This is a genomic window from Bradyrhizobium sp. WBOS07 (assembly GCF_024585165.1).
Classification (GTDB): domain Bacteria; phylum Pseudomonadota; class Alphaproteobacteria; order Rhizobiales; family Xanthobacteraceae; genus Bradyrhizobium; species Bradyrhizobium japonicum_B.
The window spans coordinates 5,962,945-6,019,315 of the sequence record NZ_CP029008.1 but is presented as its reverse complement, the minus strand read 5'-3'; the positions used below and the strand labels follow the sequence as shown (position 1 = coordinate 6,019,315).

54 protein-coding genes and 1 pseudogene (2 of these 55 running past the window's edge) are annotated in these 56,371 nt (G+C 65.3%); 23 read left to right on the top strand and 32 right to left on the bottom strand.

The features are described 5' to 3' along the window. Both DCM79_RS28615 and DCM79_RS28610 read right to left on the bottom strand, forming a co-directional pair. Positions 1-1,230, bottom strand: partial view of an acyl-CoA synthetase gene (locus DCM79_RS28615; protein WP_257177419.1) — the 5' portion only. It extends 315 nt beyond the left edge of the window; 1,230 of the gene's 1,545 nt are visible here — the first part of the coding sequence; its start codon is at positions 1,228-1,230; its stop codon lies off the left edge, out of view. Positions 1,231-1,387: 157 nt separating this feature from the next. Then, complete coding sequence (locus DCM79_RS28610; protein WP_257177418.1) at positions 1,388-2,197, bottom strand: crotonase/enoyl-CoA hydratase family protein; 810 nt, start codon at positions 2,195-2,197, stop codon at positions 1,388-1,390. Between the two features lie 106 nt (positions 2,198-2,303). Here DCM79_RS28610 and DCM79_RS28605 point away from each other — a divergent pair, with 106 nt between their 5' ends. After that, positions 2,304-3,176, top strand: a complete 873-nt coding sequence (locus DCM79_RS28605; protein WP_257177417.1) for an SDR family oxidoreductase — start codon at positions 2,304-2,306, stop codon at positions 3,174-3,176. Positions 3,177-3,399: 223 nt separating this feature from the next. Further along, positions 3,400-4,977, top strand: a complete 1,578-nt coding sequence (locus tag DCM79_RS28600; RefSeq protein WP_257177416.1) for a fatty acid--CoA ligase — start codon at positions 3,400-3,402, stop codon at positions 4,975-4,977. 117 nt (positions 4,978-5,094) lie between these two features. Here the strand turns inward: DCM79_RS28600 and DCM79_RS28595 are convergent, their stop codons facing one another. Beyond that, entirely contained in the window at positions 5,095-6,369 is a 1,275-nt protein-coding gene (locus DCM79_RS28595) for an acyl-CoA dehydrogenase family protein (protein ID WP_257177415.1), read from the bottom strand. Positions 6,370-6,583: 214 nt separating this feature from the next. Here DCM79_RS28595 and DCM79_RS28590 point away from each other — a divergent pair, with 214 nt between their 5' ends. Then, complete coding sequence (locus tag DCM79_RS28590) at positions 6,584-7,363, top strand: enoyl-CoA hydratase-related protein (RefSeq protein ID WP_257177414.1); 780 nt, start codon at positions 6,584-6,586, stop codon at positions 7,361-7,363. A 164-nt stretch (positions 7,364-7,527) separates the two neighbouring features. Here DCM79_RS28590 and DCM79_RS28585 read toward each other — a convergent pair whose 3' ends face one another. From DCM79_RS28585 to DCM79_RS28575, 3 genes are read right to left on the bottom strand one after another with little or no spacing between them, the layout of a single operon-like run. Beyond that, positions 7,528-7,905: a DUF6285 domain-containing protein gene (locus DCM79_RS28585; RefSeq protein WP_257177413.1), complete on the bottom strand. Its 378-nt coding sequence runs from the start codon at positions 7,903-7,905 to the stop codon at positions 7,528-7,530. A 3-nt stretch (positions 7,906-7,908) separates the two neighbouring features. Then, entirely contained in the window at positions 7,909-8,895 is a 987-nt protein-coding gene (locus DCM79_RS28580; protein ID WP_257177412.1) for a phosphotransferase family protein, read from the bottom strand. Beyond that, positions 8,892-9,680, bottom strand: coding sequence for an enoyl-CoA hydratase/isomerase (locus DCM79_RS28575; protein WP_257177411.1), 789 nt, complete (start codon positions 9,678-9,680; stop codon positions 8,892-8,894). The genes DCM79_RS28580 and DCM79_RS28575 overlap by 4 nt, the downstream gene beginning before the upstream one ends. 179 nt (positions 9,681-9,859) lie before the next feature. Between DCM79_RS28575 and DCM79_RS28570 the strand changes: the two genes are divergently transcribed. From DCM79_RS28570 to DCM79_RS28545, 6 genes and pseudogenes are all read left to right on the top strand, one after another. Next, positions 9,860-10,639, top strand: a complete 780-nt coding sequence (locus DCM79_RS28570; protein WP_257177410.1) for an SDR family NAD(P)-dependent oxidoreductase — start codon at positions 9,860-9,862, stop codon at positions 10,637-10,639. A gap of 106 nt (positions 10,640-10,745) precedes the next feature. Beyond that, the gene (locus tag DCM79_RS28565) at positions 10,746-11,126 is read left to right on the top strand and encodes a VOC family protein (protein WP_257177409.1); all 381 of its coding nucleotides are present in this window, start codon (positions 10,746-10,748) and stop codon (positions 11,124-11,126) included. Positions 11,127-11,418: 292 nt separating this feature from the next. Further along, entirely contained in the window at positions 11,419-12,696 is a 1,278-nt protein-coding gene (locus tag DCM79_RS28560; protein WP_257177408.1) for an acyl-CoA dehydrogenase family protein, read from the top strand. 128 nt (positions 12,697-12,824) lie between these two features. After that, positions 12,825-13,463 (top strand): flavin reductase family protein, encoded by a 639-nt coding sequence (locus DCM79_RS28555; RefSeq protein WP_257177407.1) that lies wholly within the window; start codon positions 12,825-12,827, stop codon positions 13,461-13,463. Next, positions 13,460-13,717 (top strand): annotated as a pseudogene (locus DCM79_RS28550) (GNAT family N-acetyltransferase); the annotation flags it as partial. The gene DCM79_RS28555 and the pseudogene DCM79_RS28550, both read left to right, overlap by 4 nt. A 12-nt stretch (positions 13,718-13,729) precedes the next feature. Next, positions 13,730-14,188 carry a GFA family protein gene (locus DCM79_RS28545; protein ID WP_257180870.1) on the top strand — a complete coding sequence of 153 codons (459 nt, stop codon included), beginning with the start codon at positions 13,730-13,732 and terminating at the stop codon, positions 14,186-14,188. A gap of 108 nt (positions 14,189-14,296) precedes the next feature. On the opposite strand, the gene yghU is transcribed toward DCM79_RS28545, so the two are convergent. Beyond that, a complete protein-coding gene (gene yghU / locus DCM79_RS28540) occupies positions 14,297-15,172 on the bottom strand; it encodes a glutathione-dependent disulfide-bond oxidoreductase (RefSeq protein WP_257177406.1) in 876 nt (291 codons plus the stop codon). Positions 15,173-15,521: 349 nt separating this feature from the next. Between yghU and DCM79_RS28535 the strand changes: the two genes are divergently transcribed. Beyond that, on the top strand, positions 15,522-16,655 hold the full coding sequence (locus tag DCM79_RS28535) for a nitronate monooxygenase (protein ID WP_257177405.1): 1,134 nt from the start codon (positions 15,522-15,524) through the stop codon (positions 16,653-16,655). Between the two features lie 143 nt (positions 16,656-16,798). Beyond that, positions 16,799-18,307 carry an acetyl-CoA acetyltransferase gene (locus tag DCM79_RS28530; RefSeq protein ID WP_257177404.1) on the top strand — a complete coding sequence of 503 codons (1,509 nt, stop codon included), beginning with the start codon at positions 16,799-16,801 and terminating at the stop codon, positions 18,305-18,307. Between the two features lie 12 nt (positions 18,308-18,319). On the opposite strand, the gene DCM79_RS28525 is transcribed toward DCM79_RS28530, so the two are convergent. The 6 genes from DCM79_RS28525 to ltnD all read right to left on the bottom strand — a co-directional run bounded on the left by DCM79_RS28525 (position 18,320) and on the right by ltnD (position 27,556). Then, positions 18,320-20,416 (bottom strand): methyl-accepting chemotaxis protein, encoded by a 2,097-nt coding sequence (locus DCM79_RS28525; RefSeq protein WP_257177403.1) that lies wholly within the window; start codon positions 20,414-20,416, stop codon positions 18,320-18,322. 245 nt (positions 20,417-20,661) lie between these two features. After that, a complete protein-coding gene (locus tag DCM79_RS28520; protein ID WP_257177402.1) occupies positions 20,662-22,356 on the bottom strand; it encodes a methyl-accepting chemotaxis protein in 1,695 nt (564 codons plus the stop codon). 229 nt (positions 22,357-22,585) lie between these two features. After that, a complete protein-coding gene (locus tag DCM79_RS28515; RefSeq protein ID WP_257177401.1) occupies positions 22,586-24,274 on the bottom strand; it encodes a methyl-accepting chemotaxis protein in 1,689 nt (562 codons plus the stop codon). A gap of 278 nt (positions 24,275-24,552) precedes the next feature. After that, a complete protein-coding gene (gene otnK, locus DCM79_RS28510) occupies positions 24,553-25,842 on the bottom strand; it encodes a 3-oxo-tetronate kinase (RefSeq protein ID WP_257177400.1) in 1,290 nt (429 codons plus the stop codon). Further along, entirely contained in the window at positions 25,839-26,621 is a 783-nt protein-coding gene (gene otnI, locus DCM79_RS28505) for a 2-oxo-tetronate isomerase (RefSeq protein ID WP_257177399.1), read from the bottom strand. The genes otnK and otnI overlap by 4 nt, the downstream gene beginning before the upstream one ends. A gap of 17 nt (positions 26,622-26,638) precedes the next feature. Then, on the bottom strand, positions 26,639-27,556 hold the full coding sequence (gene ltnD, locus DCM79_RS28500) for an L-threonate dehydrogenase (protein ID WP_257177398.1): 918 nt from the start codon (positions 27,554-27,556) through the stop codon (positions 26,639-26,641). 105 nt (positions 27,557-27,661) lie between these two features. Between ltnD and DCM79_RS28495 the strand changes: the two genes are divergently transcribed. Beyond that, the gene (locus DCM79_RS28495; protein ID WP_257177397.1) at positions 27,662-28,348 is read left to right on the top strand and encodes an aldolase; all 687 of its coding nucleotides are present in this window, start codon (positions 27,662-27,664) and stop codon (positions 28,346-28,348) included. 142 nt (positions 28,349-28,490) lie between these two features. Here DCM79_RS28495 and DCM79_RS28490 read toward each other — a convergent pair whose 3' ends face one another. The 6 genes from DCM79_RS28490 to DCM79_RS28465 all read right to left on the bottom strand — a co-directional run bounded on the left by DCM79_RS28490 (position 28,491) and on the right by DCM79_RS28465 (position 34,067). Next, positions 28,491-29,195, bottom strand: coding sequence for an ABC transporter ATP-binding protein (locus DCM79_RS28490; protein WP_257177396.1), 705 nt, complete (start codon positions 29,193-29,195; stop codon positions 28,491-28,493). Further along, on the bottom strand, positions 29,179-29,910 hold the full coding sequence (locus DCM79_RS28485) for an ABC transporter ATP-binding protein (protein WP_257177395.1): 732 nt from the start codon (positions 29,908-29,910) through the stop codon (positions 29,179-29,181). Before DCM79_RS28485 ends, DCM79_RS28490 begins: the two co-directional genes overlap by 17 nt. Next, the gene (locus DCM79_RS28480) at positions 29,907-30,890 is read right to left on the bottom strand and encodes a branched-chain amino acid ABC transporter permease (RefSeq protein ID WP_257177394.1); all 984 of its coding nucleotides are present in this window, start codon (positions 30,888-30,890) and stop codon (positions 29,907-29,909) included. Before DCM79_RS28480 ends, DCM79_RS28485 begins: the two co-directional genes overlap by 4 nt. Then, complete coding sequence (locus DCM79_RS28475) at positions 30,890-31,768, bottom strand: branched-chain amino acid ABC transporter permease (RefSeq protein WP_257177393.1); 879 nt, start codon at positions 31,766-31,768, stop codon at positions 30,890-30,892. Before DCM79_RS28475 ends, DCM79_RS28480 begins: the two co-directional genes overlap by 1 nt. A 149-nt stretch (positions 31,769-31,917) precedes the next feature. Continuing rightward, positions 31,918-33,162, bottom strand: a complete 1,245-nt coding sequence (locus DCM79_RS28470; protein ID WP_257177392.1) for an ABC transporter substrate-binding protein — start codon at positions 33,160-33,162, stop codon at positions 31,918-31,920. Positions 33,163-33,251: 89 nt separating this feature from the next. Then, the gene (locus DCM79_RS28465) at positions 33,252-34,067 is read right to left on the bottom strand and encodes a putative hydro-lyase (RefSeq protein WP_257177391.1); all 816 of its coding nucleotides are present in this window, start codon (positions 34,065-34,067) and stop codon (positions 33,252-33,254) included. A gap of 119 nt (positions 34,068-34,186) precedes the next feature. Between DCM79_RS28465 and DCM79_RS28460 the strand changes: the two genes are divergently transcribed. The 4 genes from DCM79_RS28460 to DCM79_RS28445 all read left to right on the top strand — a co-directional run bounded on the left by DCM79_RS28460 (position 34,187) and on the right by DCM79_RS28445 (position 38,488). After that, complete coding sequence (locus DCM79_RS28460; protein WP_028135248.1) at positions 34,187-35,104, top strand: LysR family transcriptional regulator; 918 nt, start codon at positions 34,187-34,189, stop codon at positions 35,102-35,104. A gap of 124 nt (positions 35,105-35,228) precedes the next feature. Continuing rightward, positions 35,229-36,479 (top strand): Zn-dependent hydrolase, encoded by a 1,251-nt coding sequence (locus DCM79_RS28455; RefSeq protein ID WP_257177390.1) that lies wholly within the window; start codon positions 35,229-35,231, stop codon positions 36,477-36,479. A 12-nt stretch (positions 36,480-36,491) separates the two neighbouring features. After that, entirely contained in the window at positions 36,492-37,403 is a 912-nt protein-coding gene (locus DCM79_RS28450; protein ID WP_257177389.1) for an NAD(P)-dependent oxidoreductase, read from the top strand. 11 nt (positions 37,404-37,414) lie between these two features. Next, complete coding sequence (locus tag DCM79_RS28445) at positions 37,415-38,488, top strand: malate/lactate/ureidoglycolate dehydrogenase (protein WP_257177388.1); 1,074 nt, start codon at positions 37,415-37,417, stop codon at positions 38,486-38,488. A gap of 193 nt (positions 38,489-38,681) precedes the next feature. Here the strand turns inward: DCM79_RS28445 and DCM79_RS28440 are convergent, their stop codons facing one another. Beyond that, positions 38,682-39,755: a tartrate dehydrogenase gene (locus tag DCM79_RS28440; protein WP_257177387.1), complete on the bottom strand. Its 1,074-nt coding sequence runs from the start codon at positions 39,753-39,755 to the stop codon at positions 38,682-38,684. A gap of 156 nt (positions 39,756-39,911) precedes the next feature. Here DCM79_RS28440 and DCM79_RS28435 point away from each other — a divergent pair, with 156 nt between their 5' ends. The 3 genes from DCM79_RS28435 (at position 39,912) to DCM79_RS28425 (ending at position 42,957) form a co-directional block, all read left to right on the top strand. After that, positions 39,912-40,688 carry an SDR family oxidoreductase gene (locus DCM79_RS28435; RefSeq protein ID WP_257177386.1) on the top strand — a complete coding sequence of 259 codons (777 nt, stop codon included), beginning with the start codon at positions 39,912-39,914 and terminating at the stop codon, positions 40,686-40,688. 114 nt (positions 40,689-40,802) lie between these two features. After that, positions 40,803-42,221 (top strand): amidase, encoded by a 1,419-nt coding sequence (locus tag DCM79_RS28430; protein ID WP_257177385.1) that lies wholly within the window; start codon positions 40,803-40,805, stop codon positions 42,219-42,221. Between the two features lie 85 nt (positions 42,222-42,306). After that, positions 42,307-42,957, top strand: a complete 651-nt coding sequence (locus DCM79_RS28425; protein WP_257177384.1) for an aspartate/glutamate racemase family protein — start codon at positions 42,307-42,309, stop codon at positions 42,955-42,957. Here DCM79_RS28425 and DCM79_RS28420 read toward each other — a convergent pair. Beyond that, entirely contained in the window at positions 42,954-43,601 is a 648-nt protein-coding gene (locus tag DCM79_RS28420; protein ID WP_257177383.1) for a TetR/AcrR family transcriptional regulator, read from the bottom strand. The genes DCM79_RS28425 and DCM79_RS28420 overlap by 4 nt on opposite strands. Positions 43,602-43,758: 157 nt before the next feature. On the opposite strand from DCM79_RS28420, the gene DCM79_RS28415 reads away from it, so the two are divergent. Genes DCM79_RS28415 through DCM79_RS28400 form a run of 4 tightly spaced genes read left to right on the top strand, consistent with a single transcriptional unit; the run spans position 43,759 to position 47,194 of the window. Continuing rightward, entirely contained in the window at positions 43,759-43,968 is a 210-nt protein-coding gene (locus DCM79_RS28415) for a ferredoxin (RefSeq protein ID WP_028135239.1), read from the top strand. A 55-nt stretch (positions 43,969-44,023) separates the two neighbouring features. After that, entirely contained in the window at positions 44,024-45,244 is a 1,221-nt protein-coding gene (locus DCM79_RS28410; protein ID WP_257177382.1) for a cytochrome P450, read from the top strand. A gap of 36 nt (positions 45,245-45,280) precedes the next feature. Next, a complete protein-coding gene (locus DCM79_RS28405) occupies positions 45,281-45,943 on the top strand; it encodes a sulfite oxidase-like oxidoreductase (RefSeq protein ID WP_257177381.1) in 663 nt (220 codons plus the stop codon). A 27-nt stretch (positions 45,944-45,970) separates the two neighbouring features. Then, positions 45,971-47,194, top strand: a complete 1,224-nt coding sequence (locus DCM79_RS28400; RefSeq protein WP_257177380.1) for a bifunctional alpha/beta hydrolase/OsmC family protein — start codon at positions 45,971-45,973, stop codon at positions 47,192-47,194. 1 nt (position 47,195) lies between these two features. Here the strand turns inward: DCM79_RS28400 and DCM79_RS28395 are convergent, their stop codons facing one another. From DCM79_RS28395 to DCM79_RS28345, 11 genes are all read right to left on the bottom strand, one after another. After that, positions 47,196-48,272, bottom strand: coding sequence for a YeeE/YedE family protein (locus tag DCM79_RS28395; protein WP_257177379.1), 1,077 nt, complete (start codon positions 48,270-48,272; stop codon positions 47,196-47,198). Positions 48,273-48,274: 2 nt separating this feature from the next. Continuing rightward, complete coding sequence (locus DCM79_RS28390; RefSeq protein WP_257177378.1) at positions 48,275-49,279, bottom strand: zinc-binding alcohol dehydrogenase family protein; 1,005 nt, start codon at positions 49,277-49,279, stop codon at positions 48,275-48,277. Positions 49,280-49,343: 64 nt separating this feature from the next. Beyond that, entirely contained in the window at positions 49,344-50,675 is a 1,332-nt protein-coding gene (gene paaK, locus DCM79_RS28385; protein ID WP_257177377.1) for a phenylacetate--CoA ligase PaaK, read from the bottom strand. A gap of 47 nt (positions 50,676-50,722) precedes the next feature. Continuing rightward, positions 50,723-51,172, bottom strand: coding sequence for a hydroxyphenylacetyl-CoA thioesterase PaaI (gene paaI / locus DCM79_RS28380; RefSeq protein WP_028135232.1), 450 nt, complete (start codon positions 51,170-51,172; stop codon positions 50,723-50,725). A gap of 101 nt (positions 51,173-51,273) precedes the next feature. Beyond that, positions 51,274-52,356, bottom strand: a complete 1,083-nt coding sequence (paaE, locus tag DCM79_RS28375; RefSeq protein ID WP_257177376.1) for a 1,2-phenylacetyl-CoA epoxidase subunit PaaE — start codon at positions 52,354-52,356, stop codon at positions 51,274-51,276. A 2-nt stretch (positions 52,357-52,358) separates the two neighbouring features. Next, the gene (gene paaD, locus DCM79_RS28370; protein ID WP_257177375.1) at positions 52,359-52,862 is read right to left on the bottom strand and encodes a 1,2-phenylacetyl-CoA epoxidase subunit PaaD; all 504 of its coding nucleotides are present in this window, start codon (positions 52,860-52,862) and stop codon (positions 52,359-52,361) included. Then, entirely contained in the window at positions 52,856-53,632 is a 777-nt protein-coding gene (gene paaC, locus DCM79_RS28365) for a 1,2-phenylacetyl-CoA epoxidase subunit PaaC (RefSeq protein ID WP_257177374.1), read from the bottom strand. Before paaC ends, paaD begins: the two co-directional genes overlap by 7 nt. 137 nt (positions 53,633-53,769) lie before the next feature. After that, positions 53,770-54,057: a 1,2-phenylacetyl-CoA epoxidase subunit PaaB gene (gene paaB, locus DCM79_RS28360; RefSeq protein WP_015687593.1), complete on the bottom strand. Its 288-nt coding sequence runs from the start codon at positions 54,055-54,057 to the stop codon at positions 53,770-53,772. A 10-nt stretch (positions 54,058-54,067) separates the two neighbouring features. Continuing rightward, complete coding sequence (paaA, locus tag DCM79_RS28355; RefSeq protein WP_257177373.1) at positions 54,068-55,060, bottom strand: 1,2-phenylacetyl-CoA epoxidase subunit PaaA; 993 nt, start codon at positions 55,058-55,060, stop codon at positions 54,068-54,070. Positions 55,061-55,135: 75 nt separating this feature from the next. Beyond that, positions 55,136-56,002, bottom strand: a complete 867-nt coding sequence (gene paaX, locus DCM79_RS28350; protein ID WP_257177372.1) for a phenylacetic acid degradation operon negative regulatory protein PaaX — start codon at positions 56,000-56,002, stop codon at positions 55,136-55,138. A 96-nt stretch (positions 56,003-56,098) separates the two neighbouring features. Beyond that, positions 56,099-56,371 carry the final stretch of a triacylglycerol lipase gene (locus DCM79_RS28345; protein WP_257177371.1) on the bottom strand. The gene runs 498 nt beyond the window's last position, so the window shows 273 of its 771 coding nt (coding positions 499-771); its start codon lies beyond the right edge, outside the window; it ends in the stop codon at positions 56,099-56,101.

Below are 56,371 nucleotides of genomic sequence, written 5' to 3'. Positions count from 1 at the left end.
CACCATGTCGCGCTTGCGGTCGCAGATGAAGACGTAGCCGTCCTCGTCAATATAGCCGACATCGCCGGAGGTGATGAAGCCGTCGCGGTCGATCTCGGCCCGCTTCTCCGGCTTGTTGTGGTAGGTGAAATCGGCCAGTTCCGCCATGCGGGAGTAGATCTCGCCGATCTCGCCCGTGCCGAGCACGCGGCCGTCCTCACCGAGGAAGCGCAGCTCAGCGCCGGGCGAGATCCTGCCGACCGTGCCGGGCTTCTTCAGCGCATCCTCCGAGGTCGCAAAGGTGACGGCGCTGGATTCGGTCGAGCCGTAGAACTCGTAGATCACCGGCCCCCACCATTCGATCATGGCGCGCTTGACGTCGGCCGGGCACGGCGCGGCGGCGTGGATGACGTGGCGCAGCGAGGAGACGTCGTATTTGTTGCGGACCGCCTCCGGCAGCTTCATCAGGCGGATGAACATGGTCGGCACCATGAAGATGGTGTCGATTTGGTAGCGCTCGATCGCTTCGAGAAACTCCTCGGCTTCGAAACGCGGCATCAGCACCAACGCGCCGCCGAGCTTGCCGGCGCGGATGCCGAAGGAGTTCGGCGCGGAATGATAGAGCGGGCCCGGCAGCAGCGCACGCGCGCCGGGCTTGAGCCCGTAGATCATCGCGCGCATGCGCTCGCCGGCCGCCTGCTGCTCCGGCGTCGGCGCGTTGCGCCGGACGCCCTTGGGATGACCGGTCGTGCCTGACGTGTAGATCATGTTCATCGGCTGCGGCACGAGCGGGCCGTCATAGGGCGGGTGCTGCGCGAGCCAGGATTCGAAATCGATCGCGAAGTCCGGCGTCCTCAGATGATCGGGATCGATCTTGTAGCTGGACAGGATCTCCGGCGGGGTCGGCACGCTGAGCACGGTAACGCCTTTCGGAATCGCATCGCGCAGGGCGTGCAGCATGTCGGCATGTCCGATCAGCACGGATGTGCCGGTGTCGTTCAGGATGTAGTTGATCTCCTCCGGCTTGAAGTGCCAGTTGATCGGCACGCCATAGGCACCGAGGCGCATCGCGGCGTAGGCAGCCTCCAGGAACGCGATGTCGTTGCGCATCAGCATGCAGACGCAATCGCCCGGACGGACGCCGAGCTTGGCGAGGCCGGAGGCGATGCGGTCGGCGCGGACGGCGACGTCGGTGTGGGTGCGTCGGCGGTCGCCGGAGACGATGCCGAGGAAGTCAGACGTTTCGCTCATTGTTGTTTTTCCGATCTTTCGTCGGGTTGAACAGTCAGGGCACAAGCTCGCTCGTCATTCCGGGATGCGCCGTAGGCGCAGGCCCGGAATCCATACTCACGATCGTGGTTATGGATTCCGGGCTCGATGCTGCGCATCGCCCCGGAATGACAGTAAGCTAATCCGCAAACTTCGGCGCGCGCTTCTCGATGTTGGCGCGGACCGCTTCGGTCTGGTTCGGGCTGCCGATCAGCTTCTGCTGCTCGACGGACTCGGCGAGCAGCGCCGAACCAGGATCGACCGAGAGATTGTTCAGCATCCGCTTGGCGGCGCGGATCGCGTCGGGGCTTTTTCCCGCGATCTCGCGCGCGGCCTCGAGCGCCGCCGCACGCGGATCATCGCAGATGCGCGTGGCGAGGCCGTATGTCATTGCTTCCTGCGCGGAGAAGATGCGGCCGGTATAGGTGAGATCGCGCAGGATGTCGTCGCGCACGAGGCTCGCCAGGATCGGCGTGCCCGCCATGTCGGGCACGAGGCCCCATTTGATCTCCATGATCGACATCCGCGCATCCGCCGACAGAAAGCGCATGTCGGCGCCGAGCGAGAGCTGGAAGCCGCCGCCGAAGGCAACGCCGTGCACGGCCGCGATCACAGGCACGGGAAGCTGGCGCCAGCCCCACACCGCCTGTTGCGCAAAGTTCGCCTGGCCGTGCGTGCGCTTGGTGAGATCGCGATTTTCGCCACCCGGAATTCCGTTGCCGCCCTTCTCCTTCATGGCGGCAAAACGCCCCATGTCGAGCCCGGCGCAGAAGGCGCGGCCCTCGCCGGAGAGCACGACGGCGCGCAGGCTTTTCTCCTTCGAAAGCCGCTCGGTTGCGGCGACGAGCGCCTCGAACATGGCCTGATCCAGCGCGTTCATCTTGTCGGCGCGCACCAGGCGCACGTCGGCGACGCCTTCCGAGATCGAGATCGAGACGCGCTCTTCCATGGACGAATTCTCCCCTGTTCTTGACCGGTTGCCGCTTTACAGGACGCTGGCAGCCGGATTTAGTCAATCGACCAATTAACTGACAATCCCTACGGGGGAAACAGCCATGTTCAAGGAAAATCTTCTGGCCGGCCGGCGCATTCTCGTGACCGGCGGCGGCACCGGTCTCGGCAAGTCGATGGCGGCGCGCTTCCTCCAGCTCGGCGCCGAAGTGCACATCTGCGGCCGGCGCAAGATCGTGTGCGACGAGACCGCGACCGAGTTGATGGCCGAGTACGGCGGCCGCGTCACCAGCCACGGCGTCGACATCCGCAACGCGCTCGCGGTCGACGAGATGGTGGAGAACATCTTTCGCGACGGCGGTCTCACCGATCTCATCAACAACGCCGCCGGCAATTTCATCTCGCGCACCGAGGAGCTGTCGCCGCGCGGCTTCGACGCGGTCGCCAACATCGTCATGCACGGCACGTTCTACGTGACCCATGCGGTCGGCAAGCGCTGGATCGCGGACAAGCAGCCGGGCAACGTCGTCTCGATCACGGTGACCTGGGTGCGCAACGGCTCGCCTTACGTGGTGCCGTCGGCGATGAGCAAATCGGCGATCCACGCCATGACGATGTCGCTCGCCACCGAATGGGGCCGCTACGGCATCCGCCTCAACACCATCGCGCCGGGCGAGATCCCGACCGAGGGCATGAGCAAGCGCATCAAGCCCGGCGACGAGGCCGGCGCGCGCACCAAGGCGTTGAACCCGATGGGCCGCGTCGGCACCATGGAGGAATTGCAGAACCTTGCCGTGTTCCTGATCTCCGGCGGCTGCGACTGGATCAACGGTGAGACCATCGCGATGGACGGCGCCCAGGCGCTCGCCATGGGCGGCAATTTCTACCAGCTCCGCGACTGGAGCGACGACGACTGGAAGACCGCGCGCGAGAGCATCATGGCGCAGAACGAGAAGGACCGCGCCAAGCGGGGATGATGCTCTTGTGCCCCGGACGCAGCGCAGCGCGCCGCACTTGCGGCGTGGTGCGCTGCAGAGCCGGGACCCATCTCGCTGCATGCTGGGTCCCGGCTCAGCGGCGCATCACTTTCGTGCTGCGCCGCGTCCGGGACACGAAGCCACAACTGCGCTCCGCCCATCTTGTCTTCACCCGCGGATGACTTCACACTCCCCGCATAAGAAAAGACATCACGGGAGCAACATGTCCACTCAGCCATTGGCGAACCTCGCCGACATGGTGCGCGAGCGCGCCAGGAGCCGCGGCAACGCGATCGCCTACGAATTCGAAGGCCGCCTCACCAGCTTTGCCGAATTCGATATCAAGACCAACAAGGTCGCCAACGCCCTGATTGCGATGGGCGTCAGACGCGGCGATCGCATCGCCTATCTCGGCAAGAACAGCGACTTCTATTTCGAGCTGCTGATGGGCGCGATGAAAGCCGGCGTCGTGATGGCGCCGGTGAACTGGCGGCTCGCCGGGCCCGAGGTCGCCTTCATCGTCGAAGATTGCAAGGCGCCGGTGCTGTTCGTGGGACCGGAGTTCATCACGCTCGTCCGCCAGATCAGGGACCAGATTCCCGGCGTGCGCACCATCATCACCACCGAGGGCGGCGCGCCGGAATGGCAGGACTTCACTCCTTGGCGCGATGCGCAGAGCGGCGACGATCCGAAGCTGCTGATCGACCCAAAAGACATCGCAATCCAGCTCTACACGTCGGGCACGACAGGCAAGCCCAAGGGCGCGATGCTGAGCCACGCCAACTTCCTCAACCTGGTGCAATCCGGCAACGCCGAGGACAAGCCGGAGTGGAACCGGTGGTCGCACGATGACGTCTCGCTGGTGGCAATGCCGGTGTTCCACATCGGCGGCTCAGGCTGGGGCGTGATGGGCCTCTATCACGGCGCCCGCGGTGTGATCGCACGCGAGTTCGATCCGACCAAGGTTTTGGACTTCTTCGAGCACAGCGGCATCACGAAACTGTTCATGGTGCCGGCGGCGATGCAGTTCGTGGTGCGGCAGCCGCGCGCCAGGACGGTTGATTTCTCCAGGCTGAAATACATGCTGTACGGCGCCTCGCCGATTCCCGCGGCGCTGCTGAAGGAGTGCATCGAGGTCTTCAAATGCGGCTTCGTGCAGCTCTATGGCATGACGGAGACGACGGGAACCATCGTCGCGCTGCCGCCGGAGGACCACGTCGAGGGACTGGAGCGGATGCGCTCGGCCGGCAAGGCGCTGCCGGGCGTCGAGATCGCGATCCTGGACGTGGACGGCAAGCCCCTGCCGCCGCGTGAGGTCGGCGAGATCGCGACGCGCTCGGGCTCCAATATGGCCGGCTACTGGAACCTGCCGGAGGCAACTGCCGCGACGCTGCGCAGCGACGGCTGGCTGCGCACGGGGGATGCCGGCTACATGGACGAGGACGGCTACCTCTACATCCATGATCGCATCAAGGACATGATCATCTCCGGCGGCGAGAACATCTACCCGGCCGAGGTCGAGAGCGCGCTGTGCGATCACCCTGATGTCGCCGAGGCCGCCGTGATCGGCGTGCCCGACGACAAATGGGGCGAGGCGGTAAAGGCAGTGGTGGTGATGAAGCCCGGCAAGCAAGCGACCGCCACCGACATCATCAACTTCACCCGGACGCGCATCGCCGGCTACAAAACGCCGAAGAGCGTCGAGTTCCTGCCGGCGCTGCCGAGGAATCCCTCCGGCAAGATTCTGCGGCGGCAATTGCGCGAGCCGTACTGGGCGGGGAAGGATCGGCGGGTGAATTGATCCGCGGTGCCGTAGGGTGGGCAAAGGCGCGTTTGCGCCGTGCCCACGATCTGTTTCCGCGTCCAGGCGATCGTGGGCACGCTTCGCTTTGCCCACCCTACGAGAGCGGTGCAAGCCTCAATGCTTCCCCGGCCCCATATAGCCGAACAGGAATCCCGCCACTTTGCGCATCTGGATTTCCTCGCTGCCTTCGGTGATGCGGTAGCGGCGGTGGTGGCGGTAGATGTGCTCAAACGGCTTGTGGCGTGAATAGCCCATGCCGCCGTGGACCTGCATGGCGCGGTCCGCAGATTCGCAGCAGAGGCGGTTTGCCCAGTAGTTGCACATCGAGACGCGGTCGGAGAGCGTGCGCTCGATCTGCTCCTCGGTGAGCTGGTCCATCTCCCAGGCGGTCTTGCGGATCAGAAGCCGCAGCATCTCGGCCTGCGTGGCGAGCTCGACCAGCGGGAACTGGATCGCCTGGTTTTCCGCCAGCGCACGGCCGAATGGTTTCCGCTCGCGCGCGTACTTGACGCTCTCGTTGATGCAGTAGACGGCGGCGCCGAGCGAGCTCGCCGCCTGGCGGATGCGGTTCTGGTGCACGAAGCATTGCGCCAGTGAGAGGCCGCGGCCGACCTCGCCGAACAGCGCATCTTCGGGCACGAACACGTCGGTAAAGCTGACGCGCGGATGATCGGTCGGCATGTTGAAGGTCCACATGTACTCCTCGACCTTCACGCCCGGGCTCTTGGCCGGCACCAGGAAGCAGGTGATGCCGCGGGCATCGCCGTCATTGCCGGACGTGCGCGCGAACAGCGCGCAGTGCGTCGCGACATGCATGCCGGTGGTCCACATCTTCTCGCCGTTGATGATCCAGCCCTTGACGTTGTCGCGCGTGGCGGGCACTGCGCGCGTCTCCATGTGCGTCGCATCCGAGCCGTGATGCGGCTCGGTCAGGCCGAAGGTGATGCGGTACTTGCCCTTGATCGAGCCGTCGATCATCGCCTTCTGGTCGTCGCGGCCGTAGCGGTCGAGCATGGTGACGACGGGAAAGTTGCCGACGATGGAGTGCTCGTTCTGGAGGTCGTTGTGTAGGCCGAGGCCCTTGGCGGCGAAATGCTCGCGGATCACGGCCATCCAGAGGTTGGAGCCGTCCTTGCCGCCATATTGCCTCGGCACCGGAAAGCGCAGATGGCCGGCGGCGTCGGCGAGATCCTTGGCCTTGCGCAGCAGCGCTTCCCATTCGTGCCGCGGCAGGCCGCCATTCTCGAAATCGGTGCGCGCCCATTCGCGGCGATGATCGAAGAAGCGGATGTTGTCGTCGGCTTCCTCCAGCGGCTTGATCTCGCGCGCGATGAAGCGGTCGAGCTCTGCGAGATAGGCGACGAGATCGGCAGGCAATGAGAAATCCACAGGTTCTCTCCCGGATTGATTTTATCGTTTTGCGTTAAGGCGCTGGGCGCATTCTTGCTTCGCGCGATTAAGCGGAGAAGAGCGCGTGCAAGTCAAGCAAGGCGAGACGTGACGGCTACGCAAGGCGCACCAGCGCAATTCGATGGTGCCCGGGCACTGAGGCGCGGTAGGATGACGCCAATTTTCCTTCGGAAGAAAATGCAGGGAGCACGGGATGGAGCTGAAATTTTCCAAGGTGGAACGCAAGGGACCGATCACGATCGTGACGCTGTCGCGGCCCGAGGTCTACAACGCGCTGCACACCGATGCGCATTTCGAGCTGCAAAAGGTGTTCGACGATTTCTCTGGAGATCCCGAGCAGTGGATCGCGATCGTCACCGGCAGCGGCGACAAGGCGTTCTGCGCCGGCAACGATCTGAAATGGCAGGCGGCCGGCGGCAAGCGCGGCTGGGACAAGGGCGGCTTTGCCGGCCTCACGGCGCGATTCGACTGCGACAAGCCTGTTATCGCGGCGGTGAACGGCGTTGCCATGGGCGGCGGCTTCGAGATCGCGCTGGCCTGCGACCTCATCATCGCCTCGGAGAACGCCACCTTCGCCCTGCCCGAGCCGCGCGTCGGTCTTGCCGCGCTCGCTGGCGGCCTGCATCGGCTGCCGCGGCAGATCGGCCTCAAGCGCGCCATGGGCATGATCCTCACCGCGCGCCATGTCAGCGCCAGGGAAGGCTTCGAGCTCGGCTTCGTCAACGAGGTGGTGCCACAGGGCGAGGCGCTTTCGGCCGCGCTGCGCTGGGCGGAGATGATCGGCAAGAACTCGCCGATGTCGATCCGGGCGTCCAAGCAGGCGATTCAGAAAGGCCTCAGCGTCTCGCTGGAGCAGGCGATCGCCGAGCAGCGGGACTACCCGGCGGTGCAGGCGATGGTGGCCTCGCAGGACTACATCGAAGGCCCGAAGGCATTTTCGGAGAAGCGCCCGCCGAAATGGGTGGGGAAGTAAGGAGACGCTCCGTTCGTCGCGCGAGACGTCCAACATAACCGGTGTCATGCCCCGGCTTGACCGGGGCATCCAGTACGCCGCGGCATCTCCGTACGTTACTGCCGTGTCTGGAATACTGGATCGCCCGCCTTCGCGGGCGATGACAGCGGAGGAAGGGGTGACGGCTACCCGCCCCGTCCCAGCTCCCGCTTGTACGATGCATAGTTCGGCTGATCGACGGCGAGCTTGTCCATCGTGGTCGCCCACAGATGCTCGGCAAGGCCTGGGGTTGCCAGATCGATCTCGCCTTTCGCAATTCGCTCGGCCAGCGCGCGATTGAGCTCGGTGACCGAACCGTCCTCGCCGAGCAGCGCGCGCAGCCGTTCGACTTCCGCGGCATTGCTGCGCTCCTCACGCGTCAGCTGCCGCGTCACGAGATCGAGGATATTGATGGCGACGCGCAGCTTGAAGGCCTGGTGGCCGGAGATCAGCGGCGTGATGTCGTTGCGGAGGAAATCGGCGACCGACTTGGTCAGCTCGATCGGGGTCGGCTCGTCCTGCATGTGTCAGCTCCCGCGCGGCGCCAGGAGCCGCAACAGATCGATCTCGGTCTCGCTGGCGCGGCGGCCGATCATGGCGCGCTCCATCGAATGGTCGGGCCCCTCGCGGAACCGCTGCATCATGCCGCCGCACATGATGCCCCAGCGCAGCGTGCCCATCACCTCCCAGAACTTCACACGCGCCGGATCGACCTTGCGGCCCGCAGCCTCGTAGCCGGCGAACAGCTCCTCGCGCGAACCAAAACCGCCGACGGGCTTGTCGATCTCGCCGAAGCGCCAGGAGTTGACGCAGACCCAGCCGAGATCCTCCATGGGGTCGCCGAGATGGGCGAGCTCCCAGTCCAGCACGGCACGCACGCCGTCGGCGCCGATGATGAGATTGCCGTTGCGGAAGTCGCCGTGCACCAGCGTGGTCTCGCCGGACGGGCCGGGATCGTGGTCGCGCAGCCAGCGCAGCGCCAGCTCGAACACGGGCTTGGGCCAGTTCAGGCTGCGATAGTCGCGCTCGAACTCGGCGATCTCCTGCGTCGCGCCGCGGCTGCGCAGCTCCGGCAGCTTGTCCTTTGGCAGCCTGTGGAGGCCCGCAAGGATGCCGCCGATCTGCCGCGCCAGCAGCGGCCGTGCCGAGGCGAACTCGTCATCGCGCAGGATCTTGCGTGCAATGGTCTCGCCCTCGACCCTTTGCATGATGAAGCCGGTGCCAAGGTCGTCCTCCGCCACGAGCACGTGCAGCACGCGCGGCGACGGCACGCCGGCCTCGAAGGCGAGCTGCATCAGCTGCGCCTCCGCGGCAAGGCCCGCCGCGCGGGTCGGCGCCGCGCCATAGCCCTTCGGCGAACGGCGCAGGATCGCGCCGATCACGCCATCGGGATGGGTGATGTCGAAACGCCAGGTTTCCTGGCTGGCGCCGCCGGACAACTTTGCCGCGCCCGTGACGCCGGTCGCGCCCGGGCACCAGCGCTTGACGCTGCGCGAAAGTTCCGCCTCGATCATTTGCCTTTGAACTGCGCGGGCCGCTTCTCCAGGAACGCGCCGACGCCCTCGCGGAAATCCTGGGTGTCGCCGGCGCGCAGCTGGCACTGGAACTCGAGATTGAGCTGGTCCTCGAAGGAATTTTCGGGGCTGTCCCAATAGAGCTTGCGGATCAGCGACAGCGCCACGGTCGGTCCGCTGGCGAGTTCGCGCGCGAGCTTCATCGCTTCCTCCATCAGCACGCCGTCGTCGTAGACGCGGTTGACGAGGCCCCATTCCAGCGCCTTCTCGGCCGGCAGCCGCTCGCCCATCAGCGACAATTCGATCGAACGCGCCCGGCCGACCAGGCGCGGCAACAGCCAGGTCGAGCCGCAATCCGGCACGAGCCCGATGCGCCGGAACGCCTGGAGAAAGTAGGAGGAACGTGCGCACAGAATCATGTCGCCGAGCAGCGCAAAGCTCATGCCGGCGCCGGCCGCCGGGCCGTTGACCGCGGTGACGATCGGGCAGTGCAGATTGCGGATGCGACGCAGGAAGGGGTGAAAGCCGGTCTCCAGCGTCATGCCGGCCTTGGTCTTCTTCGACTGGTTGTTGCGCCCTTGCAGGTTGGCGCCGGTGCAGAACGCCCGACCCGCGCCGGTCAGCACCACGCAGCGCACCTCGTCCTTCTTCTCCTCGATCGCATCGAGCGCTTCGGCAAGGCCGCCCAGCATGTCCACGGAGACCGCGTTCATCACCTCCTGATGGTCGAGCTTGAGGATCGCGACCGAGCCATCGAAATCGAGCGTGACGTGTTTGAACTGCATGGTGTCCTCGCCAGTTGCGGCCTGCGCCAGTTTCGCAGACCGGAATTTGTTTTGCCGGGGCGCATATTTGATTTTTGGCGCGGTCTTGTCCATGGTGATCAGAGCATGGCAAGCAATCTTGCGCGCAGCGGCTGATCGTCCGCATGTTGAGCAGCCTTGTCAAAAAAAGGAAACGCGCCATGAACATTTTCGACCTCAGCGGCCGCGTCGCCGTGATCACCGGCGGCAATGGCGGGATCGGCCTCGGCATCGCGCAAGCGCTCGCCGGCCAGGGCTGCAACGTCTCGATCTGGGGCCGCAACCCCGACAAGAACAAGGCCGCTGCCGCCAGCATGGCCGAGCTCTCAGGCAAGGTCGACACCCGCGTCTGCGACGTCAGCGATCCGGCCTCGGTCAATGCCGCGATGAAGGCGACGCTCGACACGTTCGGCCGGGTCGACGGCTGCTTCGCCAATGCCGGCATCGGCGGTGGCGGCCGACGCTCCTTCATCGAACGCACCGAGGAGGAATGGCGCACGATGTTCGCGACCAATCTGGACGGCGTGTTCCACGCGTTTCAGGCCGCGGCAAAGCACATGACCGAGCGCGCCAATTCCGGCGATGCCTTCGGCCGGCTGGTTGCGACCTCGAGTCTGGCCTCGATCTTCGGCACCGCGCGCAACGAGCATTACGCCGCGACCAAGGCCGCGATCAACGCGCTGGTGCGCGCCCTCGGCGTCGAGCTCGCCCGCCACGGCGTCACCGCGAACGCGATCCTGCCCGGCTGGATCAAGAGCGACATGACATCAGGTCTCATGGCCAACGAGAAATTCGTCGCCAATGTGATGCCCCGCATTCCGATGCGGCGGTTCGGCGAAGCATCCGATTTCGGCGGCATCGCCGTCTATCTGATGAGCAAGGCGTCATCGTATCACACCGCCGACACGTTCGTGATCGACGGCGGCTATACGGCGTTTTGAGGTTTCGTAGCCCGGATGGAGCGAAGCACAATCCGGGACTGCCAAAATAACAAAGACCCGGATTTCGCTTCGCTCCATCCGGGCTACAAAGACAGGGAATGGGCAAATGTTCTCGCACATCATGATCGGCACCAACGATCTCGACAAGGCCAAGACGTTCTACGACAATCTGCTGAGCACGCTCGAGGTCCGGCCGGCCAGGGTCGACGGCCATCGCATCTTCTACATCACCAAGACCGGCGTGTTCTCGGTGTCGAAGCCGATCAACGGCGAGCCCGCGACATGCGCGAATGGCGGCACCATCGGCTTTGCCGCCAATTCGCCGGAGCAGGTCGACAAATGGCACGCGGCAGGCGTCGCAGCCGGCGGGACCTCGATCGAGGATCCGCCCGGCGTGCGCCAGGGCCCCGGCGGCAAGCTCTATCTGGCTTACCTGCGCGACCTCGACGGCAACAAGATCTGCGCGATGCATCGGATGCCGAGCTGATCGCTCAGGATGCTGTCATTCCCCGCGAAGGCGGGGATCCAGTATGCCGCAGCTTCTCGGTTCAACCCCTGCCGTCTCGGAGTACTGGATCGCCCGCCTGCGCGGGCGATGACGGCGCAGAGTGTGACGCTGGTGTGCCAACTCGCGTCGCCCCCATTCAAACAACATTTCAAACGCCCTCGCGATATTCCATCGCGTGGCAGGGCTTCGCGCGAAAAAATGCGCGCTCGCACTTTGACCGTGCTGGCACTATTCTGCCACCAGAACGATCTCAGCGTCCCCGGGAGGAACAATGACAAAACACACTTACATTCCCCGCACCACCAACTACACCCTCAATCCCGGCGACGAGCTCAACGACCTCAGGATGTCGGAGCAGGTCCGGCCGCTCTACGATCATGTCAAGAAATTCATCCGCGACACCGTCGAGCCGATGTCGATCGAGTTCGCCAAGGCCGGCGAGGGCAAGGAAGATCGCTGGAGCTTCACGCCGAAGCAGCTCGAGGTGCTGGAGAAGGCCAAGAACAAGGCCAAGCAGGAGGGCCTCTGGAACTTCTTCCTGCCCGACGACGAGACCGGCCAGGGCCTGAAGAATCTCGACTACGCCTATATCGCGGCCGAGCTCGGCAAGAGCCCGCTGGCCTCCGAGACCATGAACTGCTCGGCGCCCGACACCGGTAACATGGAGGTGCTGGAGCGCGTCGGCACCAAGGAGCAAAAGGAGAAGTGGCTGAAGCCGCTGCTCAACGGTGAGATCCGCTCGGCCTATGTCATGACCGAGCCGAACGTCGCCTCCTCCGACGCCAAGAATATCTCGACCACCGCCAAGCTCGTCGGCGACGAATGGGTCATCAACGGCGAGAAATACTACATCTCGGGTGTCGGCGATCCCCGCTGCAAGATCCTCATCGTGATGGTGAAGACCAACCCGGATGCGGCGCCGAGCAAGCAGCAGTCGCAAATCCTGGTGCCGCGCGACACGCCCGGCGTCGAGGTGCTCGGCCCGATGTACGTGTTCGGCCAGGACCACGCCCCGCGCGGCCACATGCACATGCGCTTCAACAATGTGCGCGTGCCGAAGAAGAACATGCTGCTCGGCGAGGGCCGCGGCTTCGAGATCTCGCAGCTCCGCCTCGGACCGGGGCGTATCCATCACTGCATGCGCACCATCGGCAAGGCCGAGAAGGCGCTCGATCTGATGGTGCAGCGGGGACTCACGCGCGAGGCCTTCGGCAAGAAGATCGCCCATCTCGGCGGCAACATGCAGATCATCGCCCAGGCGCGCTGCGAGATCGAGGCGATGCGGCTGATGGTGCTGAAGGCCGCCAAGGCGATGGACGTGCTCGGCAACAAGGAGGCCCGCGTCTGGGTCTCCATGGTCAAGGCCATGGTGCCGGAGCGCGCCTGCAGGATCATCGACCAGGCGATCCAGATGCACGGCGCCACCGGCATCTCGCACTGGACGCCGCTCGCCGAGATGTACCAGGACGTGCGCCATTTGCGCTTTGCCGACGGTCCGGACGAGGTGCATTGGATGGTGGTGGGACGCCACGAGCTGAGCATGGCGTGATCGACGAGATGCCGTAGTCGTAGGGTGGGCAAAGGCGCGCACTTCGCGCGCCGTGCCCACCATCAGAAGGTGGTGGGCACGCTGTCGCTTTGCCCACCCCACGAGAGTCTTTTCCAGCAGGAGCCACCATGGACTACGCCGCCAGCGAGCTGACGCCACGCGAGCGCTACAAGGTGCTGACCTCCTTCATCCTGCCGCGGCCGATCGCCTGGGTGACGACGATCGGACCGACCGGAATCGTCAACGCGGCCCCATTCAGCTTCTTCAATGCCTTCTGCGAGGATCCGCCGCTCTGCATGTTCGCGGCCAACCGCAAGCCTGATGGAGAGGACAAGGACACCTTCCTCAACATCCAGCGCACCGGCGAATTCGTGGTCAATATCGCCGACGAGCCGCTGGCGCGTGCAATGCACGAGAGCAGCGGCGACTTTCCTCCTGACATCGGCGAGCCCGACTACCTCGGCCTCAAGCTCGCGCCATCCACCAGCATCGCCGTGCCGCGGCTCGCCGACACGCCCTGGGCGATGGAGTGCAAGCTCTGGAAGCTGATCGACGTCAACGACGATCGCAAACTGATCATGGGCGAAGGCCTCCACTTCCACATCCGCGACGAGCTGTGGGACGACGAGGCGATGCGGGTGCACATGGACCGCTATCATCCGATCGGCCGCATGTTCGCCGACCGCTACTGCCGCACCGACGACCGCGTGGTGTTTCCGGCGGCGGAAGGCGCAAAAAACAAATCGTCGAACCCGGGAGCAAGATGATGCCGGAATCCTTTCGCGACAACGAGGGACGCGAGCGGTTCGAGCTCGACGTCGACGGGGCGATCGCCTTCGTCACCTACCGCAAGACCGACGGCGCGATCACACTGGTGCACACCGAGGTGCCGCCGGAGCTCGGCGGCCGCGGCATCGGCTCGAAGCTCGGCCGCGCCACGCTGGACGCAGTGCGGTCGCAGGGGCGCAAGCTCTCGGTCGAGTGCGATTTCATCCGCAATTTCATGCGCAAGGACCCCGGCTACAACGACCTCCTGGCGGATGGCGGAGATGCGCAGGCCGAACCTGAGACGCGCTATCGCGCCGGTTGCTTCTGCGGAGCGGTCGAGGTCGAGGTGACAGGCAAGCCGGCGTTTGCGGGCTATTGCCATTGCGCCGACTGCCAGGCCTGGTCAGCGGCGCCGATCAATGCGTTCAGCTTGTGGAAGTCCGGCAGCGTGCGCATCACCAAGGGCGAGGCCGAGCTCGGGACGTTCAACAAGACCGAGCATTCCTACCGAAAATTCTGCAAGCGCTGCGGCGGCCACGTCATGACCGAGCATCCGCGGATGCGGCTGATCGACGTCTACGCCAATCTGCTGAAAGGATACCGACACCAGCCGACCCTGCATGCGAACTACGCGAGCAAGATGGTCTCGGTCCGGGATGGCCTGCCGAAATATGTCGACCTGCCGGCCGATCTCGGCGGCTCCGGCGAGATGCTGCCGGATTGATCGTAGGGCGGATTAGCTCGCGGCTGCGCGAAGCGCTGTCCGCGGGCGTAATCCGCCAACAATCGCCGAGGGATGGCGGATTACGCTTCGCTAATCCGCCCTACGCAGTTACGTCGCGGGTGCGACCTTGTCCTGGGTCTTGGTCTCGAAATCGCTCGCGTCGTGCCGCTCGTGGAGCTGGCTGGCGGGGTCGCCCGAGACGCGGTTGACCATGCGGCCGCGCTTCACGGCCGGACGCTTGGCGATCTGATCGGTCCAGCGCTGGACGTTCTTGTAGTCCTGCACCGACAGGAATTCGCCGGCGCCGTAGACCAGCCCCTTGGCGAGCGCTCCGTACCAGGGCCACACCGCCATGTCGGCGATCGTATACTCCTTGCCCGCGAGATACTCGTTGTCGGCAAGGCGCCTATCGAGCACGTCGAGCTGGCGCTTGGTCTCCATCGCGAAACGGTCGATGGCGTATTCGATCTTGGTCGGCGCGTAGGCGTAGAAATGGCCGAAGCCGCCGCCGAGATAGGGCGCGCTGCCCATCTGCCAGAACAGCCAGGACATCGCCTCGGTGCGGGTCTTGACGTCCTTGGGCAGGAAGGCGCCGAACTTCTCGGCGAGATAGAACAGGATCGAACCGGATTCGAACACCCGGATCGGCTCCGGACCCGAGCGGTCCATCAGCGCCGGAATCTTGGAATTCGGGTTGATGTCGACGAAGCCGCTGCCGAACTGGTCGCCGTTGCCGATCTTGATCAGCCAGGCATCGTATTCGGCGCCCTTGTGACCGAGCGCCAGAAGCTCTTCCAGCATCACCGTGACCTTCACCCCGTTCGGGGTGGCCAGCGAATAGAGCTGAAGGGGATGCTTGCCGACCGGCAGCTCCTTGTCATGCGTGGGACCGGCAATGGGGCGGTTGATGCTGGCGAACTGCCCGCCATTCTCCTTGTTCCAGGTCCAGACTTTGGGCGGCACGTAGGCGGGGGCGTCGGTCATGCGGGGCTCCGGCGGAAAGATGCGCCTGCATTAATTAGACCGCGCATGCCGAATGGCAAGGGCATCGCAACGCATTGCCGGGCCGGACAACGTCACGTTTTGTCATGGCAGGCCCCTTCCCGGTCATTTCGGGGCGCCCGCAGGGCGAACCCGGAATCCATCCCTCCGCCAGGAATGCTTTGAAAAATGGATTCCGGCTTCTCGCTAGGCGAGCCCCGGAATGACCGTGGCGCCTGAGGGCAAAACGCAACGCCTACACACAAGATGCATGGTCGAATCCGGCATGTCATCGCCCGGCTGACGCTTCGTTGCAGAGAACGAAAACGCCGGGGGCCGCCGGGAGAGAGCCATGAAATCGCCGATCTGCGACATGCTGGGAATCGAGTTCCCGCTGCTGGCCTTCAGCCATTGCCGCGACGTCGTCGCCGCCGTCAGCCGCGCCGGCGGCTTCGGCGTGCTGGGTGCCACCGTGCACACACCCGATACGCTCGAACGCGAGCTGAAATGGATCGACGACCATGTCGACGGCAAGCCCTACGGCATCGACGTGCTGATCCCGGAGAACATCTCGACATCAGGCGAAAAGGACGTCACCTGGAAGAGCCTGGAAGCCCGCGTGCCGCAGCAGCATCGCAACTACACGCGCGATCTCCTGAAGAAATACGATATCGTGCTGACGAGCACGGAGGTCGCGGCCGACCAGCCGCAGCCGTTCGACGCAAAGACCGCGCTGCAGCTGCTCGAGGTCTCCTTCAAGCATCCGATCCGCCTGATCGCCAATGCGCTGGGCGTCCCGCCCAAAGCGATGATTGAGATGGGCAAGACACACGGGGTGCCGGTCGCAGCGCTCGTCGGCGCCAAGGAGCACGCGCTGCGCCAGGTCGCGGCCGGCGTCGACATTCTCGTGGTGCAGGGCACCGAGGCCGGCGGCCATTGCGGCGAGGTCTCGACCATGGTGCTGGTGCCGGAGGTGATCAAGGCGATCAAGCCCATTCGCGACGTGCCGGTGCTGGCGGCCGGCGGCATCATGACGGGCCGGCAGATGGCGGCCTGCATGGCGATGGGCGCGGCGGGCGTCTGGACCGGTTCGGTGTGGCTGGCGACGGTCGAGTCCGAGACCAGCGAGATTTTTCGCGAGAAGATGATCGCGGCGTCCTCGCGCGATGCGGTGCGCTCCAAGGGCCGCACCGGCAAGCCGGCGCGGCAGCTCCGTTCGGTCTGGACCGACGCCTGGGACCGCGCGCCGGACAGCCCGGGCGCACTGCCGATGCCGCTGCAAAGCATCATCAGCCGCGACGCCTTCAACTCGATCGACCGCGCGGCGGCAGGCGGCAACGCCAAGGCGCGCGATCTCGTCAGCTATTTCGTCGGCCAGGGCGTCGGCCTGATCGACAGCGTGAAGTCCGCCGGCGCCGTGGTGCAGGAGTTCAAGGAAGAGTTCGCCGAAGCCGTCGAGCACATGAATGCGCTGGTGGCGGAGTGACGGTGTAGACCCTCATGGTGAGGAGGCGCGCAAGCGCCGTCTCGAACCATCAGAGCCCGCGGCCCATCCTTCGAGACGCCTGCTTCGCAGGCTCCTCAGGATGAGGTCGGAGATGTCTGAGAGAGAGTGAAGAAGCAAGAACAATGACGAGTGTTTCCCCTGACCGCATCCCCGTCATCGTCGGCATCGGCGAGATCGTCGACCGTCCGAAGGAGATCAGCGCCGGCCTCGAGCCGCTCGATCTGCTCGAGCAGGCGCTGCGGCGCGCCGAGCAAGATGCCGGTGCAAAGCTGCTCGGCGAGGTGCAGTCGCTCGACGTCGTCAACTTCCTGAGCTGGCGCTATCGCGATCCCGAGCAGCTGTTGGCGCAGCGCCTCGGTATCACACCTGCGCATTGCCATTACGGCCCGGTCGGCGGCGAGAGCCCGATCCGCTACATCCACGAAGCCGCCAAGCGCATCGCGCGCGGTGAGTGCACGGTCGCCGCCGTCTGCGGCGCCGAAGCGCAGTCGACCGCGACCAAGGCTGAGCGTGCCGGCGTCAAGCTGCCGTGGACGCCGTTCGCCCATGACGTCGAGGAGCCCAAGCGCGGCGCGGCGTTCCAGAAGCCTTTGGCGGTCAAGCTCGGCGTGTTCCGGCCGGTGACGGTCTATCCTTTCTACGAAGCTGCCTCCTCCGCGCATTGGGGCCAGACGCCGCGCGAGGCGATGGCGGAATCCGGTACGCTATGGTCGCGCTATTCGGAGGCCGCCGCGCAAAATCCCAATGCCTGGCTGAAGCGGCGCTATACACCCGAGGAGATCACGACGCCGACCGCGGACAATCGGCTGATCGCGTGGCCCTACAACAAGCTCATGGTCGCCAATCCCAGCGTCAACATGGGCGGCGCGCTGCTGCTCACCAGCCTTGCCAAGGCCCGTGGGGCCGGGATTTCGGAGGACAGGCTGGTCTATCCGCTCGGCGGCGCCTCGGCGGAGGAGCCGCGCGATTATCTGCTGCGCGACCAGTTCTACGAGAGCCATCCGCAGAACGCGGTGCTGAAAGCGGCGATGGAGCTCGCCGGCGGCGACGGCAAAAGGTTCGACGCAATCGAGCTCTACAGCTGCTTTCCCTGCGTGCCCAAGATGGCGCGGCGGACGCTCGGGCTTTCCGCCGACGTGCAGCCGACCGTGACCGGCGGCCTCACCTTCTTCGGCGCGCCGCTCAACACCTACATGACGCATGCGGCCTGCGCGATGGTGCGGCGCTTGCGTGAGGGCGCCAAGCTCGGCCTGCTCTACGGCCAGGGCGGCTTCGTCACCAAGCACCACGCGTTGGTGGTCTCGAAGGCGCCGCCGCGCGCGGCGCTGGCGCAGGAGACCAGCGTGCAAGGCGAGGCCGACCGCAACAAGGGCGCGGTGCCGGAATTCGTCACCGAAGCCAGCGGCAAAGGCAAGGTGGAGAGTTTTACGGTGCTCTATGGCCGTAACGGCGAGGTGGAGCACGGCGTCGTGATGCTGCAGACGGAAGGCGACCGGCGCACGCTGGCACGGATTCCGGCGAGCGACAGCGCGACGCTGGCCCATCTGCTCAACATGGATCGCACGCCGGTGGGCTCGCTCGGCGAGATCGCGATGGCTGCCGACGGGGTGCCGGAGTGGCGGGTGGCGTAGCCGAGGGGCACCTCAGGCGGCGCGGACCGTATCCAGGAACTTGCCGACCTCGAGCTTGAGGCGATTGGAGTCGCGCGACAGCATCTGCGCTGCCGACAACACCTGGGACGAGGCCGAACCGGTCTCGGTGGCGCCGTGCTCGACGTTGCCGACATTGGCCGACACTTGCTGCGTTCCCTGGGCCGCTTTCTGCACGTTGCGTGCGATCTCCTGCGTCGCCGCGCCCTGCTCTTCGACGGCCGCGGCGATGACCGAGGCGATCTCCGACAGGCGCCCGATCGAGCCGCCGATGTCCCGGATTGCACTGACGGAATCCTGGGTGGCCGCCTGAATACCGGTGATCTGCTGGGAGATTTCTCCGGTGGCTTTCGCCGTCTGTTCGGCCAGGGCCTTCACCTCGGACGCGACCACCGCAAAGCCACGGCCGGCCTCGCCGGCTCGCGCGGCCTCGATCGTGGCGTTGAGGGCCAGGAGATTGGTCTGTCCCGCGATCTGGTCGATCAGCGCGATGACGTCGCCAATTCTGGAGGCCGCTCGCGACAATTCGCCGAACCTGTCGTTGGTTCTTCCGGCCTGGCCAACCGCCTCGTTGGCCATCCGGGCCTGATCCTGGACCCGTCGGCTGATCTCGTTGACTGACGACGAGAGCTGCTCGGTCGCCGACGCGACCGATTGAACGTTCGAGGAAGCTTCATCCGACGCCGCCGCGACCACGACCGCCAATTGCTGGGCGCGCTCGGCGGTCGTATTCAGCGTGCCGGCCGAGGCTTCGAGCTCGGTCGATGCGGAGGACACCGTGTCGATGATCTCGCCGACGGCCGTCTCGAATGCGCCGGCGAGCCGGTGCATGTCGGCCTTGCGCTGCTCGGCGACAATCCGATCCTGCACGATCTTGGCCTCCGCCTCCATGCGAGCCTTCTCTTCGGCCTTGACCTTGAAGACCTCGACCGCGTGCGCCATGTCGCCGATCTCGTCCTTACGGCCGAGTCCGGGCAGGACGACGGAGAAATTGCCGCCGGCAAGTTCGCCCATGGCGCTCGTCAGAGCAGACAGCGGGCGCAAGATCCGCGAGAACGCGACCCAGAAGCTGAGCAACGCGAGCGCGACGCTCGCAAGGAGAATGCCGCCGCTGACGGCCAGATTTGTCGTGCTCCTTGCCGCCAGTCCCGCCGCCTCCCGATCCGCATCCGCTGCCATGGCCTGACCAAGCTGCAGGATCGCGTTGATGGCGCTCGTCGCACGCGCCATATAGTCGGTGCCTGAGATCCTGTATTCGCCCTTCCTGCCGTCCCCGATGACATCTGCGCGCAGCGAACCGTAAGTGCGGAAGTAGTTCTGCTCCACGTCCTTGATCGCCTGGCCAAGATCCGCCGAGACATCGGCGCGCTGGGCCACAGGTGAGATGGTCTCCCAGGCCAGCTCGACATGACCGCGGAATCCGGACACCAAGCCGATGCCGTCCGCGGTGAGTTTCGCATGGGCGCTGATCAAGCCGGCGAGGAAGGCTCGCTCGCGGCCGGCATTCTCGGCCATCTCTGCCGTGAGATGGCGAAGCCCGACAAGCCGCGTCATTGCCGGCGATGGCGCATCGGTCAACGTCTCCAGAGTCAGTCGCGGCCGGTTGGCGGCGATCTCGATGAGCTCGGTCAAGGCCGGAACGACCGCGTTGACGACCGCGGGATCGCGCTCAACCCCCGGTTTGACCAGATCGGCGTCCACCTTCCGGCGCAGGCCCTCGAACCCCGCAAGCGCCCGCTCGGCTTCCGCAATGCCGGGCTCGATGGATCTCATCGCAGGCAGGTTGCGCAGACGCTGCGCGGCATCCCGGAACGCCTGTCCCGAAGCGGCACGGATCCGGCCAATTTCGGCGCGGCGGTCTGCACCGACAGGCTCGGGCGTGTTCAGCGCCGCGTTGGTCATTCCCCGCTCGAGAGCCCATTGTCCGGCGCTCAGCAGCAGCTGCTGCGATATTCCATTGAGCTCGACGAAGGCGTGCGCCTCCTGTCGGTCGTGATAGGCCCCATAGGCCGTGTAACCGGTGGCGGCCACGCCCATCAGGGCGAGAGCCGAGACAATCAAAGGCAGGATCGTTCCAATTCGCGCGTGCACGGCTGGCTTCCTCTCGTGAGCACCGCCCGAAAAAGAGCAGTTCTGCGAAAGCAATAGCCGGCTCTGGCAACTTGGGATTGTCTCACATCAAAGATTGTCGCGAACCTCGCCTCTGCATGCGATTGTTCAGAGCGTATGATTATCGAATCATTGATTGCCGGATGCGACGCAAGCCGCAGAAAAAGCTGCGATCGGAGAGATCGCAGCTTTCAGCCCGTCATGCCCGAGCGCAGCTGATCCGCCGCTCACGCGGCGCGGACGGAGTTCAGGAACTTGCCGACCTCGAGCTTGAGGCGATTGGAATCGCGCGACAGCATCTGCGCCGCCGACAGCACCTGCGAGGACGCCGAGCCGGTTTCGGAAGCACCGCGCTGGACGTCGCCGACATTGGACGAGACCTGCTGGGTGCCCTGTGCGGCCTGCTGAACGTTGCGGGCGATCTCCTGGGTTGCCGCACCCTGCTGCTGCACGGCTGCCGCGATCGCCGAAGCGATCTCCGACAGACGCCCGATGGTGCCGCTGATCTCGCCGATCGCGCTGACCGAATCCTGCGTCGCCGCCTGAATGCCGCCGACCTGCTGTCCGATCTCGCCCGTGGCCTTGGCCGTCTGCTCGGCGAGCGCCTTGACCTCGGAGGCCACCACCGCGAAGCCGCGTCCGGCCTCACCCGCCCGCGCCGCCTCGATCGTGGCATTGAGGGCCAGCAGATTGGTCTGGCCGGCGATCGCATTGATGAGCTCGACGACGTCGCCGATCCGCGCTGCGGCCCGCGACAATTCGCTGACGCGCTCGGTGGTGGCATGAGCCTGGCTGACGGCTTCGTTCGCGATCCGGGAGGAGTCCTGCACCTGGCGGCCGATCTCGCGCACCGAGGACGACATCTCTTCGGCAGCCGACGCCACCGAATGCACATTGGTCGAGGCTGCTTCCGAGCCGGTTGCAACCGCGGAGGCCAATTCCTGCGCCCGGCCGGCGGTCGAGGACAGCGTCGAGGCCGAAGCCTCGAGCTCGGTTGCGGCCGACGAGACGGTCTCGACGATCTCGCCGATCGCGGTCTCAAAGCCGTCGGCGAGTTTGGTCATGTCGGATTTGCGCTGCATCTCGGCACGGCGCTGAACCGCCTGCACCTCGTCGCGGCTGAAGCGGACGATGGTTTGCACGGTCTGGAGATTGCGCAGCGCCTCACCGATCTCGTCGTCGCGCTCGATCACGATGCGGTTGTCGAGCTTGTCCTGCACGATGTTGACCAAAGTCTCGTTGAGCTGCTGCATCGGCCCCCGGATCGCGCGCATGGTCGCGATGCCCGCGAAACCGACGATGGCGGCGCCGACGACGGCCAGCGCGGCCAAAATCAGGCTGGTCGAACCGCCGGCGGCGAGCGCGCCGCCGATGCCGAGCGCAAGCATGAACAGCGCCTGGAGCACCATCGTCGTGACGAGGCGCGCCTTCAGCGTCCCGGTGAAGACGCTGAAGCGGTCCAGCCACGAACGGCGGCGGATGATGCCGGCGTCGATGCGATAGCCATGCGGCTTCTTCTCGCGGATCGCGGCGTAGACCTGTTCGGCGAGCTTGCGCTGGTCGGCCGGCAGCTTTGTGCGGATCGAGGTGTAGCCCTTGACCTCGCCATTCTCGCGGATCGGAGAGGCCGTCGCCAGCACCCAGTAGAAGTCGCCGTTCTTGCGGCGGTTCTTCACCGCGCCGAGCCAGGGCTTGCCGGCCTTCAGCGTGTCCCAGAGGTTGTCGAACGCCTCCGGCGGCATGTCGGGGTGACGAACGATGTTGTGCGGCTGGCCCATCAGTTCCGCCGACGTGAAGCCGGCGGCGGCAATGAAGTCCTCGTTGAAGTAGGTGAGCTTGCCTTTGAGATCGGTCCGCGAGACGATCAGCGTCTCGTCGCTGACGGGATATTCGATATCGGTGACCGGAAAATTCTTGCGCATCGGCGCTCCCCAAAAAACCGGAATCAGTAAAAAAGTCGTTCCAATCGGGCCCCGCCCTGCGTGCGCCTGCCCTCCGATCACTCTCGTAAATTCGATTTAACCATCGATGAAACGCCTCGACCGTAGAACTACGGCACGCGGAAGTGCGACTGCGAGCGAGATCTGCTACCAGCAAGACGGAACGAGCGGCGCTTTCTGGCGCCGCTCGCCGCTCGATCGGACAGAGACTCTACGCCGCGCGGACGGTGGTCAGGAACTTGCTGACCTCGGTCTTCAGCCGGCCCGAGTCGTTCGACAGCATCTGCGCAGCCGACAGCACCTGCGAGGAGGCGGATCCGGTCTCGGTCGCGCCGCGCTGCACGTCGGTGATGTTCGACGAGACCTGCTGGGTGCCCTGCGCGGCCTGCTGCACGTTGCGGGCGATCTCCTGGGTCGCCGCGCCCTGCTCTTCGACGGCCGCTGCAATCGCCGACGAGATCTCCGACAGACGCTCGATGGTCGAGGAGATCTCCTTGATCGCACCGACCGATTCGTTGGTCGCCGCCTGGATGCCGGAGATCTGCTGACCGATCTCGCCGGTGGCCTTCGCGGTCTGCTCGGCGAGGGCCTTCACTTCGGAGGCGACGACGGCGAAACCGCGACCGGCCTCACCCGCGCGCGCCGCCTCGATGGTCGCGTTCAGCGCCAGCAGATTGGTCTGGCCGGCAATGGTGTTGATCAGCTCGACGACGTCGCCGATGCGGGCCGCCGCCTTCGACAGCTCGCTGACACGCTCGGTGGTGGCACGTGCCTGACCGACCGCATCGCCAGCCATTCGCGCCGATTCCTGCACCTGGCGGCTGATCTCGCCGACCGACGAAGCCATCTCCTCGGTCGCCGAGGCCACCGACTGCACGTTGGTCGAGGCTTCCTCCGAAGCTCCGGCAACGGTGGTCGCCAGTCTCTGCGAGCGCTCGGCTGTTCCTGTGAGCGTGGTGGCCGACGCCTCGAGCTGGGTCGAAGCAGACGACACGGTTCCGATGATCTCGCCGACCGCGCTCTCGAAGTCGTCGGCAAGCCTGGTCATGTCACGTTTGCGCTGCTCGACATTGCGACGCTCCGCTTCGATCTGCTCCGCCTTCAGTCGCTCGACCTCGATGGCGTTGGTCTTGAATACCTGCACCGCCTGGGCCATCGCGCCGATCTCGTCCTTGCGCTCGGTTCCGGATACGACCACCGAGGTGTCGCCCTTCGCGAGGATCTCCATCTCGGTCGTGATGCGCTGGATTGGGCGGGTGACCGCGAACGCAACGCCGAGAGCGCCCACGAGCGAGAGCAGCAGGGTGACGACGCCGCCGATCAGCATGGACAGAGTTCCATTGCTGGACGCGGCGTCGGCAGCCGCGCCCCGCACGGACAACAGCGATCGCTCTTCCTTGTCCATCTCCTCCACCACGGCGCGCAAGCTATCCATGGCCTTCTTGCCGGCGCCGGATGCTTCGAGCTCGCGGGCCTTGGCCTGAGTTGCCGGGTCCTTCATCAGTCCGATCTCGCGCTGCGCGACGTTGGTCGCCCAGTCGTTGGCGAACGCCTTGACTTGATCGAGGCGTTTCTGCTGCTTCGCGTTATCCGAGGTCAGGCTGCCGACCTTGGCCGCCGCCGCCTGAAACTGCTTTTGCCCGGCCTCGTAGGGGGCGAGAAAGCCGGTATCGCCTGACACGAGATAGCCGCGAATGCCGGTTTCCTGGTTGACCATGGCGGTGACGAGCCCGGAAAGCTGCTCGAGCACTTCATAGGTATGAACGGTCATTCTTGCCGTCGAGCTCATCACGCTCAGGGAATTGTAGATCGCCGCGGTGCTGCCGGCGATGACCAGGCAGATCGCGACAAAAACAGCAGAAACCTTGATGGAAATACGCAAATTATTGATCCAGGACATCAGAAACCCCAAGCTTGCCAGTGCACCAATTGCTCATCGAGCGCACAGCTTCCGGAGTTGCGCACGAAGTTCAGGCCCAGTCCTTATGATCACGACTTATGATGAAATCATTAGCCATACTCCGCACTCCTACGGAGATATCGCCTAGCAGTGCTCCGCATTCCTACCGTCCTATCGGAAATTGGACGCGGCCCCGCGAGCTCGAGACCGATATGCGCCCGACCCAAATTGTCAGCGGCGCCGAAGGAACTGAGCAAGGGGCCAGGAGTGCCCTGCGCTCAGCGCATGAGCCTAAGCGCATCCGCGAAGAACTCCGGGCCGCCGAAGTTTCCGGACTTCAACGCGAGCAGCATCTCGCCTGCTTCGGCGCCGACGGCGCGCAGCACCGGCACGCCCGCGGCGATCTCCGCGCCGACGAGGAAGCCCGGGATTTCGAGGCGGTCAACGACCGCGCCGGATGTCTCGCCGCCGGCAACGACGAGGCGCCGGACCCCTGCTTTCACGAGGTTTTCCGCGATATCGGCCATGGCCCGCTCGATGGCGTGGCCCGCGGCATCGCGCCCGTGGCGAGCTTGCAATGCGGCGACTTCCTCGGGCTTCGCGCTCGAGGCGATCAGCACCGGGCCGTCGGCAAGTCGCGGCCTCGCCCAGTCGAGCGCGCGCTCGGCTTCGCTCGCTCCCGTAATAATACGGTCCTGGTCGAGATGGAACACCGGCATGATGCGTTCGGCATTCGCGATCTGCTGAAGCGTGGCCTGCGAACAGCTTCCGGCAAGACACGCTGCTGGCCCGCCGACGGCAGCTCCGGACTCGCTGCTTGCGGCACCGCGCTTGACCTTGCCCGTCGACACCAGAGCTCGCGCCAGTCCAAGGCCGATGCCGGAGGCCCCGACCGACAGGCGATGTTCGGCGGCCACGAGACCGATGGTTTCGAGGTCCCGGTCGAACACGGCATCGATGATGGCAGCGCCGATACTCTTGCCGCCGAGCTCGGCCAATCGCGCCCGCACGGCATCCGCGCCGCGCGCGACAGTCGCGAGGTCGACGAGACCGATCTGCGTCCTGCTCTGGCGCGCCAGCACGCGCACCAGGTTTGAATCATGCATCGGGTTGAGCGGATGGTCCTTCAGCGGGCTCTCGTTGAGCGGCACGGCGCCGACGAACAGGTTGCCCTGGTAGACGGTGCGGCCGGTCTCCGGGAAGGCCGGCGTCACCAGAACGGCCCCCTCGCCGCTATCGGCGCGCAACGCGTCCATCACCGGGCCGATATTGCCTGAATCGGTGGAATCGAAGGTCGAGCAGATCTTGAGCAGCACGTGGCGCGCACCGCGGCTCCGCAGCCATTTCTCCGCCGCGCGCGAGCGCGAGACGGCAAGTCCGGCCTCGATCGAACGGCTCTTCAGCGACACCACGACGGCGTCGACCTCGGGCAACGCCAGATCGTCCGAGGGCACGCCGATGGTCTGCACGGTGCGCAGGCCGGCGCGCGTCAGCGTGTTGGCGAGATCGGAGGCGCCGGTGTAATCGTCGGCGATGCAGCCGAGAGAAAGCTTTGCCGCAAGTGTCACGACTTCACTCCGGCGTAGGGCTTGAACCAGGCGAGCCCGTCAATGGTCTTGCCGCGCGGATTGTACTCGCAGCCGACGAAGCCGGCATAACCGAGCCGGTCGAGCTCGTCGAACAGAAACGGATAATTCAGCTCCTCGCCGTCGGGCTCGTTGCGCGAGGGGATGCTGGCGATCTGGACGTGGCCGATGATCGGCATCATCTCGCGCAGCCGCATGGTGACGTCGCCATGGATGATCTGGCAATGATAGATGTCGAACTGGAGCTTCAGGTTCGCAAGCCTCAGCTCCTGGATCAGGTCGCGGGCGAAGCCGAAATCGTTGAGAAAGTAGCCGGGGACGTTGCGCGCATTGATCGGCTCGATCACGACGTCGATGCCGTGAGGGGCGAAGAACTCCGCGGCCCATGCCACCGATTTGTAGAACGCCTCGATCGCGACGCGTTCGCCGCGGTTGGCGATGCCGGCCATCAGGTGCAGGCGCTTCACGCCGGTCGCCTTGGCATAGGGCAGCGCCGTCTCCAGGCTCGCCTTGAGGTCGTTGAACCGTGAGGGGAGCGCCGCAAAGCCCTTCTCGCCGGCATTCCAGTCGCCCGGCGGCAGGTTGAACAGCGCCTGAGTCAGGCCGTTGCGCTTGAGTCGCTCGCCGACCGCCTCGGCGGGATGCTCGTAAGGAAAGAGAAACTCGACCGCGGTGAAGCCGGCTTGCGCAGCGGCATCGAACCGATCGAGGAACGGCACCTCGGTGAACATCATCGAGAGATTGGCGGCAAAACGCGGCATTGGAAATCCCCTCAAACTTACTTGTCGCCGGGCAGCTTCACGCCGGTCACCTGCGCATACATGCGCGCCACCGACGCATCGTCGTCGCGGCCCATGCCGGCGGCTGATGTCATCAGAAACATCTGGAGCGCGGCGGCGGAGACCGGCACCGGGAATCGGGCACTGCGCGCCATGTCCTGGATGATGCCGAGATCCTTGACGAAGATCTCGACCGCGCTGCGCGGCGTGTAGTCGCCGTCGAGCACGTGCGGCATGCGGTTCTCGAACATCCAGGAATTGCCAGCGGAGGCCGTGATCACCTCGTAGACCTTGCGGATATCGAGGCCCTGCTTGGCCGCGAACGCGATTGCTTCGCTGGCGGCGGCGATGTGCACGCCGGCGAGCAGTTGGTTGATCATCTTGAAGGCAGCGCCCTGCCCTGCGGCATCGCCGAGTTCATAGAGCTTTGCCGCCATGGCATCGAGCGCGGGCCGCGCCTTCGCAAATGCAGCGGGGCTGCCGGAGGCCAGGATCGTCAACTCTCCCTGCGCGGCACGCTGCGCCCCGCCGGAGATCGGCGCGTCCAGATAATGCCGGCCCGTCGCCTCGAGCTGCTTGGCAAGGCGCCGCGCCACGTCAGGGTCCATGGTGGCGGAGGAGACGAACACGCTGTCCTTCGGCATGGTCTCGGCGGCGCCATCCTTGCCGAACAGGATCGTCTCAGTCTGCGCGGCATTGACGACGACGCTGACGACGATGTCGGCGTCCTTGGCGGCCTCGGCCGGGCTCCTGGCCCCCGTCCCGCCGTCCTTCACGAAACGCGCCACGGCGTCAGCCGAAACATCGCAGCCGGTGACCGAGTGGCCGGCGCGCTTCAGCGAGGTCGCCATGCCGTACCCCATCGAGCCGAGCCCGATGACGGCGATGCGCTGATTTTGTGGCGTGGAGGCGGACATGCAACTAACCCTTGCGAACGTTTCCCGGATGGCCGGCCTTTGCGGCGGGCTCGACGAACCGATAACACGGCTTGGTCGCGCTGCCAAAGCGTGAGACAAAAGGGCATGACGGCCATGAGGACTGAAAACAACAACGAAACGCGGCTGCGCGAGGAGATCTGCCGGTTCGGCCGATCCCTGTTCGAGCGCGGGCTGACGCCGGGCTCCTCCGGCAATATCAGCGTCAGGCTGGACGGCGGCGGCTGGCTGGTGACGCCGACCAACGCCTCGCTTGGCTTCCTCGATCCGGCAAAACTCTCGCGACTGGACGATCAGGGCCGGCTGGTCTCCGGCGATGCGCCGACCAAGGAAGTTCCGCTCCATACGGCGCTCTACGACACGCGCGGCAGCGCACGCGCGATCGTGCACCTGCACTCCACCCATTCGGTCGCGCTGTCCATGCTGCCCGAGATCGACCCGCGCGCCGCGCTGCCGCCGATGACGGCGTACTACCTGATGAAATGCGGCGCCACCGCGCTCGTGCCCTATTACCGCCCCGGCGATCCCGCTGTGGCGGACGCAATCAAGGGACTGGCGGGACGATATTCATCCGTGCTGCTCGCCAATCATGGCCCTGTCGTCGCCGGCGACACGCTGGAAGCCGCGGTGTTCGCGACCGAGGAGCTGGAGGAGACGGCGAAGCTGTACCTGCTGCTGCGCGGGCTGAACCCGCGGTATCTCTCGCCGGAGCAGGTCGCGGATCTGGTGAAGGTGTTCGGGGTGACGCTGCCGGAGCATGGGGACGGGCATTAGACGCGGTTCTAACCTCGTCATTGCGAGCGCTCGATACTTCGTAGCGATAGTGCCGTAGGGTGGGCAAAGGCGCGCCAGCGCCGTGCCCACGTCTTTGAAAGGCGTGGGCACCCTTCGCTTTGCCCACCCTACGAATCCACCACTACAATCCCAGATACGCCTTCCTCACGTCCGGATTGCCCTTGATCTCGCTTGCTGCGCCCTGCATCAGCACGCGGCCGGTCTGCAGGATGTAGGCGCGGTCGGCGATCTCCAGGCACTCGGCCATGCGCTGCTCGACGATGAGAACGGTCATGCCGGCGTCGCGGATGCGCTTGACCGCCTGGAAAATCTCGTCGACGAGTTTTGGCATGATGCCTTGCGAGGGCTCGTCCAACATCAAGAGCCGCGGGCGCGTCATCAGGGCGCGGCCGATCGCGAGCATCTGCTGCTCGCCGCCGGAGAGCGTCTCGGCGCGCTGCTCGAGGCGCTCGGACAGGCGCGGAAACAGGGTGAAGACGAGATCGAGCGGTCCCTCGCGGTCAGCCTCGCCGCGATAGAGATAGCTGCCGAGGCGAAGATTGTCGCGCACCGACAGGCGCGGAAAAAGCCGGCGGTTCTCCGGTACATAGGCGATGCCGGTCGCCGTGATGTGGTGCTGCGCCATGCCGTTGATCTGCTTGCCGTCGAACGTCACGCTGCCCGAGCGCGGCCGCTCGGCCCCGGCGATCGATTTCAGCAGCGTCGACTTGCCGGCGCCATTGGCGCCGGCGACGCAGACGATCTCGCCCTTCTGGACCTCGATCGAGACCGCGGAGATCGCGACCAGGCCCTGATAGGCGGTCGTGACTTCACGCACCGACAGCATGACGATCTCCCAGATATGCCTTGATCACCTTGGGATCGCGGACGACGTCCGAAGGCTTGCCCTCGACCAGCACCTTGCCGAGGTCGAGCACGATGGCGCGGTCGACCAGCGGCATCACGATCTCCATGACGTGCTCGACCATCAGCACGGTGATGCCGGCATCGCGCACCTTGCGCACCAGCGCGACGCCGGTCTGCGCCTCGGTCGGCGTCAGGCCGGTGAGGACTTCGTCGAGCAGAAGAAGCTTGGGCTCAGTCGCGAGCGCGCGGGCGACTTCGAGGCGACGCTTCTCGGCCGGCACGAGGTCGCTGGCGAGCACGTCGGCGCGCGCGGCAAGGCCGGTGAACTCCAGCACCTCATGCGCCTTGCGGCGCGCCTCCCGCATCACGGTATTGCGTACCAGCGCACCGACGATGACGTTGTCGATCACGGTCATGGTCTCGAAGCTCTTGACCACCTGGAAGGTGCGTCCGATGCCGCGCTGGCAGCGCGCCGCCGCCGGCATGTGGGTGACGTCCTCGCCGTCGAACAGGATCGTGCCTTGGGTCGGCGGCAACACGCCGGCGATCAGATTGAACAGCGTCGACTTGCCGGCGCCGTTGGGGCCGATCAGGCCGACGATCTCGCCGCGGCCGACCGAGATCGAGACGTCGCTGTTGGCGACGAGGCCGCCGAAGCGCTGCCAAACGCCGCGGGTTTCGAGGAGCGCGGTCATCGGGCGGCTCCCGTCTTCTTCGGCCGTGAGAACAGGCTGAGCAGCCCCCGCGGCAAGGCCAGCGAGATCAGGACGATCAGCGTGCCGTAGACGATGAGATCGACACCGCGCCCCGAGCCACCGAACTTGAAGCGCGTCAGCTCCGTCAGCGGGATCAGGATGGCGGCCCCTAACACTGGCCCCCACAGGGTGCCGATGCCGCCGAGCACGGCGGGCAGCGCCATCAACAGCGAAAACTGGAAGCCCATGACGCTCTCAGGGTCGATGTAGGAGACGAATTGGGCGTAGAAGCTGCCGCCGATGGCAACAAGGAAGGCGGAGACCGCTGCCGCGCCCATTTTGGAATTGAACACGTCGACACCGAGGCTCTCGGCAGCCTCCGGATTGTCCTTCACCGCACGCCACCAGAATCCCCATTTGGAGTTTTCCAGCCACCAGGTCACGAACCAGGCGAGGCAGCACAGCGCGAGCGCGAAATAGAAATACGGCAGCTTGGTGCGGAGGAACTGGAATTTCAGCCAGCTGTCACCGCGGATCGGAATGGTGATGCCCATCGCGGCGCCGGCCCATTCCCAATTGTGGAACAGCAGCAATCCGATTTCGGCGATGACGATGGTGGCGATCACGAAGTAATGGCCGCGCAGGCGGAAGAAGGGATAGCCGAGCCCCATCGCAATTAACGCCGACACCACGCCGCCGGCCAGCATGCCGAACCAGGGCAGCACACCGAACTTGGTGAACAGCAGCTCGGTGGTGTAGGCACCCAGGCCGAAATACAGCGCGTGCCCGAGCGAGATCTGCCCGCAATAGCCGGACAGGATGTTCCAGCTCTGCGACAGACCCGCATACATCAAGGTCAGGATCAGGATGTTCTGGACGACGACATCCTTCACGAACAGGGGCGTCGCTGCGGCAATCGCGGCGAGCACCGCGGCAATGATGAGGTCGCGGCGGCGCCGCGCTGCAAATTCCTTGTCCATCAGATCGATCCGAACAGGCCGCGCGGCCGGATGAAGACGACCAGCAGATAGACCGCGTAGATGCCGACCGACTTCAGCGACGGCGGCAGCACCAGGGCGGTGGTGGCTTCGACGAGGCCGACGATGATGCCGCCGGCGAAGGCGCCGAACACGCTGCCGAAGCCGCCGAGCGCCACGGTGACATAGGCGATCAGGGCAAAGGACGCGCCGACGTCGGGATAGATGTAGAAGAAGCTCGCCATGATCGCGCCGGCGAGACCGACCAGCGCGGCGCCGAGGCCCCAGCCGAACGCGAAGACACGGTTCTTGTCGATGCCGACCAGCGCGACCGCACCGGGATCTTCGCGGGTGGCTTCGATCGCGCGACCGAAATCGGTGCGATGGATGAAGAAATAGAGGCCGGCGAAGGCCGCGATCGAGACCAGCGCGCCGACCAGCTGCGGCTCCGGCAGGAAGATGCCGGCAATCGAGATGGTCTTGCCGCCGAGCCATGACTGCGGAATGCTGCGATAATCAGGCGTGAAGAAGTATTGCGCGAGGCCGCGCATGACGATGGCAAGGCCGAACGTAGTGAAGATCTGCACCATGCCGGCATTGGCCTTGGCCCGCATGGCGAAGCGCACAATCAGCAAGTAGATCACCGCTCCGAAGACGAAGAGCGCGGCAGCGACCAATGGCGCGGACAGCAAGGGATCGATGGCGAAGAACGCGAACAGGAAGAAGGACAGATACATCGCGATCATCAGAAACTCGCCATGGGCGAAGTTCGTGACGTCCATCAGGCCGAAGATCAGCGCGAGGCCGACTGCGATCAATCCGTAGAGCAGGCCCATGAGCAGGCCGCTCGCGAGACTTTGGATAATGGCTTGGGCTGTCAAAAGTCGTCCCCCGAAATAGATCCTCATCCTGAGGAGCGCGCACCAGCGCGCGTCTCGAAGGATGGCCCAGCCCTCGTCCTTCGAGATGCGGGCTACGCCCGCTCCTCAGGATGAGGGCGGGAGCTACACTGAGCTCCCACTTTCCCAGTTCACTTCATCGGCCAGACCGCCTCGGCGATCGCAGCCTGCGGCGGGAAGATGGTAACGAACTTGCCGCCGATATATTGCAGCAGCACCGGGTCGGCGTCGTTGTTCTGGCCCATCTCGTCGAACTTGACGCGCTTCCATGGCATGATGGTCTGCTCGCCCGGGATGTCGGTCGCCGCCAGCGCGTCGCGGATCTTCTCGCCGTCGGTCGACTTGGCGCGGCTGATGGCGTCGGCGAGGATGATCAGGCCCATGAACTGGCGCGAGGTGAGGTCGTTGAAGTCCTTGCCCGACTTCGCTTTGAACATGTCGTTGATCTTGCCGACCATCGGGCGCTTCTGGGCGAGGTCGAGCGAGAACGTGCCGCGCGAGATCACGCCTTCGAGCTTGTCGCCGACGGCATCATAAAGCGCCTTCTCGGAGAAGCCGGCGTCCTGCGCCACGATCGCATTCGGCTTGTAGCCGAGCTCGGCCATGGTCTTGACCAGAAGGATGCCGTCGGTGGTGTAGCTCGATGGCATCAGCACGTCGGCCTTCGCCGACTTGAGCTGCTGCACCTCGGCCGAGAGCGAGGGCGAGTTGGCGCGATACTTGATGTCTGTGACGATCTTGTAGCCGCGCTCGCCGGCGATCTTGGCCTGGGCGTTGCCGGAATCGGTGCCGAAGATGGTGTCCTCGTGGAACAGCGACAGCGTCTCGATCTTGGTGCCCTTCTTCTTCATGGCATCGAAGAAGTCGAACATGGCGGCCGAGTACATCTCGTCGTGCGGCGCGGCGCGGAAATAGTACTTCAGGCCGCGGCGATGCAGGCTCGGCGAGGAATTGTCGGCGGAGACGAACGGGACCTGGTAACGCTCGCAGATCTGGCTGACGGTGACGGCGACCGCGCTCTGATAGGTGCCGATGATGGCGCAGACCTTCTCCTGCGTGATCAGGCGCTCGGCCTCGGCGCGGCCCTTCTGCGGATCGGCCTGGTGGTCGGCGAAGACGAGGCGGACCTTGGCGCCGCCGAGGCCCGGCAGGCCTTCGCCCTTGGCCAGTGGCAGATCGAAAGCGGTGTCCTTGTTGATGACCTCGAGCGCGGTCTCGTAGGCCTTCTGCGCGTCGACGCCCTGCTGCGCGCTGCCGCCGGAGAACGGATAGATCACGCCGATCACGACCTCCGTCGTCTGGGCTCGTGCAGCGAGAGGCACCAGGGCAGCGGTGGCGGTGGCACCTAACAACACGTCGCGGCGAGTGATCGTCATGGCAGGGTCCTTTGTGACTGAATTTCAGATGATCGAATGAAGCGATTGACGGATGCGGTAAAGCTCGAAGAAGCAGCAGATGCTGCCCGTTAAATCACGGCCAGGGTCCTGTTCTTGAGATCCGTGACCAGCATCAGGCCGGGCGAATGCGTGATCGCGAACGGCAGCTTGGCGGCATTGATGACCGATTGCGGGGTCACGCCGCAGGCCCAGAACACCGGGATCTCGTCGTCGGCGACGGTCACCGGATCGCCGTAGTCGGGCTTGGAAATGTCCTTGATGCCGATCAGATGCGGATGGCCGAGATGCACGGGCGCGCCGTGCACGGCGGGATAGCGCGAGGTGATCTGCACCGCGCGGATCGCATCCGCCGGCTTGAACGGGCGCATCGACACCACCATGGGTCCTGCGAACGGTCCGGCTTCGCCGCAAGGAATGTTGGTGCGGTACATCGGCACGCGCACGTTCTGCTCGATGTGGCGGATCGGCATGCCCTCGTCGAGCAGCGCCTCCTCGAACGAGAACGAGCAGCCGAGCACGAAGGTGACGAGATCGTCGCGCCAGTACTTGGTCACATCGGTCGGCTCGTCGACGATCTCGCCATCGCGCCAGACGCGATAGCGCGGCACGTCGGTGCGGATGTCGAGCTCGGCGCCGAGCGCCGGGATGAAAGGGCTGCCGACATCGGACATGCCGATGATCGGGCACGGTTTCGGATTGAGCTGACAGAAGCGGTGAAAGGCGCCGGCATAGTCCGCCGGCAGGATCGCCAGATTGCCCTGGACGAAGCCGGGGGCGACGCCGGCGGTGGAGGCGACCAGCCCCTCGCGGTAAGCGAGCCGGGCCTTGCGGCTCGGCAGCATGTCGGTTGTTTCAGTTTGCTGCGTTGCCACCAAAACAGTCATGTGATTGACCTGCCCATAAACTCGACAAAGACAAGCCAACACCACGCGTGCTATAAAGTCTAATCGTCGTTTTTAATCAATCTCGATAAATCTGATTTATCGACTGGGAAAATCCTTCCATGCTGGACTTCAGGTCGATCGAGACGTTCCTGTGGGTGGTGAAGCTTGGCAGCTTTCGCGGCGCCGCCCAACGGCTCAACACCACCCAGCCGGCGATCTCCCAGCGCATCGCCCAGCTCGAGCGCGAGATGGGCGTGAAGCTGCTCAACCGTGATCATCGCGTGGCTTCACCGACCCCGAGCGGCCGGCAGATGATGGTCTATGCGGAGAAGCTGATCGGCCTGCGCGCACAGATGATGGCGGAGATCAGCGATGCCTCGGCGATGCGCGGCGTGATGCGGCTCGGCGTCGCCGAGACCATCGTGCACACCTGGCTGCCGCGCCTCGTGAAGAGCGTCAACCAAGTCTATCCGAACCTGTCGCTGGAGATCGAGGTCGACATCACGCCGAACCTCACCGCGCGCCTGCTCGCGCAGGAGATCGAGCTTGCGTTCGTGGTGGGACCGCTGTCCGCCTCCGGCGTGCACAACCGCGTGCTTGCCGATTATCCGATCGGGTTTCTTGCAAGCCCTTCGCTCGGGCTCGGCAAGGGCCCGGTGACGCCGGCCGACCTCGCGCGGTTTCCGATCATCACTTTCCCGCGCAAGACCAAGCCTTACGAGGTGGTGCGCGAGGTATTCGACCGGCCGGAGCTGCCGCCGATCCGCCTGCATGCGTCCGCCTCGCTCGCCACCGTCATCCACATGGCGGTCGAGGGGCTGGGCGTCGCCGTGATTCCCGACGCCATCGTCGAGAGCGAGCTCGCCGACGGGCGGCTGCAGCTGCTCGACACCGATCTGGCGATCGCGCCGCTGACCTTCACCGCGAGCTGGCTCGCCTCGCCCGACGTCGTTGCCGTGGAGCGCGTCGCCGAGCTTGCACGGCAGATTGCGCAGAGCAGCCTCGCGGTTGACGCGCCCGCGCAGGCGCGTCATTGAAAAAGGCGCCGGGCAACCTTCAACGTCATTCCGGGATGGTGCGCAGCACCAGACCCGGAATCTCGAGATTCCGGGTTCGGCTCTTTGAGCCGCCCCGGAATGACAGCCAAAATGGACTGACCACATGAGCCGTGCCGCCACCAACCTGCAAATCGATTCCGCCCGCCTCTGGGGCGCCATCCACGAGACCGCGCAATTTGGCGCGACGGCTAAGGGCGGCGTGCGGCGGCTGACGTTGAGTGCCGAGGACAAGCAGGTGCGCGACTGGTTCCGCAAGGCCTGCGAGGAGGCTGGCCTCGAAGTGCACACCGATGCGCTCGGCTCGCAGTTCGGCCTGCGCAAGGGCCGCGACATGTCGAAACTGCCGGTCGGTATCGGCTCGCATCTCGACACCCAGCCGACCGGCGGCAAGTATGACGGCATCCTGGGCACGCTCGGCGCGCTGGAAGTGATCCGCACGCTGAACGATGCCGGTATCGAGACCGAGGCACCGATCTGCATCGTCAACTGGACCAATGAGGAAGGCTCGCGCTTCGCACCTGCGATGATGGCCTCCGCCGCTTACGTCGGCGACTTCACCACCGACGACATTTTGTCGCGCAAGGATGCCGAGGGCACCACCGTCGGCCAGGCACTGGACAGCATCGGCTATCGCGGCGACAAGCCGGTGGGCTTCCAGAAGCTCGGCTGCTTCGTCGAATTGCACATCGAGCAGGGCCCGATCCTGGAGGCCGAAGGCAAGACCATCGGCGTCGTCGATTCCGGCCAGGGCGTGCTGTGGTACGACGGCAAGATTTCTGGCTTCGAGAGCCATGCCGGTTCGACCCCGATGCCACTGCGCCGCGATGCGCTCGCGACATTGTCGGAGATCGTGCTGGCGATGGAGGCCATCGCGAAGAAGCACGGGCCGAAGGCGGTCGGCACCATCGGCGAGGCCGTGATCGCCAACCCCTCGCGCAACGTCATTCCCGGCGAGATCGCCTTCACCATGGATTGCCGCAGCGCGGATGGCGCGATCATGGACGCGCTGGATCGCGATTTGCGCGCCGCGATTGCCGAGATCGGCGCCCGCCGCAAGGTCGAGGTGAAGATCGATCTGGTCTGGCGCAAGCCGCCGACGCATTTCGATCCCAAGCTGATCGCAGCGGTGGAGAGCGCGGCGAAGACGCTCGGCTATTCCTCGCGCCGCATCACGTCCGGCGCCGGCCACGACGCCTGCAACCTCAACACCGTGATGCCTGCGGCGATGGTGTTCGTGCCCTGCAAGGACGGCATCAGCCACAACGAGCTGGAGGACGCCACGCAGGGCGATTGCGCCGCAGGTACCAACGTCCTCATGCATACCGTGCTGGCGATCGCCGGCGTCGCGTCCTGATCGGAGAGAGCCATGCGCGGAGTTTTCGTCGACGCCAACGAAGCCCTTGCCGTGATCATGGAGCGGCTGGGGAAGCCCGGCGATCCCAAGGTGCGGATCCACCGGGACCCCGACATCAATCCGGAGCAATACCCTGAAATCCTCGACGGCGCCGAGATCGCGATCGTCGATCACACCGCGCTGCCGACCGAGGTCGCGAAGAAGTGCACCGGCCTCAAGCACGTCGTGTTCCTCGGCACCGGCGCACGCAGCTACATGAACCCGGAGGAGCTCGCCGAGCTCGGCATCTCCGTGCATCTGATCAAGGGCTACGGCGACACCGCGGTCGCCGAAGCCGCGATTGCGCTGATGTGGGCCTCGGCGCGCGTCATCGCGATGATGGATCGCGAGATGCGCGTCGGCAACTGGCTGCGCGAGGACGGCATGCAGCTCACCGGCAAGACGCTCGGGCTGATCGGCTTCGGCGGCATCGCCGCGGAGGTCGCGCGCATCGCCTCCGGCAGCGGCATGAAGGTGATCGCCTGGAATCGCTCGCCTAAGAGCCATCCGAGCGTCGAATTCACCGATCTCGATACGGTGCTGGCGAAGAGCGATGTCGTGTCGCTGCATCTGCTGCTCAACGACGAGACGCGCGGCATGATCACGCGCGAGAAGATCGGCAAGATGAAACCCGGCGTCATCTTCGTCAACACCGCGCGTGCCGCGATCGTCGACGAGGCCGCCATGATCGAGGCGCTGAAGTCGGGCCACATCCGCCATGCCGGCCTCGACGTCTTCAACACCGAGCCGCTGCCCGCCGACCATCCGCTGACGAAAATTCCTAACGTGACGCTGTCGGCGCATTCGGCGTTTCGTACGCCCGAGGCCAGCGAGAACCTTATTGAAGCGGCGCTGGTTCATTGCCGCCGGATCGTGAAGGGATAAGAAGAACAACAATGGCCGAGTATCGCACCATCAAGGCAGGGCCGCTTACCAGCGCCATCCACGCCATCGTCAAGGCCGGCGGATCATCCGACCGCGAGGCCGAGCTCGTGGCCACCAATCTCGTCGAAGCCAATCTCAAGGGCCACGACTCTCACGGCGTCGGCATGATCCCGCGCTATGTCCAGAGCGTCACCAATGGCGGCCTTGCCGTGAACCAGCACGTCAAGATCGTGCTCGACACCGGTCCGCTGCTCACGCTCGATGGCCTCACCGGCTACGGCCAGGTGATCGGCCATGAAGCGATGGAGCTGGCGGCAGAGCGCGCCAAGCGCAACGGCGTGTGCCTCGTCGGACTCTCCAACGCGCACCACATCGGCCGGATCGGCCATTGGGCCGAGCAGTGCATAGAGCACGGATTGGTCTCGATCCACTTCGTGAACGTGATCTCGCGCCCGATCGTGGCGCCCTGGGGCGGCAGCGATGCCCGCCACGGCACGAACCCGTTCTGCGTCGGCATCCCGCGAGGCGGCAAGGACCCGATCGTTCTGGATTTCGCCACCAGCAGGATCGCGCAGGGCAAGACCCGCGTCGCCCACAACAAGGGCGTCGAGCTGGAGCCCGGCACCATCATCGATCATGAAGGCAAGGCGACGGTCAATCCGCGCTACACCGTGATCCCGCCGTATGGCGCCATCCTCCCCTTCGGCGAGCACAAGGGCTCGGGCCTCGCGCTTGTTTGCGAGATCCTCGGCGGCGCGCTCTCCGGCGGTCAGGTGGTGAAGGGTTCGTCCGACGGCAAGCACAACGTCCTCAACGGTATGCTCTCGATCGTCATCGATCCCGGCAAGCTCGGCACCGGCGAGAACCTCGCGCGCGAAGTCGAGAGCTTCGTCGCCTGGCACACCGGCTCGCCGCCCGCTCCTGGGGTCGACAAGGTCAGAATCGCGGGCGAGCCCGAGCGCGAGACGAAGAAGAAGCGTCTCGCTGAAGGCATTCCGGTCGACCCGACCACCTGGCAGGAGATTCTCGAGGCCGGGAAGAAGTTCGGGCTGGACCAGGCGGCGATCGAGAAGATCGTGGGCTGAACGGCTCGACCCGCAATGCGCTCCTTCCTTCTCCCCTTGTGGGAGAAGGTGGCGCGAAGCGCCGGATGAGGCATTCTCACGCGAGCAATCGTGCAGTGATGCAGGTCTGTCCCCGCGGAGGCAGACCCCTCACCCGTCCGCCGCTCCGCGGCGAGACACCCTCTCCCACAAGGGGAGAGGGGACAGTCGCCCGTCAATCCACCATATCCGCAACGGCCTTTCCGCACGCCGTGGTATCGGCATTGCCGCCAAGATCCTTGGTGCGCAGCGTGCGTTCGGCCAGCGTGCGCTCGATCGCCTCGACGATCGACTTGCCGGCTTCCTTCTCGCCGAGATGCTCGAGCATCATCGCGCCGGACCAGATCGCGCCGATCGGGTTCGCAATCCCCTGCCCCGCGATATCGGGCGCGGAGCCGTGCACCGGCTCGAACACCGACGGGAAGTCGCCCTCGGGATTGATGTTGCCTGATGGTGCGATGCCGATGGTGCCGGTGCAGGCCGGGCCGAGATCGGACAGGATATCGCCGAACAGGTTGGAGCCGACCACGACGTCGAACCAGTCCGGGTGCAGCACGAAGTTCGCCGTGAGAATATCAATGTGGTACTTGTCCCACTTCACGCCTGGAAACTTCTTGGCCATCGCCTCCACGCGCTCGTCCCAATAGGGCATGGTGATGGAGATGCCGTTGGACTTGGTCGCCGAGGTCAGGTGTTTCTTCGGCCGCGACTGCGCGAGCTCGAAGGCGAATTTCAGGATACGGTCGACGCCGGTGCGGGTCATCACCGTCTGCTGCGTCACGAACTCGCGGTCGGTGTCCGGGAACATGCGGCCGCCGACGGAGGAATATTCGCCTTCGGTGTTCTCGCGCACCACCCAGAAATCGATGTCGCCGGGCTTACGGCCCGCCAGCGGCGACGGCACGCCGGGCATCAGCCGCACCGGACGCAGGTTCACGTACTGGTCGAACTCCCGGCGAAACTTGATCAGCGAGCCCCATAGCGAGACGTGGTCGGGAATCTTGGCCGGCCAGCCGACCGCACCGAAATAGATCGCATCGTGCTTGCCGATCTTGTCCTTCCAGTCATCGGGCATCATCTGGCCGTGCTTCTCGTAATAGTCCCAGGACGAGAAGTCGAAATGGTCGAAATGCACGGAGACGCCGTGCTTCTTCGCCGCCGCCTCCAGGACGCGCAGGCCCTCAGGCATCACTTCCTTGCCGATGCCGTCGCCGGGAATGACCGCGATCCGGTATTGCTTCTTGCTCATCGAGAACGTCCTTGGTTGGTCCGGCAGCCGCCGCCCTTTTTGACCGCACTGCAATGGACCAAACGCGTCGGCAGTGCAACGCTGCACTGCAATGTTGACCATGGCGCGGCCAGGCGCCTACTGATTTGATCCTGTTCCTATCCTGCGAGCACCCTCATGGATCTGCATCTGCGTGGCAAGCGTGTCCTGATTACGGGCGCGTCCAAGGGCATTGGCGCTGCCGCCGCCGAGGCGTTTGCCGAGGAAGGCGCACATCTCCTGCTCGCCGCCCGCAGCGGCGAGGCGCTGAAGTCGCTGGCCGACCGCCTGCGCGCCGCCCACCAGATCGATGCCGCAACGAGCATCGTGGATCTGCGCAAGGAAGAGGACGTGGCACGGCTCGCCAGGGAAGCTGCCGACATCGACGTGCTCGTCAACAATGCCGGCGACATCCCCGGCGGCTCGATCGACAAGATCGACGAGGCGGCCTGGCGCCACGCCTGGGAATTGAAGGTGTTCGGCTATATCAACCTGACGCGGCATATCTACGCGCAGATGAAGGCCAAGGGCAGCGGCGTCATCGTCAATGACATCGGCGCTGCAGGCGAGAAGTTCGACGCCAATTACATCTGCGGCAGCGCCGGCAACGCCGCGCTGATGGCCTTCACCCGCGCGCTCGGCAGCAAGAGTCTCGCCGACAACATCCGCGTTGTCGGCATCAATCCGGGCCCTGTCGGCACTGACCGCCACATCACCCAGCTCAAGACGCGGGCAAAGCACCAGTTCGGCGACGAAAGCCGCTACAAGGAATTCCAGAAGGGCCTGCCGCTCGGCCGCCCCGCGCATGCGCGCGAGATCGGCGACCTCATGGCGTTCCTGGCCTCGGACCGCGCCGGCTATACGTCGGGCGTGATCTACACGGTGGACGGCGGCATCAGCGCGGGCTGGGGTTAGTTTATCGTCATTGCGAGCGCAGCGAAGCAATCCAGGAATTTGTCCGCCGGTCGCAGTCTGGATTGCTTCGCTGCGCTCGCAATGACGACACAATGAGCAACAGGAGTAAAATAATTGTCTCAAGACCTGATCCGGGAAACCGCATGCGCCGTCGTCGACAAGCTGCGCTCCGGCGACGTCTCGCCGCTCGAACTGCTGGACGTGCTGGAGAAACGCGTCAGTGAAGTCGACGGCAAGGTCAACGCGCTGCCGACCCTGTGTTTCGATCGCGCGCGGGACAACGCCAAGGCCTTGATGCGCAAACCCGCTGGCGCGCGGGGGTTGCTCGCGGGCCTGCCGGTGCCGATCAAGGATCTGACCGACGTTGCGGGCGTGTTGAATACGCAGGGCTCCCCGATCTTCAAAGACAACATCCCCGCCAAGTCCGACCTCATGGTCGAGAACCTCGAAGCCAACGGCGCGGTGGTCTACGCCAAGTCCAACACGCCGGAATTCGGCGCCGGTGCCAACACCTTCAACGAGGTGTTCGGCGCGACGCTCAACCCCTGGGATACGACGAAATCCGCGGCAGGCTCCTCCGGCGGCGCGGCGGTGGCCCTGGCCACCGGCATGGCCTGGCTGGCACAGGGCTCGGACATGGGCGGAAGCTTGCGCAGCCCCGCCGCTTTCTGCGGCATCGTCGGCATGCGGCCGAGCATCGGCCGAGTCGCGCATACGCCGAAGGCGGGCATCGATCGCAATCTCGGCGTGCAGGGCCCGATGGCGCGCAACGTCGAAGATCTCGCGCTGCTGCTGGATGCCATGAGCGGCGACTACGCCATCGATCCGCTGTCGCTGCCCGCCCCTGCGACCTCGTTCCTGTCGGCGGCGCAGGCGGGCAAGAAACCGAAGCGCATCGCCTACTCGCCCGATCTCGGCATCACCCCTGTTGATCCCGAAGTGAAAGCAATCACGCGGAAGGCGGCGGAACGCTTCGCCGAGGCCGGCGTCATCGTCGAGGAGGCGCATCCCGACTGGCGCGAGGCGCATGAATGCTTCCACGTGCTGCGCGCCTTCGATTTCGCGATGACCAAGGCCAATCTGCTGCGCACCAAGCGCGATTTGCTCAAGCCCGAGGTGATCTGGAACATCGAGGAGGGGCTCAAGCTCACGGTGGAGCAGATCGCGTGCGCCGAGGCCCAGCGCGTCGGCATGACCGAGCGCGCGGTCGAGTTCTTCAAGACCTACGATCTGCTGCTGACGCCGACCACGATCGTGCCGCCCTTTCCGATCGAGCACCGCTATGTCGCCGAATGCGCCGGCAAGAAATTCGACAATTACGTCGAGTGGCTCGGCATCGTCTACGCCATCACGCTGGCCTGCTGTCCCGCGCTGTCGCTGCCCTGCGGCTTCACGGCGTCCGGCCTGCCGGTCGGCGTGCAGGTGGTCGGCGCACCGCGCGCGGACGCGCAAGTGATCGCCGGCGCAAAGGTGCTGGAGGATGTTCTGAGCTTGCGCGGGACGACGCCGATCGATCCGAAGGTGAAGATGTAGCCGGACGTGCCCCCGGACGCAGCGCAGCGCTTCTTCGGCGGCGCGCTACAGAGCCGGGGCACGAGAACCCAGATAGTCACGCTCCATGACGACGCCCCCTCGCATCACCCTGATCCACGCCCTCAAGCACTCCATCGCCCCGATCGAGGCCGCGTTTGCGAAAGCGTGGCCGGCGGCGCGGCTGATGAACCTGCTCGACGACAGCTTGTCGGCGGATCTGGCCCGTGACGCCAGGCTCAACGACGCCATGACCGAGCGCTTCCTGGCACTCGGCGATTATGCGGCGGCGACGGGCGCGGATGGAATCCTGTTCACCTGCTCCGCCTTCGGCCCCTGCATCGAAGCGGTCGCGCGCGCGCAGGCGCCGATGCCGGTGCTGAAGCCGAACGAAGCGATGATCGAGCGCGCGGTGACGATGGGCAGGCGCATCGGCCTGCTCTCCACCTTTCCGCCGACGCTGGCCTCGATGCCGCCGGAGTTTCCGGCCTCGGTCCAGGTCGTTCCGAAACTTGCCGACGGCGCGCTGGCGGCGCTCGACCGCGGCGACCGCGCCACGCACGACCGGCTGATCGTCGAAGCGTCACAGGACCTGCGCGATTGCGACGTCATCGCGCTGGCGCAGTTCAGCATCGCGGCGACGGCACCGCTGGTCGCTGACGCCACCAGCCGTCCCGTCGTGACCACGCCTGACAGCGCCGTCGACAAACTGATGACGCTGTTGGGAGCGAAGGCTTAGGCAGCCGTCGCTTTTCGACGCCGCGCGGCCCTGATCGCGAGCGCGAGCGCGGCCTTGGTCTCGTTGACGAAATCCTCGACCAGCTCCTCGCGCGTGGCGTGGGCGGCCTCGCCGGTGAACAGGCCCTGCTCGGCCAGCATCACGACGCCGTGCAGCGCCGCCCAGATCTTGAGCGCTTGCCGCTCGCGCAAATAGCCGACGGCGGGCGCTTCCAGCGCCTCGATCACCAGCGCGAACGTCTCGCGCGTGACTTCGTGCAGTTCGCTGCCCTTGGCCGCGCAGGAGACGGTGCGCGAGGCGAACATCAGGCGGTAGATGCCGTTGCGGCGCAGGCCGAAATCCAGGGTCGCCTGTGCCAGCCGTGACAATTTAGATTGCTTCGACGGCCCGGCCATCGCCTCGCGCAGGATCGCGCAGAGCTGCCGGAACGCCTCCGCCGTCACGGCCGCAAGCAGCGCCTCGCGATCGGCAAAGTGTCGATACGGCGCCGGCTGAGACACACCGAGCTGCTTGGCCAGCGCCTTGATGCTGATCGCCTCGGCGCCGCCCTGCTCCGCCTCGCGTAGCGCGGCCTTGATCAAAGCATCGCGAAGATCGCCATGATGGTAGGTGTTTTCGGGCTTGCGGGCGAGTTGAGAGCGCATGTTGTGGCCAAGCCTACAAGTTTGCGCTTGACAGGGAAAGCCTGGCGCGAATGTAATAGCATATAACTTAAAGCCCGCGGCAAATGCCGCGGATAAAATTGACATGAGGAATGCGCCGCCCTGCGGGCCACGCGCGGATACGACCAAGGATGCCGCCATGACAGAGCGACTGAGGGTTCACGTCGATCCCGACAAATGCCAAGGCCACGCGCGCTGCAAAGCGCTCGCGCCGGAACTCTTCGAGCTCGACGAATTTGGCAACGCGCACGAAGCCGGCGACGGCACGGTCCCGCCCGGGCTCGAAGACAAGGCCTGGCTTGCCAAAGCCAATTGCCCGGAAATCGCAATCGACGTGATCGAGGAGTAGCACGGGCGCCCTGTGTGCCCGCGCGATTCGACCGCCAGCCCGAGGATTCCCTGTCATGTCCGACGTCAGCCAACCTGTCGCCCATCCGCCCGTCACCGACTGGGTCAACGATTTCGATCACACCGATCCGCAGTGGACGGAAGACCCGTTCCCGATCTGGGAGGAGATGCGCGCAGCGAGCCCGGTCGTGCACACGAATCGCTTCCTCGGCTGCTACATGCCGACGACCTATGAGGCCGTACGCGAGATCGCCAACGACACCGAGCATTTCTCCTCGCGCCGCATCATCGTGCGCGATGTCCGGCCCGAAGTCGCCAGGAACGCAGCTCCGCCGATCACCTCCGACCCGCCCGTGCACAAGCCGGCCAAGCAGCTCCTGCTGCCGCCGTTCACGCCGGATGCGATGAAGAAGCTGGAACCGCGGATGCGCGCGATCTGCAATGAGCTGATCGACGGGTTCATCGCCGACGGCAAGGTCGATGCCGCCGCGCGCTACAGCAAGTACATTCCGGTTCGGGCGATTGCGCACATGCTGGGCATTCCCGAAAGCGACAGCGATCTCTTCATCAAATGGATCCACATGATCCTCGAGCTCGGCATCAAGGACGAGAGCAAGCTGCTGCAGGCCGTGCAGGAGATGAGCGCCTATTTCACCGCGCACATCGAGAAGCGCAAGACCGACCCGACCGACGATCTCATCTCCTACCTGATGAACGCCAGGGACAAGGAGGGCAATCCGCTCGAAGATTCCCACGTCCTTGGCTCGCTGCGCCTGCTCCTGATCGCCGGCATCGACACCACCTGGAGCGCGATCGGCTCCTCGCTCTGGCATCTGGCGAAGACGCCGGCCGATCGCGAGCGGCTGATCGCCGAGCCCGGCCTGATGCCGATCGCTGTGGAGGAGCTGCTGCGCGCCTATTCGCCGGTGACGATGGCCCGCGAGGTGGTCAAGGACACGACGATCTCGGGCTGTCCGGTCAAGGCGGGCAACATGGTGCTGTTGTCCTTCCCGGCCGCCAATCGTGATCCCAACGTGTTTCCGGATGCCGACACAGTCGTGATCGACCGCCGCGAGAACCGCCATGCCGCCTTCGGCCTCGGCATCCACCGCTGCGTCGGTTCCAACCTGGCGCGTATGGAGATGCAGGTCGCGCTGGAGGAATGGCTGAAGCGCATTCCGGACTTCCGGCTCGATCCGGCAGGCACGGTGACGTGGTCGCAAGGCACGGTGCGAGGCCCCCGCCAGTTGCCATTTCTGCTCGGAAAGGCGATGTAAGCCTTTCCGACACGGGAACGGAGAGGCCGGACGGCCATGGCTGACGACAACGAGCCGCCCGACAGCAAATTGACGCGCACCAAGGAAGCATGGGCGCGTGAGGGCCGCTTCCTCACCGGCAGGATCGCGCGGCCGGAAGACCAGCGCCTGCCGCCGGGCCAGCATCTCACCAAGGATTGGCCGGTGCTCGATCTCGGCGTCACCCCGCCGATTTCGCGCGAGCGCTGGCGGCTCGACGTCTACGGTGCAATCGAGTCCCCTGTGTTCTGGACTTTTGCGGAGTTCGCGGCGCAGAAGCAGGCCCGGTTCACCTCCGACATCCATTGCGTCACGACCTGGTCGCGCTACGACAACGAGTGGGAAGGGCTCGCCACGCGCGAATTGCTGGCGGCCTGCCAGCCGCGCGAGGATGCGCGCTTCGTTGTGCTGCATTCCTACGACGGCTACACCACCAACCTCGCGCTGGAAGACTTTGCCGCCGAGGATGCCCTGCTCGCCCATAGCTGGTCCGGCCAGCCGCTGACGGAGGAGCATGGCGGCCCGGTGCGGCTGGTCGTGCCGCATCTGTATTTCTGGAAGAGCGCGAAATGGCTCCAGGCCATCGAATTCCGGACCGACGACGCGCCGGGCTTCTGGGAGGTCCGCGGCTATCATAACCGCGGCGATCCCTGGGCCGAGCAGCGCTATTCGGACGATTAGAGTTCAGATTTGGAACGAGGGAAAGCCATGCCGACCGAACGCTTTCAATTCACGGGCGAAGGCGGCCATCAGCTGGCGGCCGCGCTGGAATTGCCTGACGGCGAGCCCGCGGCCTACGCGCTGTTCGCGCACTGCTTCACCTGCGGCAAGGATACGCTGGCGGCCAAGCGCATCGCGGTCGCGCTCGCCGCCAAGGGCATCGCGGTGCTGCGCTTCGACTTCACCGGGCTCGGCTCCAGCGAAGGCGATTTCGCCAATTCGACGTTCTCCTCCAACGTCGCCGATCTCGTGCACGCGGCCGATCATCTGCGTAGCGTCCGCAAGGCGCCGTCGATCCTGATCGGGCACAGCCTCGGCGGTGCCGCGATCCTGGCGGCCGCCGGACAGATCCCCGAAGCCAAGGCGGTTGTGGCCATCGCGGCGCCATCCGATCCCGCTCACGTCACCGGTCTGTTCAAGGAACATATCGACAAGATCCGCACCGAGGGTGAGGTCCAGGTCTCGCTCGCTGGACGTCCGTTCCGTATCAAGCGCGAATTCCTCGAGGACATCGCGGAGCACGAGCTGATGAGGGATATCACCGGCCTGCACAAGGCGCTGCTGGTGATGCACTCGCCTGTCGACGACACCGTCGGTATCGACAACGCCACCAAGATCTTCGTTGCTGCCAGGCATCCCAAGAGCTTCGTCTCGCTCGATCACGCCGATCATCTCCTGAGCAAACCCGCCGACGCGCTCTACGCAGCCGACGTGATCGCGGCCTGGGCGGGCCGCTACATCGACACCGCGAAGCCCGCGAAGGCGATGAATCTGCCCGAGGCACCGCGGCAGGTCGTGGTCCAGGAGACCCGCAAGAGCAAGTTCAACCAGAGCATCATTGTCGGCCCGCATCATCTGGTGGCGGACGAGCCGGTCGCGGCCGGCGGCGAGGACGCGGGCCCCGGGCCCTACGACTTCCTGCTTGCCGGTCTCGGGGCCTGCACCTCCATGACCATGCGCCTCTATGCCGACCGCAAATCGCTGCCGCTCGATCGCGTCACGGTCACGCTGAAGCACTCCAAGATCTACGCCAAGGACTGTGCGGAGTGCGACACGCGCGAGGGCATGCTCGACCAGATCGAACGCGACATCACGATCGACGGCGCGCTCGATGCCGAGCAGCGCAAGAAGCTGATGGAGATCGCGGACAAGTGTCCGGTGCACCGGACGCTGACGTCGGAGATCCGCATCGTGACAAAGGCGGTGGATTAGCTCAGGCGATCGTCGAGCCCGCTTCGGCGGCCTTTACCGGCTGAACCCGTAGCGCGCCGCGCAGGCCCGCCGTCGTGCCGAGCACGATTCCGGCGAGCGCGACCAACGAGCCCAGCGCGAGCGTCGACATGCCGGTCAGCCCCTGCCCGATCGAACAGCCGAACGCCATCACGCCGCCGATCCCCATCAGCGCCGCGCCGCTGCCCGAGCGCAGCATGTGGCGCGGCGAGGAATAGCCTTCGAGCTTGAAGCGGCGGGTTGCGAGCGCCGTCACCAGGCTGCCGGCGAAAACGCCGGCGACCGTGGCGATGCCGAAGTTCAGCGTCAGGCCGGTCGAGAGCATGGCGTATTGCAGGCTGTCGGCGATCGGCGCGATGAAGGTCAGGGAGGTCACCGGGATCGGATTGAAGTCGTCGGCGCCGAGATGGCCGGTGACGACCCAGCCGCCGGCGACGAGGAGGCCGACGATGGTCCCCGCTGCGATCTGGCCGGGCGAGCGGCGGAACCCGGAGTGCGCGAAAGCGAACAGGATCAGCGCGACGACCATCACCGCAGCGGCAACCACGCGTGAGAGCGATTCCGTCAGACCGAGCGTCGCCAGCAAGGACGGCAGCGAGTTCGCGTTGACGGTCGTTTGCGAAGCCTGAACCAGCGCGATGCGCGCCGGCGCGATCAGGCCCTTGAGTGTCATTTGGGCAGCGATAGCGAGCACGATCACGACGACGAAGGAACGGAGATTGCCGCGGCCGAGCAGCACCAGCGCGCGCGAGCCGCAGCCGTTCGACAGCACCATGCCGTAACCGAACAGCAGGCCGCCGAGGAACAGCACCGGCGCCGAGAACGATGGTTGCAGGTAGATGGTGTTGCCGAGATCGACGATGCCGTTGCCGGCGAGGAATTGGCTCGCGGCAATTGCCACCGCGATCGCCAGTGCATAGGTCCGCACCAGCCGTCCGTCTCCCTCGGCCAGCCAGCCGCGCATGCTGCTCATCAGGCAGAAGCCGCTGAGCAGACCCACGGCGCCGTAGACGAGACCGATGCCGAGGCCGGCGAGGATGACGAGTTCGGACGATTCCATGATTACGGCTTCAGAATCACCCGGTCGCGCGAAGAGCCGGCGACGGCGACATAGGCCTCCTTGGCGCGCTCCAGCGGATAGACGGCATTCGCCTTGATCGGGAACGGCTTGAGGTGGCCGCTCGCAAAGCCCGGGCCGAGGTCGCGCAGCACTGCGCCGGTCGCCGTCGAGGACAGGCCGAGCGTATCGATGCCGACATAGGTGTGCTGTCCCCGGTAGAATTCGAGGATGTTGAACTGCACGATGCGGTCGATCGCGGCGATCAGGATCTGGCGACCGCGCAAGGCGAGCGACTTGTGCGCTGCCTCGAAATAGGGATCGCCCACCGTGTTGAAGACGATGTCGGCGCCCTTGCCGCCGGTCAATTCGCGCACGCGCGCGGCGACGTCGGTCGCGGAGGCATCGATCACCTCGATCGGCGCGTTGCTGTGGCCTTCATAGGCTTCCGCCTTGCGGACCACGCCGATGACGCTTGCGCCCTGCCACGTCGCGATCTGCACCGCGGCCTGGCCGACCTTGCCGTTGACGCCGAACACCAGCACGGTGTCGCCCTTCTTCGGCAAGCCCGCGCGGCGAAAGCCTTCCATCGCGGTGACGAAGGGCACGCCGATGCCGGCAGCCTCCTCCCACGACACCGTCTTCGGCTTCTCCACCACGGCGTCGGCCTCGACCACGAGATGGCTGGCATGGGTGCCGTCGCGGCGGATGCCGAGATCGCCGGAGGAACCGAACACCTCGCGGCCGACCGTGCCGGCCGGCCCGTCGATGACGATGCCGGCATAATCGCGGCCCGGCGTGCGCGGGAACACGGCATAGGGCATCAGCCCGGTCGCGGCCTTCACGTCGGAGGGATTGACGGCGGCAGCCTTCACCTCGATCAGGAGATCGTTCGGGCCGCGCTTCAGCGCGTGGCGCTCGACTATCGGCGCAAGCGCGGCGGCGTTTTCGGCCTTGGCCTTGAGGCGCACGCAGCGCGCTTCGACGGATTTGGCATCCAGTGACGACATGAAAGGACCCGAGATTCCTCGCGGGCCTTGTCGCCTCTGAAGCCGATCGAGTCAATCCGTCCGGTCAGTCCTTGGGCCGCTTGTCGTAGAGCCGCTTGGCCTTGCCGAGCGAGCGTTCCAGCGTGTCGGGCGCAACCACCCTCACCTTCGAGCTGATCCCGATCGTGTTCTTGATGTGGGTCGAAATCCGGTCGGCGTGGTCGACGAGGCCCCGGCCATCCCAGCTCTCGGATCGCGCTTCGGCGATGATGGTGAGCTCGTCCAAGCGGCCTTCGCGGGTCAGCTCCAGGATGAAGTGGCCGCCGCACCAATCGGTCGCGAGCAGGACCTCCTCGATCTGGGTCGGGAACAAATTGACGCCGCGCAGGATGATCATGTCGTCGGAGCGCCCAGTCACCTTCTCCATGCGGCGCATGCCTGGCCGTGCTGTGCCCGGCAGCAGCCGTGTCAGGTCGCGGGTGCGATAACGGATCACCGGGAACGCTTCCTTGGTCAGCGAGGTGAAGACCAATTCGCCCTTTTCGCCGTCGGGCAGCACCGCGCCGGTCTCGGGATCGATCACTTCGGGGTAGAAATGATCCTCCCAGATGTGCAGGCCGTCTTTGGTCTCGATGCATTCCTGCGCGACTCCGGGGCCGATCACCTCGGACAGGCCATAGATGTCGGTCGCGTCCATGTCGAAGGCGTCCTCGATCTCGCCGCGCATGGCGTTGGTCCAGGGCTCGGCGCCGAAGATGCCGACCTTGAGCGAGCACTGGCGCGGATCGAGCTTCTGGCGCTTGAACTCGTCGAGAATCGCCAGCATGTAGCTCGGCGTCACCGTGATGATGTCGGGCCGGAAATCGTTGATGAGCTGCACCTGCCGCTCGGTCATGCCGCCGGAGATCGGCACCACGGTGCAGCCGAGCTTCTCGGCGCCGTAGTGCACCCCTAACCCTCCGGTGAAGAGACCATAGCCGTAGGCGTTGTGGATGATCATGCCGGTGCGGCCGCCGGCGGCGCGGATCGAGCGCGCCATCACCTCCGACCAGGTGTCGATATCGGCTTGCGTATAACCAACCACGATCGGCTTGCCCGTCGTGCCGGAGGAGGCATGCACGCGCACCAGCTTCTCGCGCGGCACGGCAAACATGTTGAACGGGTAATTGTCCCGCAGATCCGTCTTCACGGTGAACGGAAATTTCGCAAGATCGGATAGCTCGCGAAAATCGGACGGGTGCACACCGGCCGCGTCGAACGCCTTGCGATAATGTGTGACGTTGTCGTAGGCGTGCTTCAGCGACCAGGCCAGCCGCTGTTTCTGCAGCGCCATGATCTCGTCGCGCGAGGCGCGCTCATGCGCGTCCATCTCCGGGCTATAGGCGCGGCCGCCTTGCTCGAGCCTCGTCAGGTTCATCTTCGTTTCCCCACATCATCGGTTTTCTTTTTGTTGTCTTGTTTGTTCTAGGGCTCCTGGGTCGGCAGCCAGGTTCCGGGAATGACCCGCGAATGTCCGCGAAACTCCGCGATCACGACGTCGCCGACGGTGACGCGCACGTCATAGATGCCGGAGCGGCCGCCGCGCGTGACCTCACGCGCCTTCGCGACGAGGCGATCGCCGAGCCTGCCCGGCTTGATGAAGGTGATCTGGCCCTGCGCCGCGACGACGCGGTCGTTGTGCGAGTTGCAGGCAAAGGCGAAGGCGGAATCGGCCAGCGTGAAGATGAAGCCGCCATGGGCGATGCGCTGGCCGTTGACCATGTCCGGCCGCACCGTCATCGCCAGCGTCGCGAAGCCCGGACCGATCTCGACGATCTCCATGCCCAGTCCCTTGGAGGCGTCGTCCTCCGCCCACATCGCCTCGGCGCAGGCGCGGGCAACATTCTCAGGCGACAAAGCGGCTTTGAGGTTCACTCGCCTCTCCCGGTCAAATGCTTGCACATGATGTTCTGCTGGTTGGCCAAGCCTGTCAAATAATGCGACGCATTTGCATCGCCAGGCACTGATGCGCCCTGTCAGACATGGTCATAATCGACCACGACGCGCTCCGACGACGGCTTGGCCTGGCAGGTCAGGACGAAGCCCGCCTTGAGCTCCCACGGCTCCAGCGAATAGTTGATGTCCATGGGCGCTTCGCCTTCGACCAGCTTGGCCCGGCAGGTCGAGCACATGCCGCCCTTGCAGGCAAAGGGCAGATCGACGCCGGCGCGCAGCGCGGCGTCGAGGATCGCTTCGTCCTCGGCCACCGGCACCTCGCGGCGCTTGCCGTCGATGATCAGCGAGGCGATCGCTTTCGGCGGCGCATCGGGGGCAACCGCCTTCTTCGGCCGCGGCTTGCCGCCGAATTCGGAGACGAACCGCTCGACATGGATGCGATCCTTCGCGATGCCGAGCGTGCGGCAGGTGGCCTCGATATCCTCGCTCATGCCAAGCGGCCCGCAAATATAGACATGATCGACGCTTCCCGCCGGCACCAGCGAGCGCAGCAACACCCTCACCTTATCGCCGTCGAGCCGGCCATGCAGGATCGGGATGTCCTGCTCCTCGCCGGAGATGACGTGGAAGAGCGAGAGGCGATCGATGAAGCGGTCCTTCAGTTCCTCCAATGCTTCGAGGAACATGATGTTGTCGGTGCTGCGGTTGCCGTAGAACAGGAAGAAGCGGCTGTCCGGCTCGCGCGCGAGCACGCCCTTCACGATCGACAGGATCGGGGTGATGCCGGAGCCTGCGGCGAAGCCGACATGAATGCGCGCCCGGTCTGCCGGGGGGACCACGCCGAAGCGGCCGGTCGGCGTCATCACGTCGAGCTCGTCGCCGCATTTGAGATCCTCGGCTGCCCAGCTCGAAAATGCGCCGCCATCGACTTTCTTCACGGCGATGCGGATCTCGCCGTCATCAGGGCCGGAACAGATCGAATAGGAGCGGCGCACCTCCTCTCCGTCCAGCATGGTGCGCAGCGTGAGATATTGGCCAGGCGTGAAGACGTAATCGCCAGCGAGCTCGCCGGGGATGGCGAAGGTCATCGACACGGCGTCGGAGGCCTCGCGGCGGAGGTCGCTGACGGCCAGGCGATGGAAGCGTGGTGCGGCTGCTGACATGATCAATGACACTTGAAGTAATCAAAAGGCTCGCGGCAGGACTTGCAGCGCCACAGCGCCTTGCAGGAGGTCGAGCCGAATTCGGAGAGCAGCTCGGTGTTCTCAGAGCCGCATTGCGGGCAGGCCACAGCCTGGGTGCCGAACAGCGCGCGGCGCGAGCTCGACGCTTGCGGAGGGGCGATGCCGTAGGCACGCAGCTTCTGGCGCCCGTCCTCGCTCATCCAGTCGGTGGTCCACGCCGGCGACAGCACGGTTCGCACCTTCGGATGACGGAAACCGGCGCGCTCCAGCGCCAGCTCGATCTCCAGCGCGATCATGTTCATCGCCGGACAACCCGAGTAAGTCGGGGTGATTTCGACCTCGACCTGGTCGCCGTCGAGAAAGACCTCACGGAGCACGCCGAGATCGGCGATGGTCAAGACCGGAATCTCCGGATCGACCACGCTCGCCGCCGCGTCCCAGGCGCGCCGGCGCAACTCGCTATCGCGCTCCAGCACGCTCACCATGTCAGCCCCGGAAAGGTGCGCTGCATCGATTGCAGCTCGGACAGGAGATGGCCGAGATGCTCGCTGTGCCGGCCCGTACGGCCGCCCTGCTGCATCCAATCATTCTGCGGCAGGACGAGCGTGGCTTCGCTGACGACATCGGAGATCGTCTGCAGCCAGCGACCGCGCAATAGCCCGGGATCGATGGCGATACCGGCCTGGATCAGGGCACGCTCGCCTTCGTCCACCTCAAACATCTCGCCGGTGAAGGCCCAGAGGTGATCGATTGCGGCCTGCGCGCGGGCGTGGCTCTCATCGGTGCCGTCGCCGAGCCGGATCAGCCATTCCGAAGCGTGGCGCAGGTGGTAGGCGCTCTCCTTCTCCGACTTGGCGGCAATCGCCGCCAGCGTCGTATCGCGCGAGGTCATCATCGCACGCCAGTAGAGGTCGGCGAACGCGGAATAGAAGAGCTGCCGCACCAGAGTCTGGGCGAAATCGCCGTTGGGCTGCTCGACCAGCAGCAGGTTGCGGTACTGCCTGACGTCACGCAAGTAAGCGAGCTTGTCCTCGTCGTTGTCCTTGCCTTCGGCCTTGGCAGCGTAGCTGTAGAGCTCGCGCGCCTGGCCGATCAGGTCGAGCGCGATGTTGGAGAGCGCCATGTCCTCTTCCAGCATCGGCGCATGCCCGCACCATTCCGACAGCCGGTGGCCGAGGATCAGTGCATCGTCGGCGCGGCGCAGCGTGTAGAGCACCAGCGGCGTCTCGGAGACTTCGATGTTGGCGACGGGCATCTGTCCTATCCATCTTGCCACTTGTTCCGACCTCATCCTGGGGAGGCGCGCAGCGCCGTCTCGAAGGATGGCCGCAGTTCACGGGCCTTCATGGTTCGAGACGCGCTTCGCGCTCCTCACCATGAGGGGAGAGAGCGCTACATATGCCCGACTTCCTCGGGCACCTCGTAGAATGTGGGGTGGCGATAGATCTTCGATTCCGCCGGCTCGAACATCATGCCCTTCTCGGCGGGATCGCTCGCGGTGATCGCGCTCGACGGCACGACCCAGATCGACAGGCCTTCGCCGCGGCGGGTGTAGATGTCGCGGGCGGCTTGCAGGGCCATGGTGGCGTCGCTCGCATGCAACGATCCCACATGCTTGTGCGCGAGCCCGTTGCGGCTGCGAATGAAGACTTCCCACAGCGGTGTGTTCGGCGTGGCCATATTGGTCTCCCTATTCCGCGGCTTGCGCGGTCTGGCGTTGCGCGCGCTTCACCGCATAGGCTGCGGCCGCCTCACGTACCCAGGCGCCCTCCGCATGGGCCTTGCGGCGCGCGGCCATGCGGTCGCGATTGCAGGGGCCGTTGCCGGCGAGCACCTGCTTGAATTCGGTCCAGTCGATCTCGCTGTAGCGCCAGTGCCCGTCGGCATCCTGAATCATGCCGGGATCGGGAATGGTGAGGCCGAGATATTGCGCCTGCGGCACGGTGGCATAGACGAATTTCTGGCGCAGCTCGTCGTTGGAGAAGCGTTTGATCTTCCACTTCGTCGAGGTGTCGCTGTGCTGGCTCGCCGCATCGGGCGGGCCGAACATCATCAGCACCGGCCACCACCACCTGTTCAGCGCGTCCTGCGCCATCGCCTTCTGCTCGTCCGAGCCCCGGCACAGCGTCAGCATGATCTCGTAGCCCTGGCGCTGGTGGAAGGACTCCTCCTTGCAGACCCTGATCATCGCGCGCGCATAGGGGCCATAGGAGCAGCGGCACAGCGGGATCTGGTTCATGATCGCGGCGCCGTCGACCAGCCAGCCGATGGTTCCGATATCGGCCCAGGTCAGCGTCGGATAATTGAAGATCGAGGAGTATTTGGCTTTGCCGGCGAGCATCGCGTCGACCAGCTCTTCGCGGGAGGCGCCAAGCGTCTCGGCAGCGGCGTAAAGATAGAGGCCGTGGCCGCACTCGTCCTGCACCTTGGCGAGCAGCGCGGCCTTGCGGCGCAGCGTCGGCGCGCGCGTGATCCAATTGCCTTCCGGCAGCATGCCAACGACTTCGGAATGGGCGTGCTGGGAGATCTGGCGGGTGAGCGTCTTGCGGTAGGCCGCCGGCATCCAGTCATTCGGCTCGATGCGCTCCTCGGCGTCGATGCGGGCCTGGAACTGCGCAGCCTTGGCCGCGTCCTCAAGACCGCGGTCGTCGGTCTCGGCCGTGTTCAGCGCCTGGGTATACATGCGCATCCTCCCGATTGATTGAGAGGCAATATATAACAAGAATTAGTTCATGCAAGATATTTCTGTAACATAAACTCAGGCCTCGAACCTCCGCTCCAGGAGTTTTCGCGCCGGCGGCAAGGACCCTTTTTCGTTGGTTCCATGACCATCGAGCCATTGCTCGGACGGCGCAAGCAGCGCGCGATAGATTTCGCCGCAAAGCTCTCGCGCCGCCCTGCCCGGCCAGTCCGCCGGCAACAGGCTTTCGGGCAGCAGCGGATCGCGCAGCACGACACGGCGGTAATAGTGGATCAGCAGGATGCGCGCGGTGAAGGCCTCGGTCTCGGACAGCTCCGTACCGCGCGCGATCGCGGCGCGCAGCGGCTCGAACGTTGTCATGAATTTCAGATAGGCGTCGGCGGTGCGCTGCAGCGGCCAGCTCGCGCTGAGGAGGCGGCGCCCGCTGTCGTCCTCCGCCGAGACTTCGAGCCGGATCGCGCCCGCGGCTTCTTCGGGCACGGGCAAGCCCGACGGCGCGACCCACACCCCCGGCAACGGACTGCCGAAGCCGGCGTTGCGCAACGCCTCGCGCGAGACGTCACGATCCTCGCCGTTGCCGATCAGCAGCAACTCGAAGCGCCCGGTCCAGTCCGATGGCGGCGGGTCGTAGATGTGGCGCGTGGCGGCTTCGAACGTCTGGCGTCCCTTGTCGGCAAGCCGATAGAAACTGTTGCGACCGACCTTCTCCCGGGCGAGCCAGCCATCGGCTGCAAGGCGCGACATCGCGGTGCGGACGACGCCGCTATCGATGTCCAGACCCTCGAAAAATTCGAGCAGCGTGCCGAGCCACACCACGCCGCCGCGCGGCACGATGGCATCGCCGAACACGGTGATGACGATGGAGCCGGTGCGCGACGGTTCGCGCTTGAGCTGGTCGATGATGCGGGAGAGCGGATGCGCCATGCGCGAGGCATAGCGCGTTTGGTGGCGGCGCGACAATGGACGGGGAGACGCTCTTGGTCTCCCTCTCCCCGCAGGCGGTGAGAGGCGAAGAAGGAATCACCGATGCGGATCGGGATACGCCAGGCTGCGCCAGCCGCTGCGATCGAACGGGCGCCACTGGCCTTCCTTCTGCGCGAGGCGATCGGCCACCGCATAGACCACGGCGGGATGATGGCCCATGCCGCAATGACTGCTCTCGACCTCGATGCTCTCGGTCTGCGCTCCCGCTTTCTCCATGCAGCCCTGCCAGGCGCAGACGCCGTCGGTGCGGCTGAAGATGGCGGTGGTCGGCACCGGTGGCGGGACGGCGAGCTCGCCGCCAAACCGCGG

What these genes read in the sequence shown, in the direction of transcription:
- DCM79_RS28610 (WP_257177418.1), bottom strand. Translation starts at nt 2,197, where the DNA reads ATGGAAGAGCGCGTCTCGATCTCGATCTCGGAAGGCGTCGCCGACGTG.
- DCM79_RS28605 (WP_257177417.1), top strand. Translation starts at nt 2,304, where the DNA reads ATGTTCAAGGAAAATCTTCTGGCCGGCCGGCGCATTCTCGTGACCGGC.
- DCM79_RS28600 (WP_257177416.1), top strand. Translation starts at nt 3,400, where the DNA reads ATGTCCACTCAGCCATTGGCGAACCTCGCCGACATGGTGCGCGAGCGC.
- DCM79_RS28590 (WP_257177414.1), top strand. Translation starts at nt 6,584, where the DNA reads ATGGAGCTGAAATTTTCCAAGGTGGAACGCAAGGGACCGATCACGATC.
- DCM79_RS28585 (WP_257177413.1), bottom strand. Translation starts at nt 7,905, where the DNA reads ATGCAGGACGAGCCGACCCCGATCGAGCTGACCAAGTCGGTCGCCGAT.
- DCM79_RS28580 (WP_257177412.1), bottom strand. Translation starts at nt 8,895, where the DNA reads ATGATCGAGGCGGAACTTTCGCGCAGCGTCAAGCGCTGGTGCCCGGGC.
- DCM79_RS28575 (WP_257177411.1), bottom strand. Translation starts at nt 9,680, where the DNA reads ATGCAGTTCAAACACGTCACGCTCGATTTCGATGGCTCGGTCGCGATC.
- DCM79_RS28570 (WP_257177410.1), top strand. Translation starts at nt 9,860, where the DNA reads ATGAACATTTTCGACCTCAGCGGCCGCGTCGCCGTGATCACCGGCGGC.
- DCM79_RS28565 (WP_257177409.1), top strand. Translation starts at nt 10,746, where the DNA reads ATGTTCTCGCACATCATGATCGGCACCAACGATCTCGACAAGGCCAAG.
- DCM79_RS28560 (WP_257177408.1), top strand. Translation starts at nt 11,419, where the DNA reads ATGACAAAACACACTTACATTCCCCGCACCACCAACTACACCCTCAAT.
- DCM79_RS28555 (WP_257177407.1), top strand. Translation starts at nt 12,825, where the DNA reads ATGGACTACGCCGCCAGCGAGCTGACGCCACGCGAGCGCTACAAGGTG.
- yghU (WP_257177406.1), bottom strand. Translation starts at nt 15,172, where the DNA reads ATGACCGACGCCCCCGCCTACGTGCCGCCCAAAGTCTGGACCTGGAAC.
- DCM79_RS28535 (WP_257177405.1), top strand. Translation starts at nt 15,522, where the DNA reads ATGAAATCGCCGATCTGCGACATGCTGGGAATCGAGTTCCCGCTGCTG.
- DCM79_RS28530 (WP_257177404.1), top strand. Translation starts at nt 16,799, where the DNA reads ATGACGAGTGTTTCCCCTGACCGCATCCCCGTCATCGTCGGCATCGGC.
- DCM79_RS28520 (WP_257177402.1), bottom strand. Translation starts at nt 22,356, where the DNA reads ATGCGCAAGAATTTTCCGGTCACCGATATCGAATATCCCGTCAGCGAC.
- DCM79_RS28515 (WP_257177401.1), bottom strand. Translation starts at nt 24,274, where the DNA reads ATGTCCTGGATCAATAATTTGCGTATTTCCATCAAGGTTTCTGCTGTT.
- otnI (WP_257177399.1), bottom strand. Translation starts at nt 26,621, where the DNA reads ATGCCGCGTTTTGCCGCCAATCTCTCGATGATGTTCACCGAGGTGCCG.
- ltnD (WP_257177398.1), bottom strand. Translation starts at nt 27,556, where the DNA reads ATGTCCGCCTCCACGCCACAAAATCAGCGCATCGCCGTCATCGGGCTC.
- DCM79_RS28495 (WP_257177397.1), top strand. Translation starts at nt 27,662, where the DNA reads ATGACGGCCATGAGGACTGAAAACAACAACGAAACGCGGCTGCGCGAG.
- DCM79_RS28490 (WP_257177396.1), bottom strand. Translation starts at nt 29,195, where the DNA reads ATGCTGTCGGTGCGTGAAGTCACGACCGCCTATCAGGGCCTGGTCGCG.
- DCM79_RS28485 (WP_257177395.1), bottom strand. Translation starts at nt 29,910, where the DNA reads ATGACCGCGCTCCTCGAAACCCGCGGCGTTTGGCAGCGCTTCGGCGGC.
- DCM79_RS28480 (WP_257177394.1), bottom strand. Translation starts at nt 30,890, where the DNA reads ATGGACAAGGAATTTGCAGCGCGGCGCCGCCGCGACCTCATCATTGCC.
- DCM79_RS28470 (WP_257177392.1), bottom strand. Translation starts at nt 33,162, where the DNA reads ATGACGATCACTCGCCGCGACGTGTTGTTAGGTGCCACCGCCACCGCT.
- DCM79_RS28465 (WP_257177391.1), bottom strand. Translation starts at nt 34,067, where the DNA reads ATGACTGTTTTGGTGGCAACGCAGCAAACTGAAACAACCGACATGCTG.
- DCM79_RS28460 (WP_028135248.1), top strand. Translation starts at nt 34,187, where the DNA reads ATGCTGGACTTCAGGTCGATCGAGACGTTCCTGTGGGTGGTGAAGCTT.
- DCM79_RS28455 (WP_257177390.1), top strand. Translation starts at nt 35,229, where the DNA reads ATGAGCCGTGCCGCCACCAACCTGCAAATCGATTCCGCCCGCCTCTGG.
- DCM79_RS28450 (WP_257177389.1), top strand. Translation starts at nt 36,492, where the DNA reads ATGCGCGGAGTTTTCGTCGACGCCAACGAAGCCCTTGCCGTGATCATG.
- DCM79_RS28445 (WP_257177388.1), top strand. Translation starts at nt 37,415, where the DNA reads ATGGCCGAGTATCGCACCATCAAGGCAGGGCCGCTTACCAGCGCCATC.
- DCM79_RS28440 (WP_257177387.1), bottom strand. Translation starts at nt 39,755, where the DNA reads ATGAGCAAGAAGCAATACCGGATCGCGGTCATTCCCGGCGACGGCATC.
- DCM79_RS28435 (WP_257177386.1), top strand. Translation starts at nt 39,912, where the DNA reads ATGGATCTGCATCTGCGTGGCAAGCGTGTCCTGATTACGGGCGCGTCC.
- DCM79_RS28425 (WP_257177384.1), top strand. Translation starts at nt 42,307, where the DNA reads ATGACGACGCCCCCTCGCATCACCCTGATCCACGCCCTCAAGCACTCC.
- DCM79_RS28420 (WP_257177383.1), bottom strand. Translation starts at nt 43,601, where the DNA reads ATGCGCTCTCAACTCGCCCGCAAGCCCGAAAACACCTACCATCATGGC.
- DCM79_RS28415 (WP_028135239.1), top strand. Translation starts at nt 43,759, where the DNA reads ATGACAGAGCGACTGAGGGTTCACGTCGATCCCGACAAATGCCAAGGC.
- DCM79_RS28410 (WP_257177382.1), top strand. Translation starts at nt 44,024, where the DNA reads ATGTCCGACGTCAGCCAACCTGTCGCCCATCCGCCCGTCACCGACTGG.
- DCM79_RS28405 (WP_257177381.1), top strand. Translation starts at nt 45,281, where the DNA reads ATGGCTGACGACAACGAGCCGCCCGACAGCAAATTGACGCGCACCAAG.
- DCM79_RS28400 (WP_257177380.1), top strand. Translation starts at nt 45,971, where the DNA reads ATGCCGACCGAACGCTTTCAATTCACGGGCGAAGGCGGCCATCAGCTG.
- DCM79_RS28395 (WP_257177379.1), bottom strand. Translation starts at nt 48,272, where the DNA reads ATGGAATCGTCCGAACTCGTCATCCTCGCCGGCCTCGGCATCGGTCTC.
- DCM79_RS28390 (WP_257177378.1), bottom strand. Translation starts at nt 49,279, where the DNA reads ATGTCGTCACTGGATGCCAAATCCGTCGAAGCGCGCTGCGTGCGCCTC.
- paaK (WP_257177377.1), bottom strand. Translation starts at nt 50,675, where the DNA reads ATGAACCTGACGAGGCTCGAGCAAGGCGGCCGCGCCTATAGCCCGGAG.
- paaE (WP_257177376.1), bottom strand. Translation starts at nt 52,356, where the DNA reads ATGTCAGCAGCCGCACCACGCTTCCATCGCCTGGCCGTCAGCGACCTC.
- paaD (WP_257177375.1), bottom strand. Translation starts at nt 52,862, where the DNA reads ATGGTGAGCGTGCTGGAGCGCGATAGCGAGTTGCGCCGGCGCGCCTGG.
- paaC (WP_257177374.1), bottom strand. Translation starts at nt 53,632, where the DNA reads ATGCCCGTCGCCAACATCGAAGTCTCCGAGACGCCGCTGGTGCTCTAC.
- paaB (WP_015687593.1), bottom strand. Translation starts at nt 54,057, where the DNA reads ATGGCCACGCCGAACACACCGCTGTGGGAAGTCTTCATTCGCAGCCGC.
- paaA (WP_257177373.1), bottom strand. Translation starts at nt 55,060, where the DNA reads ATGTATACCCAGGCGCTGAACACGGCCGAGACCGACGACCGCGGTCTT.
- paaX (WP_257177372.1), bottom strand. Translation starts at nt 56,002, where the DNA reads ATGGCGCATCCGCTCTCCCGCATCATCGACCAGCTCAAGCGCGAACCG.